Annotated in this window: 52 protein-coding genes (2 of these 52 cut by a window edge); 31 read left to right on the top strand and 21 right to left on the bottom strand. The window is 57.4% G+C overall.

Annotated features, from left to right (window positions below):
* Both malF and malE read right to left on the bottom strand, forming a co-directional pair.
* Positions 1-1,183: the 5' portion of a maltose ABC transporter permease MalF gene (gene malF, locus ACOYA6_RS15630; RefSeq protein ID WP_039031924.1), read on the bottom strand. Its footprint begins 362 nt before the window's first position; only the first 1,183 of its 1,545 coding nucleotides appear in the window; its start codon is at positions 1,181-1,183; its stop codon lies beyond the left edge, outside the window.
* 117 nt (positions 1,184-1,300) lie between these two features.
* Positions 1,301-2,491 (bottom strand): maltose/maltodextrin ABC transporter substrate-binding protein MalE, encoded by a 1,191-nt coding sequence (gene malE, locus ACOYA6_RS15625; protein ID WP_039031925.1) that lies wholly within the window; start codon positions 2,489-2,491, stop codon positions 1,301-1,303.
* A gap of 369 nt (positions 2,492-2,860) precedes the next feature.
* Here malE and malK point away from each other — a divergent pair, with 369 nt between their 5' ends.
* The 5 genes from malK (at position 2,861) to ubiA (ending at position 7,987) form a co-directional block, all read left to right on the top strand.
* The gene (malK, locus tag ACOYA6_RS15620; RefSeq protein ID WP_039031926.1) at positions 2,861-3,970 is read left to right on the top strand and encodes a maltose/maltodextrin ABC transporter ATP-binding protein MalK; all 1,110 of its coding nucleotides are present in this window, start codon (positions 2,861-2,863) and stop codon (positions 3,968-3,970) included.
* A 71-nt stretch (positions 3,971-4,041) separates the two neighbouring features.
* Complete coding sequence (locus ACOYA6_RS15615; protein WP_138370158.1) at positions 4,042-5,349, top strand: maltoporin; 1,308 nt, start codon at positions 4,042-4,044, stop codon at positions 5,347-5,349.
* A 102-nt stretch (positions 5,350-5,451) separates the two neighbouring features.
* Complete coding sequence (malM, locus tag ACOYA6_RS15610) at positions 5,452-6,426, top strand: maltose operon protein MalM (RefSeq protein ID WP_138370020.1); 975 nt, start codon at positions 5,452-5,454, stop codon at positions 6,424-6,426.
* Positions 6,427-6,607: 181 nt separating this feature from the next.
* Entirely contained in the window at positions 6,608-7,105 is a 498-nt protein-coding gene (gene ubiC / locus ACOYA6_RS15605; RefSeq protein ID WP_039031929.1) for a chorismate lyase, read from the top strand.
* A gap of 12 nt (positions 7,106-7,117) precedes the next feature.
* Positions 7,118-7,987, top strand: a complete 870-nt coding sequence (ubiA, locus tag ACOYA6_RS15600; RefSeq protein ID WP_039031930.1) for a 4-hydroxybenzoate octaprenyltransferase — start codon at positions 7,118-7,120, stop codon at positions 7,985-7,987.
* Between the two features lie 91 nt (positions 7,988-8,078).
* On the opposite strand, the gene plsB is transcribed toward ubiA, so the two are convergent.
* Complete coding sequence (plsB, locus tag ACOYA6_RS15595; RefSeq protein ID WP_138370022.1) at positions 8,079-10,499, bottom strand: glycerol-3-phosphate 1-O-acyltransferase PlsB; 2,421 nt, start codon at positions 10,497-10,499, stop codon at positions 8,079-8,081.
* Between the two features lie 155 nt (positions 10,500-10,654).
* On the opposite strand from plsB, the gene ACOYA6_RS15590 reads away from it, so the two are divergent.
* The 4 genes from ACOYA6_RS15590 to ACOYA6_RS15575 all read left to right on the top strand — a co-directional run bounded on the left by ACOYA6_RS15590 (position 10,655) and on the right by ACOYA6_RS15575 (position 13,475).
* The gene (locus tag ACOYA6_RS15590) at positions 10,655-11,023 is read left to right on the top strand and encodes a diacylglycerol kinase (protein ID WP_039031932.1); all 369 of its coding nucleotides are present in this window, start codon (positions 10,655-10,657) and stop codon (positions 11,021-11,023) included.
* 109 nt (positions 11,024-11,132) lie between these two features.
* Complete coding sequence (gene lexA, locus ACOYA6_RS15585; protein WP_039031933.1) at positions 11,133-11,741, top strand: transcriptional repressor LexA; 609 nt, start codon at positions 11,133-11,135, stop codon at positions 11,739-11,741.
* 63 nt (positions 11,742-11,804) lie between these two features.
* Complete coding sequence (dinF, locus tag ACOYA6_RS15580) at positions 11,805-13,124, top strand: MATE family efflux transporter DinF (protein WP_139563986.1); 1,320 nt, start codon at positions 11,805-11,807, stop codon at positions 13,122-13,124.
* 141 nt (positions 13,125-13,265) lie between these two features.
* On the top strand, positions 13,266-13,475 hold the full coding sequence (locus tag ACOYA6_RS15575) for a CsbD family protein (RefSeq protein ID WP_032615972.1): 210 nt from the start codon (positions 13,266-13,268) through the stop codon (positions 13,473-13,475).
* Positions 13,476-13,543: 68 nt separating this feature from the next.
* On the opposite strand, the gene zur is transcribed toward ACOYA6_RS15575, so the two are convergent.
* Complete coding sequence (gene zur / locus ACOYA6_RS15570; RefSeq protein ID WP_039031935.1) at positions 13,544-14,059, bottom strand: zinc uptake transcriptional repressor Zur; 516 nt, start codon at positions 14,057-14,059, stop codon at positions 13,544-13,546.
* 114 nt (positions 14,060-14,173) lie between these two features.
* On the opposite strand from zur, the gene ACOYA6_RS15565 reads away from it, so the two are divergent.
* The 4 genes from ACOYA6_RS15565 to pspG all read left to right on the top strand — a co-directional run bounded on the left by ACOYA6_RS15565 (position 14,174) and on the right by pspG (position 17,600).
* A complete protein-coding gene (locus ACOYA6_RS15565) occupies positions 14,174-14,662 on the top strand; it encodes a cupin domain-containing protein (RefSeq protein WP_039031936.1) in 489 nt (162 codons plus the stop codon).
* Between the two features lie 165 nt (positions 14,663-14,827).
* Positions 14,828-16,138: a conjugal transfer protein TraF gene (locus ACOYA6_RS15560; RefSeq protein WP_039031937.1), complete on the top strand. Its 1,311-nt coding sequence runs from the start codon at positions 14,828-14,830 to the stop codon at positions 16,136-16,138.
* 81 nt (positions 16,139-16,219) lie between these two features.
* The gene (gene dusA / locus ACOYA6_RS15555; RefSeq protein WP_422654964.1) at positions 16,220-17,215 is read left to right on the top strand and encodes a tRNA dihydrouridine(20/20a) synthase DusA; all 996 of its coding nucleotides are present in this window, start codon (positions 16,220-16,222) and stop codon (positions 17,213-17,215) included.
* Positions 17,216-17,357: 142 nt separating this feature from the next.
* Entirely contained in the window at positions 17,358-17,600 is a 243-nt protein-coding gene (gene pspG, locus ACOYA6_RS15550; protein WP_039031939.1) for an envelope stress response protein PspG, read from the top strand.
* Positions 17,601-17,788: 188 nt separating this feature from the next.
* Here pspG and ACOYA6_RS15545 read toward each other — a convergent pair whose 3' ends face one another.
* Positions 17,789-18,772 carry a quinone oxidoreductase gene (locus tag ACOYA6_RS15545; RefSeq protein WP_422654963.1) on the bottom strand — a complete coding sequence of 328 codons (984 nt, stop codon included), beginning with the start codon at positions 18,770-18,772 and terminating at the stop codon, positions 17,789-17,791.
* Positions 18,773-18,843: 71 nt separating this feature from the next.
* Between ACOYA6_RS15545 and dnaB the strand changes: the two genes are divergently transcribed.
* From dnaB to ACOYA6_RS15515, 6 genes are all read left to right on the top strand, one after another.
* Positions 18,844-20,256: a replicative DNA helicase gene (gene dnaB / locus ACOYA6_RS15540; RefSeq protein WP_032615986.1), complete on the top strand. Its 1,413-nt coding sequence runs from the start codon at positions 18,844-18,846 to the stop codon at positions 20,254-20,256.
* Positions 20,257-20,287: 31 nt separating this feature from the next.
* Positions 20,288-21,367, top strand: a complete 1,080-nt coding sequence (gene alr / locus ACOYA6_RS15535) for an alanine racemase (protein WP_039031941.1) — start codon at positions 20,288-20,290, stop codon at positions 21,365-21,367.
* A gap of 167 nt (positions 21,368-21,534) precedes the next feature.
* The gene (tyrB, locus tag ACOYA6_RS15530) at positions 21,535-22,728 is read left to right on the top strand and encodes an aromatic amino acid transaminase (protein ID WP_138370028.1); all 1,194 of its coding nucleotides are present in this window, start codon (positions 21,535-21,537) and stop codon (positions 22,726-22,728) included.
* A gap of 191 nt (positions 22,729-22,919) precedes the next feature.
* A complete protein-coding gene (gene aphA / locus ACOYA6_RS15525) occupies positions 22,920-23,633 on the top strand; it encodes an acid phosphatase AphA (protein ID WP_039031943.1) in 714 nt (237 codons plus the stop codon).
* Between the two features lie 115 nt (positions 23,634-23,748).
* The gene (locus ACOYA6_RS15520; protein ID WP_138370029.1) at positions 23,749-24,165 is read left to right on the top strand and encodes a secondary thiamine-phosphate synthase enzyme YjbQ; all 417 of its coding nucleotides are present in this window, start codon (positions 23,749-23,751) and stop codon (positions 24,163-24,165) included.
* 2 nt (positions 24,166-24,167) lie between these two features.
* Positions 24,168-24,521, top strand: coding sequence for an MmcQ/YjbR family DNA-binding protein (locus tag ACOYA6_RS15515; RefSeq protein WP_039031945.1), 354 nt, complete (start codon positions 24,168-24,170; stop codon positions 24,519-24,521).
* On the opposite strand, the gene uvrA is transcribed toward ACOYA6_RS15515, so the two are convergent.
* Positions 24,522-27,347 (bottom strand): excinuclease ABC subunit UvrA, encoded by a 2,826-nt coding sequence (gene uvrA / locus ACOYA6_RS15510; RefSeq protein WP_422654962.1) that lies wholly within the window; start codon positions 27,345-27,347, stop codon positions 24,522-24,524.
* A 249-nt stretch (positions 27,348-27,596) separates the two neighbouring features.
* Between uvrA and ssb1 the strand changes: the two genes are divergently transcribed.
* Positions 27,597-28,124, top strand: coding sequence for a single-stranded DNA-binding protein SSB1 (ssb1, locus tag ACOYA6_RS15505; protein ID WP_039031947.1), 528 nt, complete (start codon positions 27,597-27,599; stop codon positions 28,122-28,124).
* A gap of 84 nt (positions 28,125-28,208) precedes the next feature.
* Here the strand turns inward: ssb1 and ACOYA6_RS15500 are convergent, their stop codons facing one another.
* On the bottom strand, positions 28,209-28,490 hold the full coding sequence (locus tag ACOYA6_RS15500; RefSeq protein ID WP_039031948.1) for a YjcB family protein: 282 nt from the start codon (positions 28,488-28,490) through the stop codon (positions 28,209-28,211).
* A gap of 547 nt (positions 28,491-29,037) precedes the next feature.
* Here ACOYA6_RS15500 and ACOYA6_RS15495 point away from each other — a divergent pair.
* Both ACOYA6_RS15495 and ACOYA6_RS15490 read left to right on the top strand, forming a co-directional pair.
* Positions 29,038-30,441 (top strand): diguanylate cyclase, encoded by a 1,404-nt coding sequence (locus ACOYA6_RS15495; RefSeq protein ID WP_422654961.1) that lies wholly within the window; start codon positions 29,038-29,040, stop codon positions 30,439-30,441.
* Between the two features lie 339 nt (positions 30,442-30,780).
* Positions 30,781-32,367 carry an EAL domain-containing protein gene (locus tag ACOYA6_RS15490; RefSeq protein ID WP_039031950.1) on the top strand — a complete coding sequence of 529 codons (1,587 nt, stop codon included), beginning with the start codon at positions 30,781-30,783 and terminating at the stop codon, positions 32,365-32,367.
* Here ACOYA6_RS15490 and soxS read toward each other — a convergent pair.
* Positions 32,364-32,690 (bottom strand): superoxide response transcriptional regulator SoxS, encoded by a 327-nt coding sequence (soxS, locus tag ACOYA6_RS15485; protein WP_039031951.1) that lies wholly within the window; start codon positions 32,688-32,690, stop codon positions 32,364-32,366. The two genes, ACOYA6_RS15490 and soxS, sit on opposite strands and share 4 nt — an antisense overlap.
* 98 nt (positions 32,691-32,788) lie before the next feature.
* Here soxS and soxR point away from each other — a divergent pair, with 98 nt between their 5' ends.
* The 4 genes from soxR (at position 32,789) to ACOYA6_RS15465 (ending at position 37,640) form a co-directional block, all read left to right on the top strand.
* Entirely contained in the window at positions 32,789-33,247 is a 459-nt protein-coding gene (gene soxR, locus ACOYA6_RS15480) for a redox-sensitive transcriptional activator SoxR (RefSeq protein WP_039031952.1), read from the top strand.
* Positions 33,248-33,522: 275 nt separating this feature from the next.
* Entirely contained in the window at positions 33,523-34,194 is a 672-nt protein-coding gene (locus ACOYA6_RS15475; RefSeq protein WP_422654960.1) for a glutathione S-transferase family protein, read from the top strand.
* A gap of 298 nt (positions 34,195-34,492) precedes the next feature.
* Positions 34,493-35,842, top strand: a complete 1,350-nt coding sequence (gene ghxP, locus ACOYA6_RS15470) for a guanine/hypoxanthine transporter GhxP (RefSeq protein ID WP_039031954.1) — start codon at positions 34,493-34,495, stop codon at positions 35,840-35,842.
* A gap of 151 nt (positions 35,843-35,993) precedes the next feature.
* Entirely contained in the window at positions 35,994-37,640 is a 1,647-nt protein-coding gene (locus ACOYA6_RS15465; protein WP_039031955.1) for a Na+/H+ antiporter, read from the top strand.
* A 95-nt stretch (positions 37,641-37,735) separates the two neighbouring features.
* On the opposite strand, the gene ACOYA6_RS15460 is transcribed toward ACOYA6_RS15465, so the two are convergent.
* Positions 37,736-38,623 (bottom strand): LysR family transcriptional regulator, encoded by an 888-nt coding sequence (locus ACOYA6_RS15460; protein ID WP_039031956.1) that lies wholly within the window; start codon positions 38,621-38,623, stop codon positions 37,736-37,738.
* A 101-nt stretch (positions 38,624-38,724) separates the two neighbouring features.
* Between ACOYA6_RS15460 and ACOYA6_RS15455 the strand changes: the two genes are divergently transcribed.
* Both ACOYA6_RS15455 and ACOYA6_RS15450 read left to right on the top strand, forming a co-directional pair.
* Entirely contained in the window at positions 38,725-39,135 is a 411-nt protein-coding gene (locus ACOYA6_RS15455) for a CidA/LrgA family protein (RefSeq protein ID WP_138370033.1), read from the top strand.
* Positions 39,128-39,817, top strand: coding sequence for an LrgB family protein (locus ACOYA6_RS15450; RefSeq protein WP_039031958.1), 690 nt, complete (start codon positions 39,128-39,130; stop codon positions 39,815-39,817). The genes ACOYA6_RS15455 and ACOYA6_RS15450 overlap by 8 nt, the downstream gene beginning before the upstream one ends.
* Before the next feature lie 83 nt (positions 39,818-39,900).
* Here ACOYA6_RS15450 and ACOYA6_RS15445 read toward each other — a convergent pair whose 3' ends face one another.
* Positions 39,901-41,181, bottom strand: coding sequence for an ABC transporter substrate-binding protein (locus ACOYA6_RS15445; protein ID WP_422654981.1), 1,281 nt, complete (start codon positions 41,179-41,181; stop codon positions 39,901-39,903).
* A 71-nt stretch (positions 41,182-41,252) separates the two neighbouring features.
* On the bottom strand, positions 41,253-42,548 hold the full coding sequence (locus ACOYA6_RS15440) for a Gfo/Idh/MocA family protein (RefSeq protein WP_422654959.1): 1,296 nt from the start codon (positions 42,546-42,548) through the stop codon (positions 41,253-41,255).
* Positions 42,549-42,594: 46 nt separating this feature from the next.
* Here ACOYA6_RS15440 and ACOYA6_RS15435 point away from each other — a divergent pair, with 46 nt between their 5' ends.
* The gene (locus ACOYA6_RS15435; protein WP_422654958.1) at positions 42,595-44,172 is read left to right on the top strand and encodes a hypothetical protein; all 1,578 of its coding nucleotides are present in this window, start codon (positions 42,595-42,597) and stop codon (positions 44,170-44,172) included.
* 210 nt (positions 44,173-44,382) lie between these two features.
* Here ACOYA6_RS15435 and actP read toward each other — a convergent pair whose 3' ends face one another.
* The 3 genes from actP to acs all read right to left on the bottom strand — a co-directional run bounded on the left by actP (position 44,383) and on the right by acs (position 48,392).
* Complete coding sequence (gene actP / locus ACOYA6_RS15430) at positions 44,383-46,032, bottom strand: cation/acetate symporter ActP (protein ID WP_039031962.1); 1,650 nt, start codon at positions 46,030-46,032, stop codon at positions 44,383-44,385.
* Entirely contained in the window at positions 46,029-46,343 is a 315-nt protein-coding gene (locus ACOYA6_RS15425; protein WP_138370037.1) for a DUF485 domain-containing protein, read from the bottom strand. Before ACOYA6_RS15425 ends, actP begins: the two co-directional genes overlap by 4 nt.
* A gap of 90 nt (positions 46,344-46,433) precedes the next feature.
* Complete coding sequence (gene acs, locus ACOYA6_RS15420; protein ID WP_138370038.1) at positions 46,434-48,392, bottom strand: acetate--CoA ligase; 1,959 nt, start codon at positions 48,390-48,392, stop codon at positions 46,434-46,436.
* 420 nt (positions 48,393-48,812) lie between these two features.
* Here acs and gltP point away from each other — a divergent pair, with 420 nt between their 5' ends.
* The gene (gene gltP / locus ACOYA6_RS15415) at positions 48,813-50,126 is read left to right on the top strand and encodes a glutamate/aspartate:proton symporter GltP (protein WP_139563996.1); all 1,314 of its coding nucleotides are present in this window, start codon (positions 48,813-48,815) and stop codon (positions 50,124-50,126) included.
* Positions 50,127-50,202: 76 nt separating this feature from the next.
* Here gltP and ACOYA6_RS15410 read toward each other — a convergent pair whose 3' ends face one another.
* From ACOYA6_RS15410 to fdhF, 3 genes are all read right to left on the bottom strand, one after another.
* The gene (locus tag ACOYA6_RS15410) at positions 50,203-50,877 is read right to left on the bottom strand and encodes a tetratricopeptide repeat protein (RefSeq protein WP_039031965.1); all 675 of its coding nucleotides are present in this window, start codon (positions 50,875-50,877) and stop codon (positions 50,203-50,205) included.
* Between the two features lie 117 nt (positions 50,878-50,994).
* A complete protein-coding gene (locus ACOYA6_RS15405; protein ID WP_422654957.1) occupies positions 50,995-51,147 on the bottom strand; it encodes a Hok/Gef family protein in 153 nt (50 codons plus the stop codon).
* 321 nt (positions 51,148-51,468) lie between these two features.
* Positions 51,469-53,616 carry a formate dehydrogenase subunit alpha gene (gene fdhF, locus ACOYA6_RS15400; protein WP_422654956.1) on the bottom strand — a complete coding sequence of 716 codons (2,148 nt, stop codon included), beginning with the start codon at positions 53,614-53,616 and terminating at the stop codon, positions 51,469-51,471.
* A 264-nt stretch (positions 53,617-53,880) separates the two neighbouring features.
* On the opposite strand from fdhF, the gene ACOYA6_RS15395 reads away from it, so the two are divergent.
* Positions 53,881-54,612: a response regulator gene (locus ACOYA6_RS15395; protein ID WP_139563999.1), complete on the top strand. Its 732-nt coding sequence runs from the start codon at positions 53,881-53,883 to the stop codon at positions 54,610-54,612.
* On the opposite strand, the gene ACOYA6_RS15390 is transcribed toward ACOYA6_RS15395, so the two are convergent.
* The 4 genes in view from ACOYA6_RS15390 to ACOYA6_RS15375 are tightly spaced (at most 52 nt apart) and all read right to left on the bottom strand, a layout consistent with a single transcriptional unit that may run on beyond the window.
* Positions 54,609-55,622 (bottom strand): carbohydrate kinase family protein, encoded by a 1,014-nt coding sequence (locus tag ACOYA6_RS15390; protein WP_422654980.1) that lies wholly within the window; start codon positions 55,620-55,622, stop codon positions 54,609-54,611. The two genes, ACOYA6_RS15395 and ACOYA6_RS15390, sit on opposite strands and share 4 nt — an antisense overlap.
* A complete protein-coding gene (locus ACOYA6_RS15385) occupies positions 55,619-56,479 on the bottom strand; it encodes a ketose 1,6-bisphosphate aldolase (protein WP_422654955.1) in 861 nt (286 codons plus the stop codon). The genes ACOYA6_RS15390 and ACOYA6_RS15385 overlap by 4 nt, the downstream gene beginning before the upstream one ends.
* Before the next feature lie 10 nt (positions 56,480-56,489).
* Positions 56,490-57,176: a D-lyxose/D-mannose isomerase gene (locus tag ACOYA6_RS15380; protein ID WP_422654954.1), complete on the bottom strand. Its 687-nt coding sequence runs from the start codon at positions 57,174-57,176 to the stop codon at positions 56,490-56,492.
* A gap of 52 nt (positions 57,177-57,228) precedes the next feature.
* Positions 57,229-57,322, bottom strand: partial view of an ABC transporter substrate-binding protein gene (locus ACOYA6_RS15375; protein WP_422654953.1) — the 3' portion only. The gene runs 848 nt beyond the window's last position; the window shows 94 of its 942 coding nt (coding positions 849-942); its start codon lies off the right edge, out of view; it ends in the stop codon at positions 57,229-57,231.

Raw genomic sequence — 57,322 nt, 5'->3', positions numbered from 1 at the left:
TCGCCTTCAGCAGCCCCATGCACAGGATCATCATGTACGGATAGCCGAGCCAGGTGTTAACGATGACGATCATGCTGCGGGCGGTGGTCGGGTCGCTGAACCACGCCGGTTTGATGCCAAACAGGCTGCTCAGCATCATGTTGATCTCACCAAAGCTCTGGTTGAACAGCCCTTTGAAAATCAGAATCGAGATGAACGACGGTACGGCGTACGGCAGAATCAGCAGGACGCGATAGATCGCTTTGCCTTTCAGGGATTCCCACTGCACCAGGCAGGCCAGCACCATGCCCACGGCCACGGTCAGGATCACGGTGAGCACCGAGAAGACCACGGTCCAGACAAAGATAGCGAAGAACGGTTTCTGGATGCCTTCGTCGGTAAAGACGCGGGTGAAGTTGTCCCAGCCGATGGTCACGGTGTAGCCCGGGCTGAGCTTATCGTCACCCCAGTTGCCGTCGGCATTCACGGACTGGTAGAAGCCGATGTCGTTATTCGGGCGGTACTTCACGCCGGTCTGGTTGTTGGTGAGCGTGCTGTCATCGCCCAGCGTATACAGCGGGCGGGTGCCGGAGAACTGGCGCAGCGAGCTCATAATAACTTTGCTTTCGTCCGGCAGCTCGGCGGTCAGCTGGGTCAGCGCCTGACGATTCTGGGTGATGATACGCAGGTTGGCGCGTTCGCCTTCCGGCAGCGCGTCGGCTTCTTTCAGCGCCAGTTTCTGCTCGCCGCCAAATTTAAAGGCGTCGGAGACGTAGTATTTGCCCGCGGCATCGTCGGTCAGCGCCAGCTTCCACTCGTCGCCAGCAGGGTAGAGACCAAAGTTAAAGGTCTTACCGGCCTGATAGGAGCGATCCATCAGCACCTGCTGGGCACGCTCCTGAGCGAGCTGGTTGGTGCTGCTGTAGTTAGTGAAGGCGATGGCGATGGTGCAAATGAGGGGGAACAGGACAAACAGCCCCATCCCGGCCACACCCGGATAAACATAGCGCCAGGCATAGGCTTTGCGGTTAGCAAAAATATAGAGGCCGATTGAGCTTAAAATCAGCGTCATCGCGGCAAACAGGTACTCCCCCTGGGCGTACATCAAAACAACAAGGTAACCCACCAGCAAACCCAGCAGACCAATCACTGACCATTTCAGCGTGTCGCTTTGCCACCAGTGTTTCTTTTTAACGACATCCATGGGGTTCTTCCTCTACAACTGTGAAAACTTATTGTCAGGTGGCGCTCCGCTTACCTGACCTACGGTCCGAGCCGTAGTTGTAGGGCGGGTAAGCGAAGCGCCACCCGCCACTGTGACTTACTTGGTAATACGGCCCTGTGCATCTTTCAGCGCGGCATCCACGGTCTGACGACCGCTTGCTGCGTTGATGACCGCAGTACGGGTGGCATACCAGAAGGCAGCCATCTGCGGGATGTTCGGCATGATTTCGCCTTTCTCGGCGTTGCTCATGGTTGCCGCGATACGTGGATCTTTCGCCAGGGTTTCCTGGAAGGATTTCAGCGCGACAGCGCCCAGCGGTTTGTCCTTGTTAACTTCTTCCAGACCCTGATCGGTCAGCAGGTAGTTTTCGAGGAACTCTTTCGCCAGCTCTTTGTTCGGACTGGCTGCGTTGATACCGGCACTCAGCACGCCAACGAACGGTTTAGACGGCTTGCCTTTGAAGGTTGGCAGCACCGCGACGCCGTAGTTGATTTTGCTCTTGTCGATGTTGGACCACGCCCACGGACCGTTGATGGTCATCGCGGTTTCGCCCTTGTTGAAGGCCGCTTCGGCGATGGAGTAGTCGGTATCCGCGTTCATCTGTTTGTTCTTGATCAGGTCAACCAGGAAGGTCAGACCCGCTTTCGCGCCTGCGCTGTCCACGCCGACGTCTTTCACGTCGTATTTGCCGTTTTCAAACTTGAACGCATAACCGCCGTCGGCAGCAATCAGCGGCCAGGTGAAGTACGGCTCTTGCAGGTTGAACATCAGCGCGCTCTTACCTTTCGCCTTCAGCTCTTTATCCAGCGCCGGGATCTCTTCCCAGGTTTTTGGCGGGTTCGGTACCAGGTCTTTGTTGTAGATCAGGGAGAGCGATTCAACCGCAACCGGGTAAGCAATCAGCTTGCCGTTGTAACGCACGGCGTCCCAGGTGAACGGGAACAGCTTGTCCTGGAAGGCTTTATCCGGAGACACTTCCGCCAGCAGGCCAGACTGCGCGTAGCCGCCGAAACGGTCATGCGCCCAGAAGATAATGTCCGGGCCGTCGCCGGTGGCCGCAACCTGCGGGAATTTCTCTTCCAGCTTGTCCGGGTGCTCAACGGTGACTTTGATACCGGTATCTTTCTCGAATTTTTTACCCACTTCGGCCAGACCGTTATAGCCTTTGTCGCCGTTAATCCAGATTACCAGCTTACCTTCTTCAATTTTGGCGAGCGCCGGAGCGGAAATCATCATTGCTGCCAGGGCGGACAATGCGAAAACGCGTGCGCCAGTCTTGATATTCATATCTGCCATCCTTTTTGGTGATGTGCTGTGGATACATTAAGGTGGTTCAACGTCGCTCAGTCTCCTTATTTGACATCCTCTTTCCATCCTCCTGTCCCCTACGCCCCACCCCCTCTTTATGTGATCTGCGTTGCATAACTTTCAGTTATGTGTCCCAGCGCACATAAAACCGCGGTCAATTTTGCCAGTGACATCACGAATTTAGCCTCAGCCCCCTGGGCGCGCTGTCTGAGTCCACTCTCTCATCCTCCCGCCTCCTCCCCCATAAAAAAGGCTGGGGGTGGAGGATTCGCGAGGCGGCCCGATACCGCATAGTCAGCCCATATTGAATGTTTCTGTTGATGACAGGCTGTAACAAGGGAGTAGGGCATGGCGAGCGTAGAACTGCGTAACGTAACGAAAGCCTGGGGCGACGTGGTGGTATCGAAAGATATCAATCTCGATATCCAGGAAGGTGAATTCGTGGTTTTTGTTGGCCCGTCAGGCTGTGGTAAATCCACGCTGCTGCGCATGATTGCCGGTCTGGAGACCATCACCAGTGGCGATCTGATGATTGGTGATACCCGGATGAACGATATCCCGCCTGCGGAACGCGGCGTCGGGATGGTATTCCAGTCTTACGCACTTTATCCCCATCTCTCCGTTGCCGAGAACATGTCGTTCGGCCTCAAGCTGGCTGGCGCAAAAAAAGAGACCATTAACCAGCGCGTGACCCAGGTTGCCGAAGTGCTGCAGCTGGCGCACCTGCTGGAGCGTAAGCCGAAGGCGCTCTCCGGTGGTCAGCGTCAGCGTGTGGCGATTGGCCGTACGCTGGTGGCAGAGCCGCGCGTGTTCCTGCTCGATGAGCCGCTGTCGAACCTCGACGCCGCGCTGCGCGTGCAGATGCGTATTGAGATCTCCCGTCTGCACAAACGCCTTGGCCGCACCATGATTTACGTCACCCACGATCAGGTCGAAGCGATGACCCTGGCCGACAAGATTGTGGTGCTGGATGCCGGTCGCGTGGCGCAGGTCGGTAAACCGCTGGAGCTCTATCACTACCCGGCAGACCGCTTTGTTGCGGGCTTTATTGGCTCGCCAAAGATGAACTTCCTGCCGGTGAAAGTCACCGCGACCGCCATCGATCAGGTTCAGGTCGAACTGCCTAACCGCCAGCAGGTGTGGTTACCGGTAGACAGCGCGAACGTCAACGTAGGGGCCAACATGTCCCTTGGTATCCGCCCTGAGCATCTGCTGCCAAGCCACATCGCCGATGTGACTCTTGAAGGCGAGGTTCAGGTGGTTGAGCAGTTAGGTCATGAAACACAGATTCATATCCAGATCCCCGCCATTCGTCAGAACCTGGTCTACCGCCAGAACGACGTGGTGTTGGTAAAAGAGGGTGCCACATTCGCTATCGGCTTGCCGCCAGAGCGCTGCCATCTGTTCCGTGAGGATGGCACCGCATGTCGTCGGCTGCATCAGGAGCCCGGCGTTTAAGCAATCCCAATAATAAGCACGAAACCATCAGGTGAAGTGTTCAAAGAAAAGCAATGATCTCAGGAGATAGAATAATGATTACTCTGCGCAAAGTCCCTCTGGCACTCGCCATTGCGGCAGGCATCATGTCTGCCCAGGCCGGCGCTGTAGACTTTAAAGGTTATGCTCGTTCCGGCATTGGCTGGACCGGGAGTGGTGGCGAACAGCAGTGTTTCCAGGCAACAGGTGCACAAAGTAAATACCGTCTCGGTAACGAATGTGAAACCTATGCTGAGATTAAACTGGGCCAGGAAGTGTGGAAAGAGGGCGACAAGAGCTTCTACTTCGACACCAACGTAGCCTACTCCGTTGCACAGCAGAATGACTGGGAAGCGACCAGCCCGGCCTTCCGTGAAGCAAACGTGCAGGGTAAAAACCTGATCGAATGGCTGCCAGGCTCCACTATCTGGGCCGGTAAGCGCTTCTATCAGCGTCATGACGTTCACATGATCGACTTCTACTACTGGGATATCTCCGGTCCTGGTGCAGGTATCGAAAACATCGATCTGGGCTTCGGTAAACTGTCTCTGGCAGCGACCCGTTCTTCTGAGTCCGGCGGCTCTTCCGCGTTCTCAGACTTCGATACTGATGGCAACCGCGTTTACGACAATATCGTGCCAAACGACGTCTTTGACGTTCGTTTAGCGGGCATGGAAATCAACCCGGGCGGTACCCTGGAGCTGGGCGTTGACTACGGTCACACCAACATTCCTGACGACTACTACCTGCAGCCTGGCGCCTCTAAAGATGGCTGGATGTTCACCGCTGAACACACCCAGAGCATGCTGAAAGGCTTTAACAAGTTTGTGGTTCAGTACGCAACGGACTCTATGACCTCCAACGGTAAAGGTATCCCGCAGGGTGCGAGCCTGAACAACGACGGTTCTCTGATCCGCGTTCTCGACCACGGTGCGATCACCCTGGCTGACCAGTGGGATCTGATGTACGTCGGTATGTACCAGAACATCGACCGCGACAACAACAACGGTACCGAATGGTGGACCGTGGGTGTTCGTCCGATGTTCAAATGGACACCAATCATGTCCACCCTGCTGGAAGTTGGCTACGACAACGTCAAGTCTCAGAAAACTGACGACACCAACAGCCAGTACAAAATCACCCTGGCGCAACAGTGGCAGGCAGGCGACAGCATCTGGTCCCGTCCGGCTATCCGCGTCTTCGCAACCTACGCCAAGTGGGATGAGAAATGGGGTTACGCAGACAACGGTGACACTGGCTACACCTCTGGCGTAGCGTATAACGACACCTCTGCGAAAACCTTCAGCCGTGGCGACAACGATGAGTGGACCTTCGGTGCCCAGATGGAAATCTGGTGGTAATACGTAACTGACCTAAAAGAGGGGCGCAAGCCCCTCTCTTCTTAGGGTACTGCGCGCTATTGCCTGGCCAACGCAGTGCTAACGCAATCTGAGGTAATAACAATGAAAATGAAAAAAAGTCTCGTCGCGCTGTGCCTCTCTGCAGGGCTGCTGGCAAGCGTTCCAGCCGTTACCCTCGCCAGCGTCAATTTCGTACCGCAAAACACCAGCGCCGCGCCTGCTATTCCGGGAGCCGCGCTCCAGCAGCTGGTCTGGACGCCTGTTGATCAGTCCAAAGCCCAGACAACCCAACTTTCTACCGGTGGCCAGACCTTAAACGTGGCGGGGATCGCCGGTCCGGTGGCTGCCTACAGCGTGCCGGCTAACATTGGCGAAATCACTCTGACGCTGACAAGCGTTGTGGATAAACAGACCAGCGTATTTGCACCGAACGTGCTGATTCTGGACCAGAATCTGACACCATCGGCCTACTTCCCGAGCGAATACTTCACCTACCAGGAACCGGGCGTGATGAGCGCCGATCGCCTGGAAGGGGTGATGCGCCTGACGCCAGCGCTGGGCCAGCAGAAATTGTATGTGCTGGTGTTCACCACCGATAAAGATCTGCAGCAAACCACCAAACTTCTCGATCCGGCTAAAGCCTATGCCAAAGGCACCGGCAACGCCGTACCGGATATCCCGGACCCGATTGCCCGTCACGTGACGGATGGCCAGCTGAAGCTGAAAGTGTCTACCAATAACGCCTCCAGCGTGCTGGTTGGCCCACTGTTTGGCTCTTCCGGCCCGGGCCCGGTCACGGTAGGTAATACCGCCGCACCTGCACCTGTATATGCCGCACCGGCCCCAGCGCAAGCCGCCGCCCCGGTTGCCGCGCCAGCCGTTGCCCCGACTCCGGCTCCGGCGAAGAAGAGCGAGCCGGTACTGAACGATACCGAAACATACTTCAATCAGGCCATTAAACAGGCAGTCGCAAAAGGTGACGTCGATAAAGCGCTGAAACTGCTGGATGAAGCAGAGCGTTTAGGCTCAACCACTGCCCGTTCCACCTTTATCAGCAGTGTAAAAGGCAAGGGGTGACCGTCTCCCCACAGTGCTGATTTTGTCAGTAGTTTGGTGCGCCCTTCCGGGCGCACTTTTTTTGCGCGGGATGCTGCTGTTGCATCTCTGTTGCGATAATGATCGCTAACTTACGTTTGCCCGCCCTCATTGCCCGTTTCTGCGATACAATAGCTTTACGTTATGTATCGGAGAGTCTGGCATGTCACACCCCGCGCTTTTGCTCCTGCGTGCGCTGCGCTATTTCGACGAAATCCCCGCGCTGGAACCGGAGCAGCTCGACTGGCTGCTGCTGGAAGATTCCATGACCAAACGTTTTGAGCAGCAGGGCAAGAAAGTCACCGTTACCCTCATTCAGGAGGGGTTTGTCACGCCTGACGCGGTTGCGGATGAACTGCCGTTACTGCCGAAAGAGGCGCGCTACTGGCTGCGGGAGATCCTGCTGTGTGCCGACGGCGAGCCGTGGCTGGCCGGGCGCACCGTGGTGCCAGAGTCCACCCTCACCGGGCCGGAGATGGCGCTGCAGCAGATGGGCAAAACCCCGCTGGGGCGTTATCTGTTCACCTCCTCCGAGCTGACCCGTGATTTTATTGAAATTGGGCGCGATGCCGGGCTGTGGGGACGCCGTTCCCGCCTGCGCTTAAGTGGTAAACCCTTGATGCTGACCGAGCTGTTTTTACCGGCGTCACCGTTGTATTAAGAGGAAGAGAAAATGGAGTGGAGTCTGAAGCAGAACAAGCTGCTGGCGTACCACCGCCTGATGCGAACGGATAAGCCGATCGGTGCCTTATTGCTGCTGTGGCCGACCCTGTGGGCGCTGTGGGTGGCTACCCCCGGGCTGCCGCCGCTGTGGATCCTGGCGGTATTCGTGGCGGGCGTCTGGCTGATGCGTGCCGCAGGCTGTGTGGTTAACGACTATGCCGATCGCAAATTTGACGGCCACGTGAAACGCACGGCCAACCGCCCGCTACCGAGCGGCGATGTCACCGAGAAAGAGGCGCGCACGCTGTTTGTGGTGCTGGTCCTGCTCTCGTTCCTGCTGGTGTTAACCCTGAACACCATGACTATTCTGCTCTCCGTGGCAGCGCTGGCTCTGGCCTGGGTCTATCCGTTTATGAAGCGCTACACCCACCTGCCGCAGGTGGTGCTGGGTGCCGCCTTTGGCTGGTCGATTCCGATGGCGTTTGCCGCCGTCAGCGAAAGCGTGCCGCTGAGCTGCTGGCTGATGTTCCTGGCTAACATCCTCTGGGCGGTGGCTTACGACACCCAGTACGCGATGGTGGACCGCGACGACGACCTGAAGATTGGCATCAAATCGACCGCCATTCTGTTCGGTCGTCAGGACAAACTGATTATCGGGATTTTGCAGGTGGCGGTGCTGGCGCTGATGGTGGCGATTGGCTACCTGAACCAGCTTGGCGGAGCGTTCTACGCGGCGGTTGCGGCGGCGGGCGTGCTGTTTATCTACCAGCAGAAGCTGATTGCTAACCGCGAGCGTGAAGCCTGTTTTAAAGCGTTTTTGAATAACAACTATGTGGGGCTGGTGTTGTTTGTCGGGTTAGCGATAAGCTACTGGGCATAAAAAAGCCCGGTGGCGCTAGCGCTTACCGGGCCTACAGGTTCTGTATCGTAGGCCGGGTAAGGCGAAGCCGCCACCCGGCATTTTTTATGCACTACTCGCCCTGCGTCGCGCTCTCAATCGTTAAGCGCACATCTGAGGTAATCAGGTCCGCCAGCATCTGGTAAACCTTCATTGTCTCTTCCGGCTCGGCATCGCCGCTGTCACTGATATAACCCTCGTCACGCAGCGTCAACACCAGTGAACTGAAGACCGCTTTGTCGAAGAACTCCGGTGCGTTGATGCCGTGCAGCATCGACAGGCGTTGTGCCAGCGTGCGGCTCTCTTTCTCCAGCGTCCCGCGGTTGATCGACGGGTTAGCGCTCAGCAGCCAGAAGGTAATGGCGTAGCGCTGGACGGTTTCGCGTGCACCCGCTGCCAGCAGCTGCAGCGTACGCGAGTGGGCGGTGTTGATCACCAGCACGTCATCTTTCAGCGTTATCAGCCCCTGGCGAACCAGCTCTTCGATATGCTTATCCAGCACCTCTGCCAGCTCGTCGCTGTTCCAGCGCAGGAACAGTTCGGCTTTCAGCATCGGGTAGAGCGTCGTGACATTATCCAGCAGCGCCTGACGGGTGATCTGGCGATGCTGGGTTACGATGGCCGCCATCAGCGATGGCACCATCAGCATATGGGCGATGTTATTGCGGTAGTAGGTCATCAGTACCGCCTGCTCGCGCGGCAGAATGATGATATCGCCGATGGTGTCTTTCTCGACCTCGAACTTGTTCATCTGCAGGGCGTGATCGATGAGCTCGCTGGCGCTGGCGGTCGGTACCGTGGCGTCTGAGGCATAGGGCACGTTGCGCATCAGGTTCAGGTAGCAGTCGATCTGCTCGGTCAGCTGCTCGCGAGTGAGCGAACGCTGGCGCGAGGCAAGCAGGGCGGTGCAGCACAGGTTCATAGCGTTGGCCGCCCCGGCGTTGTTAATCCGCACCATCAGATCGGCAGCAATGGCGTTAACCGTCGGCGTCAGCCAGGCCGGACGCACCGCTTCGATAGGATCGATAGACTCGCGCCACTCCGGTACCCGGTTGTTAAGGTAGGTCATCAGCGGCATCGGTTCGCCGAAGTTAACATACCCCTGGCCGAGGTTACGCAGCTTGCTTAAGCCGCGCAGCATCTGCAGCAGGCTCTCTTTCTCTTTGGTAGCACCGCGCAGCTCTTTGGCGTAAGTGCCCACTTCCATCACGTGCTCGTAACCGATGTAAATCGGCACCAGGGTGATAGGGCGCGTGCCGCCGCGCAGCATCGCCTGAATGGTCATCGACAGGGTGCCGGTCTTCGGATCGAGCAGACGCCCGGTACGGGAACGGCCGCCCTCCACGAAGTACTCGACGGAATAGCCGCGGCTGAACAGCTCACCAAGGTATTCACGGAACACGGTGGAGTAGAGCTTGTTGCCTTTGAAGGTACGACGAATAAAGAACGCACCCAGACGACGGAAGATCGGGCCTGCTGGCCAGAAGTTGAGGTTAATGCCCGCCGCAATGTGCGGTGGCACCAGCCCCTGATGGTAGAGCACGTACGAGAGCAGCAGATAGTCCATGTGGCTGCGGTGGCAGGGCACGTAGACGATCTCATGGCCGTCGTGGGCCAGCTGGCGCACGCGTTCGGCGTTGTGCACGTTGATGCCCTGATAGAGACGGTTCCAGGTGAAGCTCAGGATACGGTCGCTCAGGCGGATCATCTCGTAGGAGAAGTTGGCGGCAATCTCTTCCATCAGGGCGATGGCGTTTTGCTGCGCCTTCTCATGGGAGATCTTTTTGCTGCGCGCTTCGTCTTCGACGGCACGGGCGATGGCTTTTGACGCCAGCAGTTTGTTGAACAGATCCTGGCGAGCAGGCAGGCGCGGGCCTACCGCGGCAAGACGCTGGCGGGCAAAGTGCATACGCGCCACGCGGGCCAGCTTCTGGGCGATGGTTTTATCCGTACCGTGCTCATCGGCCATGCGGCGCAGTGAAACCGACGGTGAAAAACGGACAAAGCTGTCGCGGCCCAGCCAGTTGACGGCGAAAAACTTCTGTACCCCGTTAAGCATGCGCAACGGCGGGTTCTCTTCGCCTTTGTCGCGCCCCGGGCGACGGCCAAACATCACCGATACCGGCACCATCTGCACGTCCAGCAGCGGATTGCTGCGGTGCAGGTCGAGGTAGTCATGGAACAGCTTGATCGACTCTTCTTTCGGCGTGTACCAGGTGAAAACGCGAGGACCGCCGTGGATAAAGATGTAGCGTGGCAGCAGGGTGCCATCGATCTCCAGCGGCTCCAGCGGATCCGGGAGATCGTGCGCCAGGCACTGGGCGCGCAGCGTCAGCAAGTCGGCCTTCGAGTTGTAAGGCAAAACGTACATAATAGGACGCGAGGTATCGAGTCCCAATTCCAGGGTTGGAACCGCCGGAATAGACTTGCTTTTTACCAGGACGCTTAATGGTAAATTAAGTAATTTGTAGTAAATTCGTGGCCAGCCAGACATAAACGATGTAAAGCCTCTGGTTAAAAATGCAATTGCGGCGCAAGGATAACAGAAAGCGCGCAAAATTTCTGTTGTTACCCGTCATACTTCCGGTGGCTGCGCCAGGCGCTTAAACCACCGTTTCTGACGCTATTTTCGAAGAAAGGTTTCTTTTAATGGCCAACAATACCACTGGGTTAACCCGAATCATTAAAGCTGCCGGCTATTCATGGAAAGGCATTCGTGCTGCCTGGATCAATGAAGCCGCTTTTCGCCAGGAGGGGGTTGCTGTCATCGCGGCGATTATTATTGCCTGCTGGCTGGACGTTGATCCCATCACCCGCGTACTGCTGATTGGCTCGGTGATGTTGGTGATGATAGTCGAAATTCTGAACAGCGCGATCGAGGCGGTGGTCGATCGTATTGGTAGTGACTACCACGAGCTGTCGGGGCGGGCGAAAGACATGGGCTCCGCCGCTGTGCTGATGGCGATTATCGTTGCCCTGTTTACCTGGGTCACGCTGCTTTGGGGACATTTGCGATAAGCCTTCAGAAACCGAACAAGTCTCTGGTTTTTTATGCGGTTTGTGGTTCCAAAATCACCTTTAGCTGTATATACTCACAGCATAACTGTATATACACCCAGGGGGCGGAATGAAAGCGTTAACGACCAGGCAGCAAGAGGTGTTTGATCTCATTCGGGATCATATCGGCCAGACGGGAATGCCGCCGACGCGTGCAGAAATTGCGCAGCGTCTGGGCTTCCGTTCTCCAAACGCCGCTGAAGAGCACCTTAAAGCCCTGGCGCGTAAGGGTGTGCTTGAGATTGTGTCCGGCGCTTCGCGTGGTATCCGTCTGCTGGTTGAAGCAGAAGAGGGCCTGCCGCTCGTCGGTCGCGTCGCTGCGGGGGAACCGCTGCTGGCGCAACAGCACATTGAAGGCCACTATCAGGTCGATCCTGGCATGTTCAAACCGAGCGCGGACTTCTTGCTGCGCGTCAGCGGTATGTCCATGAAGGATATTGGGATTCTGGACGGCGATCTGCTGGCGGTGCATAAAACGCAGGACGTGCGCAACGGCCAGGTCGTTGTGGCGCGCATCGATGACGAAGTCACCGTTAAGCGCCTGAAGAAACAGGGCAACACGGTGCAGCTCCTGCCGGAAAACAACGAGTTTTCCCCGATTGTTGTCGATCTGCGTGAACATAACTTCTCCATCGAAGGGCTGGCGGTAGGCGTCATCCGCAACGGTGAATGGTTATAACGTCTTCCTGACAGACTGCGGCAATGCTGCAGTCTGCTTTTCCCGTCTCTCCCGGTCATACACATGTCTCTGCTGACTGCTTCAGACAAGGCGTTATGGCGTCTTGCCCTCCCGATGATCGTCTCCAATATCAGCGTCCCTCTGCTGGGGCTGGTGGACACTGCCGTCATCGGTCATCTGGATTCTCCTGTCTATCTTGGCGGTGTCGCCATCGGCGCGACGGCGACCAGCTTCCTGTTTATGCTGCTGCTCTTTTTGCGCATGAGCACCACCGGCCTGACTGCTCAGGCGTATGGCGCCAAAGATCCGCTGCGTCTGGCCCGGGCGCTGGTGCAGCCGCTGATCCTGGCTCTCGGTGCCGGGCTGCTGATTGTGCTGCTGCGCACGCCGCTTATCGACCTGGCGCTGCATATCGTAGGCGGCAGCGAGGATGTACTGCATCAGGCGCGACGCTTCCTTGAGATCCGCTGGCTCAGCGCCCCGGCATCGCTGGCTAATCTGGTGCTGCTCGGCTGGCTGCTGGGGGTCCAGTATGCCCGCGCGCCGGTGATCCTGCTGGTGGTGGGGAACCTGCTCAATATCGTGCTGGATCTGTGGCTGGTAATGGGGCTACAGATGAACGTCCAGGGCGCTGCCCTGGCGACCGCTATCGCCGAATACGCCACTTTGCTCATAGGCCTGTGGATGGTCTGGCGGGTACTGGCCCTGCGCGGTATTTCGCTGGCGCTGCTGAAAGCGAGCTGGCGCGGGAATATCCGCAAGCTGCTGGCCCTCAATCGCGACATCATGCTGCGCTCGCTGCTGCTACAACTCTGCTTCGGGGCGCTGACGGTGCTGGGCGCGCGGCTGGGGCCGGAGATTATCGCCGTCAACGCCGTTCTGATGACGCTGTTGACCTTTACCGCCTACGCGCTGGATGGCTTTGCCTATGCGGTTGAGGCGCACTCCGGGCAGGCCTATGGCGCACGCGAAAGCGGCCAGCTGCGCGAGGTGTGGCGGGCAGCCTGCCGCCAGTCTGGTATGGTGGCGCTGGCCTTCGCCCTTGTCTATGCTCTGGCTGGCAACCAAATCGTTGCGCTGCTGACCTCTTTGCCCGAGCTGCGGGCGCTGGCGAGCCATTACCTTATCTGGCAGGTGGTTCTGCCGATGGTGGGCGTCTGGTGCTATCTGCTGGATGGCATGTTTATCGGCGCAACCCGGGGAGCCGAGATGCGCAATAGCATGGCCGTCGCGGCCGCCGGGTTTGGCCTCACGCTCTTTACCCTGCCGTGGCTCGGCAACCACGGCCTGTGGTTGGCGTTGAGCGTCTTCCTGGCCCTGCGGGGCCTGTCTCTGGCCTGGATCTGGCGGCGTCACTGGCGCAACGGCACCTGGTTTCAGTAGCGGCTTCGTCTGACGAAATGGTAAAAGATTCCGAATAACAAACCCAACGCCGCAGGCTTATCTATAATTATTATCACGTCCAGCACGAAATGAACTTCAGGACGAACTTAACCTTAACGACCGAACGAAGAGGAATCGATGATGAATAAAGACCAAGTCGGCGGTAACTGGAAGCAATTCAAAGGTAAAGTAAAAGAACAGTGGGGTGACCTGACTGACGATGACATGACCGTCATCGAAGGTAAACGTGACCAACTGGTGGGTAAAATTCAGGAACGCTATGGATACGAGAAAGACCAGGCGGAGAAAGAAGTTGGTGACTGGGAAACCCGTAACAACTACCGCTGGTAAGTAACTACTACCCGCAGGTACATGGATGTGCGCCCAGGGCGACCTTAAGGTCGCCCGTTTTTTTGTGCTCAGCGCGGCTTCTTTTTCAGCTGGATAGAGTGATCGTGTTGACAATTTTCCTGATGGCGGCAGGCCTCGACTTCAACGCAGTTGCGGCACAGGCCGTGCGCTTCAATCACATTGTGGCGCAGGGCAAAGCCCATCTTCGCCGCCAGAGTATGCATAATATCTTCCACCCCTTCGGCACCTTCTTCCTTCACGCTGCCGCAGCGATCGCAGATAAACATCGCTGAGGTGTGGGTCGGCTGATCGAACAGGTGACACAGCACGTAGCTGTTGGTCGATTCCACCTTATGCACAAAGCCCTGCTCAAGTAAAAAATCGAGCGCCCGATAAACGGTTGGAGGCTTCGCCTGCGGCTCGCTTTCGCGCAGCAGGTCGAGCAGATCGTAGGCGCTGATGGCCCCGTTCTGCAGGCTCAACAGACGCAACACTTCAAGGCGCTGCGGAGTCAGGCGCACATTGCGTTGCGCGCAGAGCTTTTCGGCTTGCGCTAACAGTGCCTGCATTGTGGTCGTTTCCATTTTGCACCTCGAATAACGTGGAATGAGAAACCCTCACTTTATCATGTTCTGGTCCAAACGCCGAGATCCACCGGGTATGCTATACCTGACGAAAACCCGCAGGAGAATAAAACCATGAAAAGACCTGACTGCATTCGACACTGGCGCGACGTCGAAGGCCCGGACAACTCCACCTATCCCGACAGCACAGAGCATTTTTCCATTGGTGCGCCGCTGGCCCGCGCGCTGGGGCTCAGCCGTCTCGGTATCCACCACGAACGTCTGCCGCCGGGACGTCGCACCTCTTATCCGCATGCCGAAAGCGATGAAGAAGAATTTATCTTTGTACTGGAGGGTTATCCTGAAGCCTGGATCAACGGTTATTTATGGAAACTTGAACCGGGAGACAGCGTGGGATTTCCGGCCGGAACGGGCGTCTGCCACACCTTTATTAATAACACCACGGAAGAAGTGCGGTTATTAGTCGTGGGCGAAGCGAATAAAAAATATAACCGAATTTATTATCCGCTGAATGCGGTATATGCCGCTACCCGGGAAGATCGCTGGATAGATCATCCGCCACAATTTTTTGGTCCTCATGATGGAAAACCAGGGCGAAATTAATTTCTTGTTCTATACCTACTTAAAGCCATAAGGAAATCAACAGCTTAATCTAATACGAAAGTTTAAGATATATTCGGCTCCTAATACTTTTTTCACAGAGGACGTATTCCCCTGCGCGGCATATAGCCGCGGGGGTTAATTCACCCAAAATAAGTCAGGTGTCCTGTGAAAATAAAATTCAAACTTTCTGTGGCTGGAATTGCCACCACCTTTCTATTGGCTAATCAGGCTGGAGCAGCCAATACCTGGACGGAAGCACGTGGTGATGCAATGGGCGGGACAGGCGTTGCGTCGGCGCATTATAGCAGCGGGGTATTAATTAATCCGGCCCTGCTGGCAAAGTCGAAAGATGAGGATGATATTGCGGTTATTTTCCCCTCGGTGGGGGCGCAAATAAGCGATAAAGATAATTTGCAGGATAAGATCGACGAAATCAGCGATGAGATCAGCGAGGATCGGCAGATGATCGACGATCTCACCGTGGCGGGGATCCTGGCCGATCCTCAGGGAACGCTCAGGGAGCTGCAGGGGGCTGCAGGCAACCTGGCCGACCAGCTGGAGTTTCTCGAAGGTAAAACCGCCCATGCCAACGCAGGGGGTGGGATAGCCGTCAGTATACCGGGCTCGGGACTGTCGATGGCGTTTGTCGCCAAGGCCAATGCCCACGGGCGGGTCAGCTCGGAGATCGATCGGCAGGATATCGATTTTTTGCGCCGACTGCAGGGTAGCCCGGTGATGACTAACCAGATGGCGTTGGGAGCGGCGCGAAACGGCAGTGACGTGATTACCCGCAATCTTAACTCTGTCGCCATGGGCCGGGGGGCTATCGTCTCCGACTACGGTGTGGCAATCGCCCGTCAGTTTGAATTCAACGACCTGCCGGTTTCGGTGGGCGTGACGCCAAAGCTGCAGCAAACCTGGCTCTGGAACTACACCACCTCCATTTATACCTACGACAGCAGCGACTTTAGCAGCAGCCGCTACCGTAATGACGATACCAGCTTTAACGTCGATGTCGGCGTCGCGGTGGACTTCGGTGAAAACTGGACGGTGGGCCTGAGCGGGCAAAACCTCTTCTCGCGTGATATCGATACCAAAGACATCCGCATTCTCAACGGTCGTACCGGGCAGGAGGTGAGCTATCAGGACACCTACCAGATCCGCCCTCTGGTCACGGCCGGCGTGGCCTGGCACACCGGACTGCTCACCCTCAGCGCCGATGGCGATCTGACCGAAACCAAAGGCTTCAAAAGTGAAGATAATTCTCAGTACGTCGGCGTGGGGGCGGAAATCACCCCGCTGGGCTGGCTGGCGGTGCGCGGCGGCTTTCGCGCTGACGTGAGGGGCAACGACAGTAACGTCTTTACCGGCGGTTTAGGCTTTGCGCCCTTTAATACGGTCCATATCGATCTGACCGGCATTTACGGCGAAGACGAAACCTGGGGCGCCGGAGCGCAGTTCAGCGTGACCTTCTGACGGGATCCGGAGGCGCTCTGCCTCCGGCGAAGTATGTGCTATAGTAGCGCCCCATTTTCACCAGATGCTTAAAACTTCGCCATGTCGTCAGAAAACTCGTCCATCTACCCAGCCCACCGTTTTTCCATCGCGCCGATGCTCGACTGGACAGACAGACATTGCCGCTACTTCCTGCGCCAGCTGTCGCGCCACACCCTGCTCTATACCGAGATGGTGACCACCGGGGCAATTATTCATGGCAAGGGCGACTATCTCGCCTACAGCGAAGAGGAGCATCCGGTGGCGTTGCAGTTGGGCGGCAGCGATCCGGGCGCGCTGGCGCACTGCGCGAAGCTGGCAGAGGAGCGGGGTTACGACGAGATCAACCTTAACGTCGGCTGTCCTTCCGACCGCGTGCAGAACGGCATGTTTGGCGCCTGCCTGATGGGTAATGCGCAGCTGGTGGCCGACTGCGTGAAAGCGATGCGCGACGTGGTCTCCATTCCGGTGACGGTCAAAACCCGTATCGGCATCGACGACCAGGACAGCTACGAGTTTCTCTGTGATTTCATCGGCACGGTGGCCGGGAAGGGCGAGTGCGAGATGTTTATCATTCATGCCCGTAAAGCCTGGCTCTCTGGCCTGAGCCCGAAAGAGAACCGTGAGATCCCGCCTCTGGACTACCCCCGCGTCTATCAGCTGAAGCGTGATTTCCCGCAGCTGACGATGTCCATCAACGGCGGCATCAAGTCGCTGGAAGAGGCAAAAGCGCACCTGCAGCATATGGATGGCGTGATGGTGGGCCGTGAGGCGTACCAGAATCCGGGCGTGCTGGCGGCGGTGGACCGTGAAATCTTTGGTATGGATGTTGCCGATCGCGATCCGGTGGCGGTGGTACGGGCGATGTACCCTTACATCGAGCGCGAGCTGAGCAACGGAACCTATCTGGGCCATATCACCCGCCATATGCTGGGCCTGTTCCAGGGTATACCGGGCGCGCGCCAGTGGCGACGTTACCTGAGTGAAAATGCCCATAAAGCGGGTGCCGATATTGAAGTGCTGGAGCAGGCGCTGCGTCTGGTGGCAGACAAGCGATAATTTTCACCAAAAATTCGTCAAATTCACCACGCCCGGCACCGCATCGCCGGGCGTTTTACTTTCATATCAATAACTTATTTTTGGCATGGATCTTGTAATGGTCGTAGCAGCGTATCGTTGTGATGCATTTGGGGAGAGAGCCATGCTGGAACTACTTTTTGTGATTGGATTTTTTGTCATGCTGTTGGCAACCGGCGTCTCGCTGTTAGGGATCATTGCCGCACTGGTGGTCGCCACCGTGGTGATGTTTATCGGGGGATTGTTTGCCCTGATGCTGAAACTGTTGCCGTGGCTGCTGCTGGCAGTGGCGGTGGTGTGGGCGATACGGGCGATTAAATCGCCAAAACTCCCACGCTATCAGCGCAATAACCGTTTTCGTTACTAAGGTATTGAGCGGTTCGTCACATCCTTGCAACTTTTACGGTAGCATTCCTTAGAACAGAATAGGATTTAGTTATCGAATCTGTCACTATGACCGCCGTTAAAGAATTCATCGAGCTGTACCCTACATACAGCCGAACAAAAAAAGAAAAGAAAAGGGCTTCCTTCGGGAAGCCCAATTTCTTATTGGAGTCAGGGGATCAGTAAACTCGACCCCTGTGTCGCCCGGCTCTCCAGCACTTCATGCGCGCGTTGCGCATCGCTCAGCGGATACTTCTGCGCCTCTGCCACATCCACCTTAATCACCCCGCTGGCAATCAGCGAGAACAGCTCGTTGCTGGCCTCAACCAGTTCGTCGTGGTTGGTGATATAGCCCTGCAGCGAAGGGCGGGTGGCGAACAGCGAACCCTTCTGGTTCAGAATGCCAAGGTTCACCCCGGTCACTGGGCCGGAGGCGTTGCCGAAGCTGACCATCAGCCCGCGGCGTTGCAGACAGTCCAGCGAGGCTTCCCAGGTGTCTTTCCCCACCGAGTCATACACCACGCGCACCTTCTTGCCGCTGGTGATCTCTTTCACGCGTTCGACAATGCTCTCTTCGCGGTAGTTAATCACCTGCCAGGCGCCCGCCTGCAGCGCGCGCTGGGCCTTTTGCGCATTGCCGACCGTACCGATCAGTTTTGCCCCCAGCGCTTTGGCCCACTGGCAGGCGATCAGGCCCACACCACCGGCGGCGGCGTGGAACAAAAACTGTTCGTCAGGTTTGATCTCGTAGGTTTTGCGCAGCAGGTAGAAGACCGTCAGCCCCTTCAGGAAGGAGGCAGCTGCCTGCTCATACGAGATGGCGCCGGGCAGGATCGCGGCTTTGTCTGCCGGGACGTTGTGAACGGAGCTGTAGGCCCCGAGAGCAGATTGCGCATACACCACGCGATCGCCCTCTTTAATATGTTTTACCGCGCTGCCGACTTTAACCACCACGCCCGCCGCCTCGGTGCCCAGACCGCTTGGCAGAGCAGGGGGCGGATAGAGCCCGCTGCGGATGTAGGTGTCGATATAGTTAATACCAATGGCTTTGTTTTCGACCTGGATTTCGTTATCACCAGGCGCGGCAGGCGTGAACTCTACTGCCCTGAGAACGTCCGGGCCGCCGTGCTTATGAAATTCAATACGCGTTGCCATGCTCCCTCCATTAGAATTAGAAAATATGGTAATCTTTCGACCCACTCTCTATCTCGGTAACTCCATTCACTATGGCAGGAAACAAACCCTTCAACAAACAGACTGAACCCCGCGAACGCGATCCGCAGTTAGCCGGGTTAAAAGTCCCGCCGCACTCGATTGAAGCGGAACAGTCGGTGTTGGGCGGTTTAATGCTGGATAACGAGCGCTGGGACGACGTCGCCGAGCGCGTGGTCACCGACGATTTCTATACCCGTCCGCACCGCCATATCTTTACCGAAATGGCGCGACTGCAGGAATCCGGCAGCCCCATCGACCTGATCACGCTCGCGGAATCGCTGGAGCGTCAGGGGCAACTGGAGTCAGTCGGCGGCTTTGCCTATCTGGCTGAACTGTCGAAAAACACGCCAAGTGCGGCGAACATCAGCGCCTATGCCGATATCGTGCGCGAACGTGCGGTCGTGCGCGACATGATCTCCGTTGCCAACGAAATCGCCGAGGCCGGTTTCGATCCCCAGGGCCGAAACAGCGATGAACTGCTCGACCTGGCTGAATCCCGGGTGTTTAAAATCGCCGAAAGCCGTGCCAATAAGGACGAAGGGCCGAAGAACATCGCCGAAGTGCTGGACGCCACCGTCTCTCGTATCGAGCAGTTGTTCCAGCAACCGCATGACGGCGTGACCGGGGTTAACACCGGCTATGACGATCTGAATAAAAAGACCGCCGGCTTGCAGCCCTCGGATCTGATTATCGTCGCCGCGCGTCCGTCGATGGGTAAAACGACATTTGCGATGAACCTCGTCGAAAACGCGGCGATGTTGCAGGATAAGCCGGTACTCATCTTTAGTCTGGAGATGCCCTCCGAGCAGATCATGATGCGTTCTCTGGCCTCGCTGTCGCGCGTGGACCAGACCCGGATCCGTACCGGCCAGCTGGACGACGAAGACTGGGCGCGGATCTCCGGCACCATGGGCATTCTGCTGGAAAAACGGAACATCTATATCGATGACTCCTCCGGCCTGACGCCAACGGAAGTGCGCTCCCGCGCGCGCCGTATTGCCCGTGAACATGGCGGCATTGGCCTTATCATGATCGACTACCTTCAGCTGATGCGCGTCCCGTCACTCTCTGACAACCGTACGCTGGAGATCGCCGAAATCTCCCGCTCGCTGAAAGCGCTGGCGAAAGAGCTGCAGGTACCGGTCGTGGCGCTGTCGCAGCTTAACCGCTCCCTGGAACAGCGCGCCGACAAGCGTCCGGTCAACTCCGACCTGCGTGAATCCGGCTCCATCGAGCAGGATGCCGACTTGATCATGTTCATCTACCGTGACGAGGTTTATCACGAGAACAGCGACCTGAAAGGTATCGCGGAAATTATTATCGGTAAGCAGCGTAACGGCCCAATCGGTACGGTGCGTCTGACCTTTAACGGACAGTGGTCGCGCTTTGATAATTATGCGGGCCCGCAGTACGACGACGAATAACTCTCTGACATTCTTTTAACAAGGAATTGCAATGCAAGCGGCAACTGTAGTCATTAACCGCCGCGCTCTGCGACACAACCTGCAACGCCTGCGTGAACTGGCGCCCGCCAGTAAACTGGTTGCAGTCGTGAAAGCGAACGCTTACGGACACGGTCTCATCGAGACCGCGCGAACGCTCCCCGATGCCGACGCCTTTGGCGTCGCCCGTCTCGAAGAAGCCCTGCGCCTGCGCGAAGGGGGAATCACCCAGCCGATCCTGCTGCTCGAAGGCTTCTTTAATGCCGCCGATCTGCCGACCATTGCAGCGCAACAGCTGCATACCGCCGTGCATAATATGGAGCAGCTCGAGGCGCTGGAAAACGCGGCGCTCAGCGAGCCCGTTACCGTGTGGATGAAGCTCGACACCGGCATGCACCGTCTGGGCGTGCGCCCGGAGCAGGCTGAGGCGTTTTATCAGCGCTTGAGCCAGTGCAAAAACGTTCGCCAGCCGGTCAATATCGTCAGCCATTTTGCCCGCGCCGATGAGCCCGAATGCGGTGCCACCGAGCAGCAGCTCGATATCTTCAACACCTTCTGCGAAGGCAAGCCGGGAATGCGCTCTATCGCGGCATCCGGCGGCATTTTGCTCTGGCCGCAGTCCCATTTCGACTGGGCGCGTCCGGGCATTATTCTCTATGGCGTCTCGCCGCTGGAGGGGAAACCCTGGGGGCCTGATTTCGGTTTTCAGCCGGTGATGTCGCTCACCTCGAGCCTGATTGCGGTGCGCGAGCATAAAGCCGGGGAACCGGTTGGTTACGGCGGTACCTGGATCAGCGAGCGCGACACCCGGCTGGGCGTAGTGGCGATGGGCTACGGCGACGGCTATCCCCGCGCGGCACCATCCGGTACCCCGGTGCTGGTGAATGGTCGGGAAGTCACCATCGTTGGGCGCGTGGCGATGGACATGATCTGTGTTGACCTTGGGCCAGAGGCGCAGGAGAAAGCGGGCGATCCGGTGACCCTGTGGGGGGAAGGTTTACCCGTCGAGCGGATCGCAGAAATCACAAAAGTAAGTGCTTACGAACTTATCACGCGACTGACGTCGCGGGTCGCGATGCACTATCTCGACTGATGGCTATGTTCCCTCTCCCCTGTGGGGGAGGGTCAGGGTGAGGGGAAACAGACCGCACCGCAGGTTCTGTCGCCCACACCCCATCTTCCTTAACATCCTCTCGATCTTCTGCCGCTTCCGGTTTATTGTTGAATTCCCTGCCTCATTATTATCCGGAGAACCATCGCGTGTTCCAGAAAGTCGACGCCTATGCTGGCGACCCCATCCTCTCCTTAATGGAGCGTTTCAAAGAAGATCCGCGCAGCGATAAAGTTAACCTCAGCATCGGTCTTTACTACAACGAAGCGGGCATTATTCCGCAGCTGCAGGCGGTGGCCAAGGCCGAAGCGCGTCTGAACGCCACGCCGCACGGCGCGTCGCTCTATCTGCCGATGGAAGGGCTTAACAGCTACCGTCACACCATTGCCCCGCTGCTGTTTGGTGCAGACCATCCGGTGCTGGCACAGAAGCGTGTCGCCACTATCCAGACCCTGGGCGGCTCCGGCGCGCTGAAAGTCGGTGCCGACTTCCTGCACAAATATTTTCCGGAATCCGGCGTCTGGGTAAGCGATCCGACCTGGGAAAACCATGTTGCCATCTTTGAAGGCGCAGGTTTCACGGTGAACACCTATCCGTGGTTCGACGACCAGACCAACGGCGTGCGCGTGGCCGCGCTGCTGGAAAAACTGAACACCCTGCCGGAGCGCAGCATTGTGCTGCTCCATCCGTGCTGCCATAACCCGACCGGGGCCGACCTGACTAACGATCAGTGGGATGCGGTTATCGAGGTGCTGAAAGCCCGCAACCTGATCCCGTTCCTCGACATTGCCTATCAGGGCTTTGGCGCCGGGATGGAAGAGGATGCCTACGCCATTCGCGCCATCGCCAGCGCAGGCCTGCCGGCGCTGGTCAGCAACTCCTTCTCCAAAATTTTCTCGCTGTACGGCGAACGTGTCGGTGGCCTGTCCGTGGTCTGCGAAGATCAGGAAGCCGCCGGGCGCGTGCTCGGCCAGCTGAAAGCCACCGTACGCCGCATCTACTCCAGCCCGCCAAACTTTGGTGCGCAGGTGGTGGCGACCGTACTGGGCGATGACGAACTCAAAGCCGAGTGGCTGGCAGAGGTGGAAGCGATGCGTACCCGCATTCTGGCCATGCGTCAGACGCTGGTGGATGTGCTGAAAGACGCCGTTCCGGGGCACAATTTCGACTACCTGCTGCAGCAGCGCGGCATGTTCAGCTATACCGGCTTCAGCGCGCAGCAGGTGGATCGCCTGCGCGAGGAGTTTGGCGTCTATCTGATAGCCAGCGGGCGTATGTGCGTTGCCGGCCTGAACAGCAGCAACGTTCAGCGCGTGGCGAAGGCCTTTGCTGCTGTAATGTAAGCACTTACTCACGGCCTCCTTCCTTCAGTGAAGGAGGCCGTAATGGGTCAAACCGCGCGTTGTGATACTCCTCTTTTATTGCGGCTTAGATAAAAATTCTTCTTTCATTCCCCTCCCTCAGCGGTTATTTTCGATGAGGTTTTGACCATCCATTCAAAATAAAATAACGGTTTGAATATTCAGGGGAAAATATGCGCAAGATCACACTGGCGCTCAGCGCTGCCTGCTTATTGCTCTCGCTCAGTCATCCGGTCGCGGCTCGTCCCTCTTCACCTCCACCGTTATATCCCGGCACGACCGTTGCCCGACTGGCTGAGCAGGCCCCCATTCATTGGGTTTCCATCGCGCAAATTGAGAACAGCCTGACGGGCCGCCCGCCCATGTCGGTGGGGTTTGATATTGATGACACCGTGTTGTTCTCCAGCCCCGGCTTCTGGCGGGGTAAAAAAACCTGGTCACCGGATAGCGAGGATTACCTGAAAAACCCGGCCTTCTGGCAGCAGATGAACAACGGCTGGGATGAGTTCAGCATTCCCAAAGAGGTTGCCCGGGCGCTGATTGCCCTTCATCTGAAGCGCGGCGACAACATCTGGTTTATTACCGGGCGTCATCCCACTAAAACCGAAACCCTCACCAAAACCCTGCAGCAGGCTTTTCTGATCCCTGCGGCGCAGATGAATCCGGTGATTTTTGCCGGGGAGAAGTCCGGCAAGAATAACAAAACCCCGTGGATCGAACAGAAACAGATCAAGATTTACTACGGCGATGCGGATAGCGACATTACTGCCGCCCGCGAAGCCGGGGCCAGAGGTATTCGGGTGCTGCGCGCCTCCAACTCAACGTATAAACCGCTGCCGCAGGCGGGGGCGTTTGGGGAAGAGGTGATCGTTAATTCAGAATACTGAATGCCTGTTTGGTGCAGGAAAGAACACTTTTTAAGCAGATTTACCCGCTACGGGTTTTACCTTTCGTCGTATTGCTGCACACTTAGAAGGATTATCCTGCAAAACGGAGCAGCACATGTGGTATCAGCAAACCCTGACCCTGCGCGCCAGGTCTCGCGGTTTTCATCTGGTGACGGACGAGGTCATTGGACAGATCCGCGATCTTCCCCGCATCAACGTCGGTTTACTGCATCTGTTGCTGCAACACACGTCAGCCTCTCTCACGCTTAATGAGAATTGCGATCCTACCGTCCGTTCCGATATGGAACAGCATTTTCTCAAATCCGTTCCCGATAATGCCCGCTGGGAACATGATGACGAGGGGCCAGACGACATGCCTTCCCATATTAAATCCTCCATGCTGGGCGTCTCTTTGCTGCTGCCGGTGAATCACGGGCGCGTGCAGCTCGGCACCTGGCAGGGGATCTGGCTGGGAGAACATCGTATCCACGGCGGGTCGCGCAAAATCATCGCCACGCTACAAGGGGAATAATGATGACAATTTCGGAGATACTTCAGTACTGCATGAACAAGCCAGGTGCGGAGCAAAGCGTGCACAGCGACTGGAAGGCCACCCAGATTAAGGTCGCAGATGTGCTGTTTGCGATGGTGAAAGATGTGGAGGGGCGTCCGGCGGCCTCGCTAAAAACCAGCCCTGAACTGGCGGATCTGCTGCGCCAGCAGCACAACGACGTGCGTCCCAGCAAGCACCTGAATAAAGCGCACTGGAGCACGGTCTATCTGGACGGGTCGATTCCGGATTCGCAGATTTACTATCTGGTGGATGCGTCTTACAAGCAGGCGGTAGAACTGCTGCCGGAGATGACCCGGCAGCAGCTGTCAGTGTAACTACATCAGAAGAGGTTTAAGGAAGCGGGCGGTGTGCGAGGCTTCGCACTCCGCGACGGTTTCCGGGGTGCCGGAAACCAGGATTTCGCCGCCACCGCTGCCGCCTTCCGGGCCGAGATCGACAATCCAGTCCGCGGTTTTAATCACGTCCAGGTTATGCTCAATCACCACGATGGTGTTGCCCTGATCGCGCAGCTGGTGCAGCACGTCAAGCAGCTGCTGGATATCGGCAAAGTGCAGACCGGTGGTCGGTTCATCCAGAATGTACAGCGTCTGACCGGTGCCGCGCTTGGAGAGCTCACGCGCCAGCTTCACGCGCTGCGCCTCCCCGCCCGACAGCGTGGTCGCCGACTGGCCCAGACGAATGTAGGTCAGACCGACATCCATCAGGGTCTGGAGCTTACGCGCCAGCGCCGGAACGGCATCAAAGAACTCGCGTGCTTCTTCGATGGTCATATCCAGCACTTCGTGAATGGTCTTGCCTTTGTACTTAATCTCCAGCGTTTCGCGGTTATAGCGCTTGCCTTTGCACTGGTCGCACGGCACGTAGATATCCGGCAGGAAGTGCATCTCAACTTTGATCACCCCATCGCCCTGACAGGCTTCGCAGCGTCCGCCGCGCACGTTAAAGCTGAAGCGGCCCGGCGTATAGCCGCGTGAACGCGATTCCGGCACGCCGGCAAAGAGTTCACGTACTGGCGTAAACACGCCGGTATAGGTGGCCGGGTTGGAGCGCGGGGTGCGACCAATCGGGCTCTGATCGATATCGATCACCTTGTCGAAATGCTCCAGGCCGTGGATCTCGCGATACGGCGCCGGTTCAGCCAGGGTTGCGCCGTTAAGCTGAGTCTGCGCAATCGGGAACAGGGTGTCGTTAATCAGCGTTGATTTACCGGAACCCGACACCCCGGTAATGCAGGTGAACAGGCCGACCGGCAGGGTGAGCGTGACGTCTTTCAGGTTGTTGCCGCGCGCGCCGGTCAGTTTCAGCACTTTTTCCGGGTCGGCAGGGACACGCTGTTTCGGCACTTCAATCTTCCGCTTGCCGCTCATGTACTGGCCGGTAAGGGATTCCGGTACCGCCATAATGGCGTCCAGAGGCCCTTCCGCCACCACCTCACCACCGTGGACGCCAGCGCCCGGACCGATGTCGATCACGTGGTCTGCCGCGCGGATGGCGTCTTCATCGTGCTCAACCACAATCACCGTGTTACCGAGGTTACGCAGGTGGATCAGCGTCCCGAGCAGGCGCTCGTTGTCGCGCTGGTGCAGACCGATAGAGGGTTCATCCAGCACGTACATGACGCCCACCAGACCCGCACCAATCTGGCTCGCCAGACGGATACGCTGGGCTTCGCCGCCGGAGAGCGTTTCTGCGGAGCGGGAAAGCGTCAGGTAGTTCAGGCCGACGTTGACCAGGAACTTGAGGCGATCGCCGATCTCTTTCAGCACTTTTTCGGCGATTTTCGCCCGCTGGCCGGAGAGCTTCAGGTTGTTGAAGAAGTCCATCGCGTGGCCGATGCTCATGTCTGAGATGGTCGGCAGCGGCGTGTTTTCCACATACACGTGACGCGCTTCGCGACGCAGGCGGGTGCCGTCACAGGTGGCGCAGGAGCGGTTGCTGATGAACTTCGCCAGCTCTTCACGCACCGCGCTGGATTCCGTCTCTTTGTAACGGCGCTCCATATTGTGCAGCACGCCTTCGAACGGATGACGGCGCACCGACGTATCGCCGCGATCGTTCATGTATTTGAACTCGATGTTCTCTTTGCCGGAACCGGACAGGATCACTTTGTGCACGGTTGGGCTCAGGCTGCCCCACGGCGCTTCGACGTCGAACTTATAGTGTTCCGCCAGCGACTTCAGCATCTGAAAATAGTAGAAGTTACGCTTATCCCAGCCGCGGATCGCGCCGCCAGCCAGCGACAGTTCCGGGTTCTGGATCACCCGGTCAGGATCGAAGTACTGCTGCACGCCCAGGCCATCACAGGTCGGGCAGGCACCCGCCGGGTTGTTGAACGAGAACAGACGCGGTTCCAGCTCGCGCATGCTGTAGCCGCAAATCGGGCAGGCGAAGTTGGCGGAGAAGAGCAGCTCTTCCGCTTTTGGGTCGTCCATATCGGCGACTACCGCCGTACCGCCGGAGAGATCCAGCGCGGTTTCGAAAGACTCCGCCAGGCGCTGGGTCATGTCGTCACGCACCTTGAAGCGGTCGATCACCACCTCGATAGTGTGTTTCTTTTGCAGCTCCAGCTTCGGCGGATCGGAGAGATCGCACACTTCGCCGTCGATACGGGCGCGGATATAACCCTGGCTTGCCAGGTTCTCCAGCGTTTTGGTGTGCTCGCCCTTACGCTCTTTAATGATTGGCGCCAGCAGCATCAGGCGTCGGCCTTCCGGCTGCGCCAGCACGTTATCCACCATCTGGCTGACGGTCTGCGCCGCCAGCGGGACGTCGTGGTCCGGGCAGCGCGGCTCGCCTACGCGGGCATACAGCAGACGCAGGTAGTCATGGATTTCGGTGATGGTACCGACGGTGGAGCGCGGGTTATGGGAGGTCGACTTCTGCTCAATAGAGATAGCCGGCGACAACCCTTCGATATGGTCGACGTCCGGTTTTTCCATCAGCGACAGGAACTGGCGCGCATAAGCAGAGAGCGATTCAACGTAACGACGCTGTCCTTCGGCATACAGCGTGTCGAAAGCCAGAGAGGATTTGCCTGAGCCTGACAGCCCGGTCACGACGATCAGTTTGTCGCGAGGGATGACGAGGTTGATATTCTTGAGATTGTGGGTGCGGGCGCCCCGAACTTCGATCTTATCCATTCACCTTTCCCGGTAGGTAGATACACGGAATGCCTGGTTTGTTTGAAGGACAACCGGCAGAAACGGCTAATTATGACACAAATTGAACTGGCTGGATATACAGTATTGGAATGCAAACTCTGATTAAGTGTGCAACAATGTACAGTTCGTGAGAACTCTGGAAGATGCTCCGCAACTATCGGAAGACCACGTGGAAATGGTACACTCGCGCGCTTACACTATTCAGAAATGTTTTCAGGAGACACGATCATGGCCAGCAGAGGCGTAAACAAGGTGATTCTCGTCGGTAATCTGGGCCAGGACCCGGAAGTACGCTATATGCCGAGTGGTGGTGCAGTGGCCAACATTACGCTGGCTACTTCCGAATCCTGGCGTGATAAAGCGACCGGTGAGATGAAAGAGCAGACCGAATGGCACCGCGTTGTGCTGTTTGGCAAACTGGCCGAGGTGGCCGGTGAGTATCTGCGTAAAGGTTCTCAGGTCTATATCGAAGGCCAGCTGCGTACCCGTAAATGGACCGATCAGTCCGGCGCAGAAAAATACACCACCGAAGTGGTGGTCAACGTCGGCGGCACCATGCAGATGCTGGGTGGCCGTCAGGGCGGCGGCGCACCGGCAGGTGGCGGCCAGCAGCAGCAGGGCGGTTGGGGTCAGCCTCAGCAGCCACAGGGCGGCAACCAGTTCAGCGGCGGCGCGCAGTCTCGTCCGCAGCAGCCGTCTGCGCCAGCGCAGTCCAACGAACCGCCAATGGATTTCGACGACGATATCCCGTTCTGATCGCCAGAACCTGCGATTCGCAAAAACAAAAAACCCAGACAAGCGTCTGGGTTTTTTTATATTCAGCGTAAATGCCCGCAGGCATCAGGTGTACATCATCGGCCAGTCCGGCGGGGTGTGGCTCATCGCCTCTACCATGATCGTTTTGACGTTATTCCAGACCGCAGCCATATCCAGCAGGGTAATGCCCAGCAGGCCGGTGGCAAACCAGCATGCCGCCGCCAGCCCCAGACAGGTGCTGATCACCGCCAGCGCCGCGTAATCTGATTTTTTAAACTGAATGTTCAGCGTGCTGGCCAGAAACATCAGCACAGCGCTCAACAACTCCCAGCGTGCAAGGACAACACCGGTGGTAATAGCTGCCATAAAACGATCCTCAAAGATAACCGCCGCCGGGTATAGCGCGACGTTGCCCGGACATGGCAAACTGGCTATCGGCAAGCTCAGACTCATCAAAATGAAACGATGTTTTGTGTTACATCGGAATGTGTGAACTATATCACACTTGTTCTTTTATTCGCCAGTGGGCAAACGCACGAAAAAAGCGTTTTTTAACCACTCTATAATTGTGGATATATCGCCAAAGAATATATCTTTAGTCTGCTAAGTGCCGTAGTCGCGATAACTTCATTGATAATTCATTGAGATAAGAAAACATGTACAGGCCACGGGGCGATGTACAATATTTACAGCCTCAGGGCTATAGATTATGCTTCATCCGGTTACTTAATTTGCCCGTAATAAATAAATCAGGTTTTAACTGGTTATTATTTTTCTGTACTTTTAATTTTACACACGCGTTCTTATTCGACAGGCCTACAGCCGCATTAATTGATGCTGACTGAATTACCCTGCACCCCTGATTTATTCGTTGCGACATTTTTTATCTCGTTAACGAGCTACGAATAAAACGATGAAGCAAGCAAATCGAGAGAATATAAATGACAGTGCACGGGCCCTGCACGCATTAGCTAAATTAATGCCAAAACTATCGTCGCAGCGGACCTTAATGGATCTCCTGCAGACGATTAATCATACCTTTGGCGCCCAGCTTAGTTGGGTAATGATGGAGGATGAAGCAGGCCAGCAGCAGTTTGTCAGTACTGGTGAATTAACATGTTATCCAACGGAAATTAAAGCCTTTCTCGCCAGCACGTTATTGCAGCGTCATCACCAGGCGTGGCGGGTAATCTGCTGGAAAGAAAATTCAGGCACGCTGATATTCCCTCCCACGCATCCGGGACATACGCAATTACAGTGCGGCGTGCTGTATAAATTGTCCCCGCAACATGACCCGTGCAACGGCTACTTCTTCCTCGGTTTTACGCAACCGCAAGAGAGCATCACCGTGCTGAAAGAGGTGGTGGTAATTCTGGTTGAAAAGCTGAAGGACTATCTGACCGGTCTCGTTGCCCGCGAGCGCACGGCCAAAGAGATGCAGCGAGTGATCACCCAGTATAAAACGCTGTTTGAACGGGCACCGGTGCTGATGAACTCGTTTGACCGGCACAGCCGCTGCGTATTATGGAATGCCGAGTGCGAAAAGGTATTTGGCTGGACGATGGCGGAAATCAACGCCCATACCGATCCGCTGGCGCTCTTTTATCCTGACCCTGAGGTGCGCCGCCGGGTGCGCGAGTCGGTCAATACCACGCCCCTGAACGACATGTACGAATGGCACCCGGTGCGAAGGGACGGCGTGCAGCTGACGATCCTCTGGTCGAACATCTCCCTGCCGGACGGCTCCATCCTTAATATCGGGCTCGATATTACCGCGCGTAAGAAAGCGGAGCAGCAGCTGCATATGAAGGCCACCACCGACGATCTGACGCGCTGCCTGAACCGCTTTGCCATCCTGCAGCAAATTGGCGCAGCGCTGGAGGCCTGCCGACGCGAGCAGGCCGACAGCCACTTCTCCGTTATGATGCTCGACCTGGATTTCTTCAAACAGATTAACGACAAGTGGGGTCATCTGGTGGGCGATGCCGCGCTGGTCCATTTTTGCGACTGCCTGCGGGCGCTGATGCCGCCGGGCTCGGCGTTGGGTCGGGTTGGCGGCGAGGAGTTTCTACTGCTGCTGCCCAAAACCCGCAGCGACGCGGCGGTGCAGCTCTCAATAGCGCTGCGCCAGGCACTCTCGCTTACGCCGCTTAAGGTCGGCAGCCGATCCTTAACCCTCTCTTTCAGCGCCGGCGTGGTGGAGGTGTGCGGAAAACCGCGCGACACCTCATCGCTACTCATTAGCGCAGATAAGGCACTTTACGATGCCAAGCGCGGCGGAAGAGGAAAAACTATCGTCGCGGTTGATTATTTATAAATCACTTTAATGAGGCTCACGGGATAAATAGCACAAAATTTCATGATGAAGTTGCGCTTCTTTCACTCTCCCGGTAGTTTGCCTTAATCAACAACGTTCTGTTGAGTAATCCGGGAGCCTGGCTTTGTCGTCCGATAATTATTTTTCTGAATAAAGACGAAACGAATACTTTCAGTTTGGCTTACGGACAAATATTATCGGCATAACTAAATATTAGGTTATTGGCGTTAAAAGTCAGTTGCTAACTTCGCATGATTCATGCAACGTAATCACCTGTTTAGCAAAGCATCCGGCCTTCATGACTACAGGCACATAAAAAGCAGGGATAATAGGGCGGAAATGAATCGTAACGCACGGGACAAGGTGCTGAAGATAGTCGGGGTTATCATGGTAGTTTTGCTACCTGTGATGCTTGCGCTATGGTTTGCTCAGCAACGCGCGGTCAACGAAACAAGCAGTCAACTTCGCTCATTTGCTGCCCTTGCTTTAGACAAAACTGAACTGGTTATTCAGCAGGTTGAACTGGCCCGTCATGAGGCGGAAAAATACTCGGGTGATATTTGCACACCGGAACACCGGCAATATATGTTAAATGTTGTCCGTGGACGACTCTACATTGCCGACCTGCTGTATGCCCAGGGTAAAGAGTTTCTCTGTTCAACGACCAGCACCCCTGAAAACCCCTATATAATTTCTGCTGCCAATTACCAACGCGCGCCTGACGTCTCTATCTATTATTATCGGGATACGCCGTTTTACGCGGGATATAAAATGACCTATATGCAGGTCGGTAATTATGTGGTGGTGGTTAATCCCCTGACCTATAGCGAAGTGATGTCATCAGACCGTTCCCTGGCATGGGGCGTATTTGACACGGTGAATAATGATTTTTTCTCTATCAGCGAACAGGCCAATGAGAATGAATTAAAAAAGCTGACTGGCGATAATGACGCTATTTTCCAGAACGAAGGCCGCTTTTACACCATCGTTCGCTCGGACAAACGTCCGATTGCCGCGATTGTTTCCACCACCAGTCAGCGCTTTTATGAAGTGCTTTATCATCAGGCAACATTAACTCTGCCGCTGGGGATGATCAGCAGCATTATTATTTTACTGATGTGGTCGCGAACGCGACGCGAATTTAATTCGCCGGGTCGCTTATTGCATCGGGCACTAAATAAGAGACAGCTTTGTCTGCATTACCAGCCGATTATCGACATCAAAACCAATGAGTGTGTAGGGGCAGAAGCGCTGTTACGCTGGCCGGGGTTTAACGGCCCGGTAATGAGTCCGGTAGAGTTTATCCCGCTGGCAGAAAAAGAGGGGATGAGTGAACGCATCACCGACTACGTCGTAGAAGAAGTATTCAACGACCTGGGCCATTTCCTGGCCTGTAACCCGCATCTCTATATCTCCATTAACCTCTCGGCGACGGACTTCCACTCTTCACGCCTGATTGCGATGATCACCGATAAGGCCCGGCACTACAACGTGCGGGCGCAGCAAATTAAGATCGAAGTAACGGAGCGCGGTTTTATCGACGTCCCCAAAACCACGCCGGTGATTCAGGCCTTCCGCCAGGCGGGATACGAAGTAGCGATTGATGATTTTGGTACCGGCTATTCCAACCTGCACAACCTCTACTCGCTGAACGTGGACATCCTGAAGATCGACAAGACCTTTATCGATACGCTGACCACCAACAGCACCAGCCATCTCATCGTCGAGCACATTATCGAAATGGCCCAGAGCCTGCGCCTGAAAACCATCGCGGAAGGGGTGGAAACCGTTGAGCAGGTAATGTGGCTGAACAAGCGCGGCGTGCAGTATTGCCAGGGCTGGCACTTTGCCAGGGCGATGTCACCGCAGGATTTCATGACCTGGCAACATCAGCCCGTCGCGGCAGCCCTTGCCCATAGCCACTAGTTGAGCTGATGGCGATAGTCGCTGGGGGTGCGATCAAACTCGCGGCGGAAGACGCGGGAGAAGGTCTGCTGGGAGACATAGCCTAAATCCATCGCGATATCAAAAATGGGCCGCTGGGTGGTGCGTAGCGCCTGGGCAGCCAGCAATAATCTGCGCTGACGAATGTACTCGCCCAGCGTCTGGTGCATGACCGCGCGGAACATTCTCTGTAAATACCACTTCGAGTAACCCGACTTCTTAGCCACCACATCGATACTCAAAGGTTGATCGATATGGTCATCCATCCATTCAATAAGTGTCTGAATAATTTGTTGATGCGACATAGAGTAGCCTCTCTCTGGATACACCTGTATCGGTTGATTCGTGGTTTTGTCTGCGGGCGAGTATAATTCCTCAAGTTAACTTGAGGTAAAGAGGTTTTATGGAAAAGAAATTACCGCGGATTAAACCGCTGCTGTCCCCGGGCGAGGTGGCAAGGCGTAGCGGCGTGGCGGTCTCCGCACTGCATTTCTATGAAAGCAAAGGGTTAATTAAGAGCATCCGCAACACCGGCAACCAGCGGCGCTATACCCGCGACGTGCTGCGCTATGTCGCCATCATTAAGATCGCCCAGCGCATTGGCATTCCGCTGGCGACCATCGGCGAGGCGTTCGGCATTTTGCCGGAGGGGCATACCCTGAGTGCGAAGGAGTGGAAAGCCTTGTCCTCCCAGTGGCGCGATGAGCTGGACCGGCGTATTCATACCCTGGTGGCGCTGCGTGATGAACTTGACGGCTGCATCGGCTGCGGATGCCTGTCGCGCAGCGACTGCCCGCTGCGTAACCCGGGGGATAAGCTGGGCGAGCAGGGAACCGGCGCGCGACTGCTGGAAGAGGATTAGCCCGGCGCATAAAAAACTAAAGCGCCACAACAGGGCGCTTTAGTTTATTCCCGGTCTTTGTCTTTCTCTCTATCCCGCTGGTTCACAGGAGGGTTTCCCCCGACATCAACACCCCTCAGTCGAGCATCTGGTGGAGGTTCCGGTTTGTGCTGACAATTTAAGTCTAGGCCGCAGCATCAGGTTTTCCAGCCTCATCGCGCAAAATCTCGGCAAAATTTTTTCGCCGGGTTGTGCAATTTTCTATAGTTAGTGAGTACATCTAACTGGAGATAACGATGATCACGGTCCACCACCTCAATCAGTCCCGATCGCAGCGCGTGCTCTGGGCGCTGGAAGAGCTCTCTCTGCCTTACCAGATCGTTCGTTATCAGCGCGATAAAACCATGATGGCCCCCGCCACGCTGCGCAAAGTCCATCCGCTGGGGAAATCCCCGGTGCTGGAGGACAACGGCCTGATCCTGGCGGAATCGGGCGCTATCCTCGAATATTTGCAGGAGACTTACGACCACGGTTCTCAGTTAAAGCCGCAGGATCGCGAGCTGCAGCTGCAATACCGTTTCTGGCTCCATTACGCGGAAGGCTCGCTGATGCCGCTGCTGCTGATGAAGCTGGTCTTTGCCAGCCTCGGTAAACCGCCCATCCCGTTTGGCCTGCGTTCGCTTGGCAAGGTGCTGGGGCAGGGGGTGCAGAAGGCGTATCTCAACCGTCAGCTGGAAACCCACGCCCGTTTTCTGGAGTCCTCAGTTGCGGATCACCGCTGGTTCGCCGGGGATCATCTCAGCATGGCGGACGTGCAGATGAGCTTTCCCGTTTTCGCCCTGCTTGAACGTGGCGGTATAGAGGATCTGCCTCGCCTGCAAGCCTGGAAGAAAAACGTCGAAATGCGTCCCGCCTGGCAGCGGGCAATCCAGCAGGGCGGTCCGTTCGAAATCCCTGGCGAACCATGAAAATGTTATCAAATTGCGCATTCACGATAACGTTTGCGCATACTCTGCTCACTTCTTCACCGCCTCGCACGTAATTTGGCGAAAAACGTCAAAGTTAAGTTGAAAAGGCCCGCGTTTAGACCGGATAATCGTTTGCCTTCATTTTTACACCCGTTTTGTCAGCGCAAAGCTAAACGTTTGCTTTTTTTATGACGCCCCTATTTGTCATAAACGCAGCACATGGATATGACGTTTTGCTGGTCGTGGAGTGTCCGTCACGCTGACAGACGACAATTATAATTTTCAGGGGATGTTTTCTATGTCTACGCCATCTGCGCGTACCGGCGGTTCACTCGACGCCTTCTTTAAAATTTCTGCCCGCGGCAGTACCCCACGTCAGGAGATCGTTGCCGGTCTGACGACCTTCCTGGCCATGGTCTACTCGGTGATCGTCGTGCCGGGCATGCTGGGCAAAGCCGGTTTCCCACCGGCGGCAGTCTTTGTCGCTACCTGTCTGGTTGCCGGTGTCGGCTCTATCGTGATGGGTCTGTGGGCTAACCTGCCGCTGGCGATCGGCTGTGCTATCTCGCTGACTGCCTTCACCGCTTTCAGCCTGGTGCTGGGCCAGCAGATCAGCGTCCCGGTTGCGCTGGGCGCCGTGTTCCTGATGGGTGTGCTCTTTACCATCATCTCTGCCACCGGTATCCGCAGCTGGATCCTCCGCAATCTGCCGCAGGGCGTTGCGCACGGAACGGGGATCGGTATCGGCCTGTTCCTGCTGCTGATTGCCGCTAACGGCGTGGGCCTGGTTATCAAAAACCCGCTGGACGGTCTGCCGGTTGCGCTGGGTAATTTCGCCAGCTTCCCGGTGATCATGTCGCTGATTGGCCTCGCGGTCATCATCGGTCTGGAAAAACTGAAAGTGCCGGGCGGCATCCTGCTGACCATCATTGGCGTCTCCATTGTCGGCCTGATTTTCGATCCTGCCGTGCACTTCTCCGGTGTGTTCGCGATGCCTTCCCTGAGTGACGAAAACGGCAAATCGCTGATCGGCAGCCTGGATATCATGGGCGCGCTGAATCCGGTGGTGCTGCCAAGCGTGCTGGCGCTGGTGATGACTGCGGTCTTCGATGCCACCGGCACCATCCGCGCGGTAGCCGGTCAGGCTAACCTGCTGGATAAAGATGGTCAGATTATCGATGGCGGCAAAGCGCTGACCACTGACTCCCTGAGCAGCGTCTTCTCGGGCCTGGTGGGTGCAGCCCCGGCGGCGGTATACATCGAATCGGCGGCGGGTACAGCGGCAGGCGGTAAAACCGGTCTGACGGCTGTCACCATTGGCGTGCTGTTCCTGCTGATCCTGTTCCTTGCTCCGCTCTCATATCTGGTGCCGGCCTACGCCACCGCCCCTGCGCTGATGTACGTTGGCCTGCTGATGCTGAGCAACGTGGCGAAAATTGATTTTGCCGATTTCGTCGACGCGATGGCTGGCCTCATCACGGCGGTCTTCATCGTGCTGACCTGTAACATCGTTACCGGCATCATGATCGGTTTCGCCTCCCTGGTGATTGGCCGTGTGGTTTCAGGCGAATGGCGCAAGCTGAACATCGGTACGGTGGTGATTGCCGTCGCGCTGGTGGCGTTCTACGCGGGCGGCTGGGCGATCTAAGCTGTCAACTGCATAAAAAGACGGGTGGCTCAGGCCGCCCGTTTTTATTTTCAGAACACATCTCGTTGTCTTATGCGTTACTCTGGGAAAGGTACATTAAGGCAAGATGCCCATGGCCTAAACGAACCGAATCATCGCAAACAGGGAACGCATGGAAATTTTCTTCACAATACTCATCATGACCCTTGTGGTCTCACTTTCCGGGGTAGTCACCCGCGTACTGCCCTTTCAGCTACCGCTGCCGCTCATGCAGATTGCCATCGGTGCTCTGCTGGCGTGGCCGACGTTCGGATTGCATGTCGAGTTTGATCCGGAACTGTTTCTGGTGCTGTTTATTCCTCCTTTGCTGTTTGCCGACGGCTGGAAAACGCCCACGCGCGAGTTTCTCGAACACGGGCGCGAGATCTTCGGCCTGGCGCTGGCGCTGGTGGTTGTCACCGTGGTGGGGATCGGTTTTCTCATCTACTGGGTGGTCCCGGGTATCCCGCTGATACCTGCCTTTGCGCTGGCGGCGGTGCTGTCGCCAACCGATGCCGTGGCGCTGTCCGGCATCGTCGGTGAAGGACGGATGCCGAAAAAAATCATGGGGATTTTGCAGGGCGAGGCGCTGATGAACGACGCCTCCGGCCTGGTGGCCCTGAAGTTTGCCGTCGCCGTGGCGATGGGCACGATGATCTTTACCGTCGGCGGCGCTACCGTCGAGTTCTTCAAAGTGGCAATCGGCGGCATCCTCGCCGGGTTTGTGGTGAGCTGGCTGTACGGCCGTTCGCTGCGCTTCCTCAGCCGCTGGGGCGGCGATGAACCCGCTACGCAGATTGTCCTGCTGTTCCTGCTGCCGTTCGCCTCTTATCTGATTGCGGAACATATTGGCGTGTCGGGCATTCTGGCCGCGGTGGCGGCGGGGATGACCATCACCCGTTCCGGCGTGATGCGTACCGCGCCGCTGGCGATGCGCCTGCGCGCCAACAGCACCTGGGCGATGCTGGAGTTTGTCTTTAACGGCATGGTGTTCCTGCTGTTGGGCCTGCAGCTGCCGGGCATTCTCGAATCCTCGCTGGTGGCGGCAGAGGCCGACCCGAACGTCGAAACCTGGATGCTGTTTGCCGACATCGTGCTGATTTACGCCGCGCTGATGCTGGTGCGCTTCGGCTGGCTGTGGACGATGAAAAACTTCAGCGTGCGTTTCCTGAAAAAGAAACCGATGGAGTTTGGCTCCTGGACCACGCGCGAGCTGTTGATCTCGACCTTTGCGGGTGTGCGTGGGGCGATCACCCTGGCGGGTGTGCTCTCCATTCCGCTGCTGCTGCCGACCGGCGACGTCTTCCCGGCGCGCTACGAGCTGGTGTTCCTGGCGGCGGGGGTGATCCTGTTCTCGCTGTTTGTCGGCGTGGTGATGCTGCCGATCCTGATGCAACACATGGAGGTGGCCGACCACGTCCAGCAGCATAAAGAGGCGCGCATTGCCCGGGCAGCGACCGCTGAGGTGGCGATTGTCACCATTCAGAAGATGGAGGAGCGTCTGGCGGCCGATACCGAAGAGAACATCGATACCCAGCTACTGAAAGAGGTGAGCTCGCGGGTGATTGGTAACCTGCGCCGCCGTGCGGATGGCCGCAATGACGTTGAGAGCTCGCTGCAGGAGGAGAACCTCGAACGCCGCTTCCGCCTGGCCGCGCTGCGCGCTGAACGCGCGGAGCTGTACCACCTGCGCGCCACCCGGGAGATCAGCAACGAGACGCTGCAAAAACTGCTGCACGATCTCGATTTGATGGAAGCATTGCTGATAGAGAAGCAGTAGCCGCGAATACCCCTCACCCTGACCCTCTCCCCATAGGGGAGAGGGGATAATCGGGCACGGTGCGGCTTTTTTCCCTCTCCCCTATGGGGAGAGGGCTAGGGTGAGGGGGCCCAAAACCCCTCACAACATTTCAACCACGCCTGGGCGCTGTGCGACAGGTACACCCCTTCCCGCCAGATCATCCCCAGCTGCCAGTGCAGATCGCTCTGCAGGGGGATCCAGCGCAGCGTGTTTTTATCCAGTCGCTCGCAGATGGGCTGGGGCAATATCGCGATCCCGACTCCCGCCTGCACCATCGCCGCCAGAAAATCCCACTGCCCGCTGCGCACCGCGATGCGCGGCTTGACGCCGTGCTGGTTGAACAGCTGCATCAGCTGGCGGCTGAGGGCAAAATCTTCGTTGTAGATCAGCAAAGGATGCTCTGCCAGCAGTTCAGGATTGATGGCGTCAAGCTTCAGCCAGCTGCCGGAGCGCGGCACCAGCACGCACAGCGGATGGCTGAACAGCGGCAGGGCGGTCAGGCCGCTATCCTCCTCCACCGGCAGGGCGGTCATCGCCAGATCCAGCTCGCCGTTGATCACCGCCTGCTGGACGGTTAAGCCGCCAAATTCAGAAATTTTCAGCTCCACGCCGGGATAGCGCTGGCGAAACAGGCTGATGGGCCCGGCCATCATCATGCCCACCATCGGCGGAATGCCGAGGCGCAGGACGCCTTTGTTCAGGTGGTTGATGTCGCCAAGCTCCGCCTCCAGCTGGCGAAACTCCGCCAGGATCGCCAGCCCGCGCTCAAACACCACGCGCCCGGTGTCGGTTAAGAGCAGCTTGCGGCCGTCGCGGATCAGCAGGGTACAGTTCAGTTCATCTTCGAGGTTTTTTAGCATTTTGCTGATGGTGGGCTGGGTAACAAAGAGCTTCTCCGCGGCGCGGGTAAAACTCTGCTGGCGGACCACTTCGACAAAGTAACGCAACGTGCGTATGTCCATGACTATTCCTCGAAACTATACCTTTGATGATTTTAATTCATTTCAGTGAATTACGGGCGCTGACTATACTGGCGCTTCATCTCATTTTGAGGAAATCTCCCATGACCGTGGCGCTAAGTCGCGTTACGCCTGCCGTCGTGCAACGACTCCAGGTACCGGTTCAGGTACTGCTTTATGCGGGTCTGTTTGTCTTCGCTGAATATCTTGTGAGCTGGCTGCACCTGCCGCTGCCGGCCAATCTGGTCGGGATGGTGCTGATGTTCAGCCTGATCCTCTGTCGCGTTATTCCTCTCAACTGGGTGCGGGCGGGCTCGCGCTGGCTGCTGGCCGAGATGCTGCTGTTTTTCGTTCCGGCGGTGGTGGCGGTGGTCAATTACGTCCAGCTGCTGATGGTGGATGGCTGGCGCATCTTTGCGGTGATCGCCCTGAGCACCCTGATGGTGCTGGGTGCGACCGCGTGGGTGGTGGATAAAGTGTACCGCTTCGAAATCAGCAGGCAGAAACATGACTAACTTTCAGGTCAGCGTCCTCTGCCTGGTGGTGACGCTGGCGATCTACTTCGCCAACAAACGCCTCTATCGCCGCTTTCGCAAACTGCCTCTGATGCCGCTGGTTTTCACGCCGATTTTGCTGGTGATGATGCTGGTGTGGGGCCATATCTCCTGGCAGAACTATATCGGTGAAGCGCACTGGCTGCTGTGGCTGCTGGGCCCGGCGACCATCGCCTTTGCGGTGCCGGTGTACGACAATCTCGCGGTGATCAAACGCCACTGGATGTCGCTCTCCGCCGGGGTGATCACCGCCACGGTGGTGGCCGTCACCAGCTCCGTCTGGCTGGCGCGGTTATTTACCCTGTCGGATGAGATCCAGCGCAGCCTGGCGGTACGCTCCGTCACCACGCCGTTTGCTCTGGCGGCGGCAAAACCGCTCGGCGGACAGCCGGATCTGGTGGCGCTGTTCGTGGTGGTGACCGGGGTGTTTGGCATGGCGGTAGGGGACATGCTTTTTCTGCGCCTCTCCATCCGCGAAGGGATGGCGAAAGGGGCCGGATTTGGCGCGGCATCCCACGGCGCAGGCACTGCCCGCTCTTACGAGCTGGGCCAGCAGGAGGGCGTTGTCGCCAGCCTGGTGATGATGCTCTCCGGCGTGGTGATGGTGCTGGTGGCACCATTGGTGGGCTGGTTGATGTTCTGAGACTTTTATTGCCGGGTGGCGCTGCGCTTACCCGGCCTACAGAACCGTAGGCCCGTGCAAGCGCAGCGCCGCCGGGCAATACGCTAACGGTTAAGTCTGCGCACAATCCGCTCCACCTTCTGGCGGAAATCCGCCGCGATCTGGGCGGGCTGCTGACCCTGCTCCAGCTTTTCCCGCGCCGAGGTGAACTGGTCGATCACCTGCAAATCTTCGATGTAGGGCGTGGCGACGACCGTGGTGTGCAGGGACTGCGCCTGACGCAGGCCCGCAATTACCGGATCGCTCGGGTCAATCACCCCTTTCTCCGTAAGCTGCGTTTTTGCCGCCTTGTTGAGCGGAATGCCCCGCTCCAGCCCCAGGGCTTGCACCGACTGCGGATCGTTGAGCAGGTAGTTCACCAGAATGGCCGCCTCTTTCGGGTGTTTAGTGGATTTCGCCACCGACAGCATCTGCGCCGTTTTGAAGTACACCCCGGACTCCTGCGTGCCGGGCTGCATCACGTAGTCGCCCAGCACCAGCTTCGCCGGTGGCGTCATGTTGTTAGCAAACATGCGGATGGTGATGTTCCAGGTGAACAGGCCGCCCCACTCGCCGTTGATCCACGGCTTCATCTCATAGAGGTTGCCCTTGCCGTAGGAGGAGAGGGTTTTTGGCGACGGCAGAATGTGGTCGTCGCTCAGGCGCTTCACAAAGCCGAAGGCCTCGACCCACTGGGCGTCGTTCCAGGCGAAGGTGCCGTCGCTGTTGAACATCGGCTTCTGATGGATCTGCATCATGTATGCATTGAGCAGCAGAATGACATCCTGATCGACCATGGCGTAGGGGTAGTAGCCGTTGCCCAGCTTCTGCTGGAAGATCTTCCCGGCGGCAAAGAAGTCGTCCCAGGTTTTCGGATACGCCAGCCCGGCTTTTTGCCAGGTGACGTCGTTGTAGTAAAAGACCGGAGCGTTAACCGAAATCGGCAGGCCGTTGAGCTTGCCTTTCACCGTGGTCGACTGCAGATCCTGCGCCTGATACTGGCTTAAATCGAGCTCCGCTTTCAGCTTATCCAGGTCGTAATAGCCTTCGCCGTTTTTGGAAAAAATAATCAGCCACGGCCAGTTGGTCTGCATCACATCCGGCTCGGTGCCGCTCGCCATCTGGGTGGTCAGGCGCGAAAGATGTCCGTCCCAGCCGGTGTACTCGGCCTTCACTTTGATCTCCGGATGGGCTTTTTCAAAGGCTTCCAGCGCCTTTAATGTGGCCTGGTGACGGCTGTTGCCACCCCACCACGACATGCGTAATTCAACGGGCGACTGCGCCCAGACAGAGGTACAGGAAAATAACAGCGATGCGATGACACCTGACAGGAGTTTATTCATTATTTTTCTCCGGGACTTTTATTCGTAAACAGGTGAGTAACGGCGCAGCCTTCTGCCGCGCCTTTGTCATGCTCTTAACGTTTCGTCAGACGGGAAACCAGCTCAAACTCCTTGAAGTTCACCGGGCGCTGCTGCTGCATGGAGAGGTTGCCCGCAATCCCGGTAAGGATGGACATGGCACCGGCGCGATGGTCGGCCGCGCGCTGGAGCGGATCCTCTCCCGGCGTGCCAAACAGGTCGGCCAGCATGGCGTTGTCGCCGCCACCGTGGCCCCCTTCGCCTAGGCTGAACTCTGCCTTCCAGGGGTCGGCGAACATCGGGAAGACGGTGAGATCGCACTGCTCGAGGCTGCCCTCGTTTTCCCGTTCGCCCCCGGCGTTGACGTAGGACTTCTCGACGATTTTCATCTCCAGTCGCCCTTCGGTGCCGTTAAAGACCACGTTCAGCCCTTCCCACGGCAGATAGGCGTTGAGGGAGTAGGTGAGCTGGACCTGGTTCTGGTATTTCACCAGCACCGACAGGGTGTCTTCGATGGTGATCCCGTCGCTGAACACGCTCTGGTCGCGGAAGTAGTTATCTTCATGCTCGGCGTCCAGATAGAGCGCCTTAAGCTGGGCGTTCTCTGCCATATTCAGCGCAAAAGGATCGTCTTTGGCTTCGGCAAAGCCGTGGGCGCGCGGGTAGAACTGCGTCACGCCGCGCTGCTCAGCATTCTCCCTGCCGTAGAACTGCAGGCTGCCCTCGGCGTAAACCCGCTCCGGGTAGCTGCCGAGCCAGAAGTTCATCAGGTCGAAGTGGTGGGTGGATTTATGCACCAGCAGGCCGCCGCTGTTGCGTTTTTCCCGGTGCCAGCGGCGGAAGTAGTCAGCGCCGTGTTCGGTGTTGAGCAGCCACTCAAAGTGAACGGAGGTCACCTTGCCAATGACTCCCTGCATCAGCAGTTCACGCACTTTGCTGTGGTGCGGGGCGTAGCGGTAGTTGAAGGCCACGCGCACGGTGCGGCCGGTCTCTTCGATGGCGTCGAGAATGCGCAGGGCGCGCTGCTCGTCGATGGTCATCGGCTTTTCAGTGATCACATCGCATCCGGCGTGCAGCGCGCGCACGATGTAGTCATCGTGGGTGCGGTCCATGGTGGTGACAATAACCACATCGGGACGCGTCTCGCGGATCATCTCTTCAAACTGGGTTGCCTGCCAGGTGGAAACCGGTGCTGCCCCTTCGTTTTTTAATAACTGGTTGGCGTAGTGCATGCGCGTCTTGTTAGTATCACAGAACGCGACCAGTCTGGCATTTTCCCGCCAGGCGCCACCGATGGCGGAAATATATAAACCCGCGCGACCGCCGGTTCCGACCAGAGCATATTTTTTCATGGCATCCTCGATTGAATAGCGAAATAAATATCAGCAAGGTGACGCAATGAAACGTATTCCCCATCAACTGATGGAGCTGAACAGCACTTTTATCTGGCACTGGCCCTGGTTTATTCAGGGCGTAAAAAGCGCGAAACAGCACGGCTTCACCGGCATCATCCTGCACCAACAGGAACTGCTTTCAGTACTTGCGACGCCCTCGCCGTTAAGCCAGAAACTCAACGTCGAGAACCTTATTCATCAGCAACATTACGCCCTGCACTATTTAAAGCGGGTCGACAGTTATCTGACGGAAAATAATTTTTCGTTCTGGCTTCAGGGTGAGGCCGCGCCCAATGACGACATTATTAAGCGTAAATTTCCTGAACTGACCTTCGACGAAAAAAGCGCGCCCGATTTCTGGCAGCATTTTTATGTCGCGATATTGCATCCGTTATTACCTGCGCTGCCCCATCTCGGCGGAATTATTCTCAGCCTGACGACGCCGGACTTTCAGACCAGCCGCTGGCAGCAAAGCCTGCATGATGTCTGGAGCCTGCTGCGCGCCCGGGGCAAGAAGCTCATCCTGCGCGACTTCATCGATAACAGCTGGCCGCGACAGCAGCTCTCAAACATGCTGGCGACGCTCCCGGACGACGTGCGCGCATCGGTAAAAGCCACCGAGCTGGATTACCATCCCGGCTTTGCCAACCACCCGCACATCGCCACCCTGCCGGGGCATAAAAAGTGGATCGAGTACGATCTCTTCGGCACCGGCTACGGCTGGACCGCGCTGCCGTGCTATCTGGCCGATGAGATCGGCGGCCGCTTAAGCTGGGCGCTCAGCGCCGCAGAGAACGAAATCGAAGCCATCACCTCCCGGGTGAGCTGGCAGTGGCTGCCCGACAGCCGGGTGATGGACTCCGTCAACGCCATCAACCTCTTCGGCCTCTCTGCCGCCAACCAGGCCGCCGATGCGGCGCTGCCCGGTATTTTCACGCGCTGGGCCGAGCATCATCAGCTGGGCTTTCGCTCCCTGCAGGACAAGCATCAGCTCGCGACTATCGTCCACGCCAGCTACGACTGGCTGTGTAAAACGCCAAACTTTCTTGGCCGACGGCTGCACTACCAGAGCCAGATCCCGGAGAGCATTGCCCAGGCGCAGCAGCTGCTGCATATGGATACCCGCAGCGCCAACTGGCTGCACGCCTGGCAGCCGCTGATGCCCGCTGACGATCCTGCGGCTGGCAAAGAGCAGCGTGAGCGGGTGGCGCTGGAAAAAGAGGCCGCCTGCTTCCTTGCATCACGCACGCTGCAAAACCTGCGGGAGCTAATGCCGCGCATGACCTGCCCGGACGACACCCTGGAGATCCTGCTGGCCGCCTGGCGCAGCGCGGAGATCTACAGCCAGATGTTTTCCCATGTGGCTGCCGCCGTTACCGACGTGCTGTGGCTCGACCACTACGGCGCAAACAGCCTGCCCGCTGATACCCTGCAGAAGCATCAGCAGCGCCTGCTGCACTACGCCGACACCCTGGCGCGCTGGCTGGCGAACCCGCCCGTCAGCGGCCCTTTGTTCCTGCCGCTGCTGCTGAGCCCGGAGCGCCTGCAGCGCTTTGCCAGAAGCCTCAGCGAGTCGCGGTAACTAAAGCATAAAAACTGCGGCCAGGGTTGTCTGTATTGCGCGCGGAGGGAAAGCGGAGGAACGGCGTGAAATCGGGAAAAGTGTGATGGTCTTAGCGGATTGCAGATAAAGCCTGTGATGCGCGTCGGCTTTTTCTGTTTTGGTGACGTGATTAACGTCACCTGAAGGGGGAAAAAATGTGATCCCCGACCAGCGGCCGGGGAGGGGATTTTAGTGCGCGCGGCCCTGCTCAACGCCGAGGCCAGTCTGGGAACGGATAAACTGGGCGCGGAACTTCTCACGCTCCAGATTTCCTTCCGCCGAGTTATCCGTGGCGGAGAAGATCCAGATCCCAATGAACGCCACCGCGATGGAGAACAGCGCCGGGTATTCGTAAGGGAAGATGGCTTTTTCGTGACCGAGGATCTGCACCCAGATGGTTGGGCCGAGGATCATCAGGATCACCGCCGTCAGCAGGCCCAGCCAGCCGCCAACCATCGCACCACGGGTGGTCAGTTTTGACCAGTACATGGAGAGCAGAATGATCGGGAAGTTACAGCTCGCCGCAATCGAGAAGGCCAGTCCCACCATAAAGGCGATGTTCTGGTTTTCGAACAGGATACCCAGCAGGATCGCCACCACACCCAGCACCAGGACGGTGATTTTGGAGACTTTCAGCTCATCGCGCTCGGAAGCGCCTTTACGCCAGACGTTGGCATAGAGGTCGTGGGAGACCGCAGACGCACCAGCCAGGGTCAGGCCCGCTACCACCGCCAGGATGGTGGCGAAGGCCACGGCGGAGATAAAGCCGAGGAACAGGTTGCCGCCCACCGCGTCAGCCAGGTGCACCGCCGCCATGTTGTTGCCGCCAATCAGCGCGCCCGCCGCATCCTTGAAGGCCGGGTTTGCACCCACCAGCATGATGGCGCCGAAGCCGATGATAAAGGTCAGGATATAGAAGTAACCCATAAAGCCGGTGGCGTAGAGCACGCTCTTACGCGCTTCACGCGCATCTGACACGGTGAAGAAACGCATCAGAATGTGCGGCAGGCCCGCAGTACCAAACATCAGACCCAGCCCCAACGACAGCGCCGAGATCGGATCTTTCACCAGCCCGCCCGGGCTCATGATGGCTTCGCCTTTCGGGTGAACCGCCATTGCTTCGCTGAACAGGTTATTGAAGCTGAAGCCGACGTGCTTCATCACCATAAAGGCCATAAAGCTGGCACCGAACAGCAGCAGCACAGCTTTGATGATCTGCACCCAGGTGGTGGCGAGCATGCCGCCAAACAGGACGTACATCACCATCAGCACGCCCACCAGCACCACCGCGACATGGTAGTTCAGGCCGAACAGCAGCTGGATCAGCTTACCGGCACCCACCATCTGGGCGATCAGGTACAGGGCCACCACCACCAGCGAGCCGCAGGCGGAAAGGGTACGGATCGGCCCCTGCTTCAGGCGATAGGAGGCCACGTCGGCAAAGGTGTAGCGCCCGAGGTTACGCAGACGTTCGGCGATCAGGAACAGAATAATTGGCCAGCCGACGAGGAAGCCGAGGGAGTAAATCAGCCCGTCGTAGCCGGAGGTGTAGACCAGCGCGGAGATGCCGAGGAACGAGGCCGCCGACATAAAGTCACCGGCAATCGCCAGCCCGTTCTGGAAACCGGTAATGTTGCCGCCCGCGGTATAGTAATCGTTGCGGGAGCGCACTCGTTTTGACGCCCAGTAAGTAATGTATAGCGTCAGCACCACGAAGATCAGGAACATCACAATCGCCTGCCAGTTGGTTGGCTGGCGTTCCACCGCGCCGCCAATGGCATCGGCGGCATTTGCCGCAAAGGGGAGGGTGGCGGCAAGCGCCGTCAGGACTCTCTTCATGATGCTTTTACCTCACGCAGAACCGCTTTATTCAGACGGTCGAACTCACCGTTAGCACGAATGACATACACCGCGGTCAGCACGAACGAAATCACGATCACGCCGATACCGATAGGGATGCCGCGGGTTACGCTGGTACCCGCATGTAATGGGGTACCGAGCCAGTGTGGGGCGAAGGCAATAAGCAGAATAAAGCCAACGTAAATGATTAACATGATGATAGATAACATGAAGGCAAACCGTTGCCGTTTATCCACGAGCTCCCTGTAGTGCGCACTGTTCTCTATCTGCTGACAAATATTTTCATTCATCACAGAATCTCCAAAGGTAAGGTTGGTTTTTTTTAGTCCCCTCTCCCCTTTGGGGAGAGGGTTAGGGTGAGGGGAGAGGGAGAAAACAAATTACGATGGCATTGCGATGGCCTGCTTCTCTTCGAGCAGCTTGTCCACCACGCCAGGATCGGCGAGCGTTGAGGTGTCGCCTAAATTGCTGGTATCGCCCGCCGCAATCTTGCGCAGAATACGGCGCATGATCTTGCCGGAGCGGGTTTTCGGCAGCGAGTCGGTCCAGTGCAGCACGTCCGGGGTGGCAAGCGGGCCAATCTCTTTACGCACCCAGTTACGCACTTCGGTGTACAGCTCCGGCGACGGCTCTTCACCGTGGTTCAGCGTGACGTAGGCGTAGATCGCCTGGCCTTTGATGTTGTGCGGAATACCGACCACGGCCGCTTCGGCAATCTTCGGATGCGACACCAGCGCCGATTCAATCTCTGCGGTACCCAGACGGTGGCCGGAGACGTTCAGCACGTCGTCCACGCGACCGGTGATCCAGTAGTAGCCATCTTCATCACGGCGCGCGCCGTCGCCGCTGAAGTACATGTTTTTGAAGGTGGAGAAGTAGGTCTGCTCAAAGCGATCGTGATCGCCAAACAGGGTACGCGCCTGGCCAGGCCAGGAGTCGACGATCACCAGGTTGCCCTCGGTGGCCCCTTCCAGCGGTGTGCCTTCGTTATCCACCAGCGCAGGCTGCACGCCAAAGAACGGACGGGTCGCAGAGCCGGCTTTCAGCTGGGTCGCGCCCGGCAGCGGGGTGATCATGAACCCGCCGGTTTCGGTCTGCCACCAGGTGTCGACCACCGGGCACTTCTCATTACCGATCTTCTTCCAGTACCACTCCCAGGCTTCCGGGTTGATCGGCTCGCCCACGGACCCGAGGATGCGCAGGGAGGAGCGGTCGGTGCCTTCGATCGCCTTGTCGCCTTCCGCCATCAGGGCGCGAATAGCGGTCGGGGCGGTGTAGAGAATATTGACCTGATGTTTGTCCACCACCTGGCTCATACGCGCCGGGGTCGGCCAGTTTGGTACGCCTTCGAACATCAGGGTGGTAGCGCCACACGCCAGCGGGCCGTAGAGCAGGTAGCTGTGACCGGTGACCCAGCCCACGTCGGCGGTGCACCAGTAGATATCGCCCTGATGATAATCAAAGACATACTTAAAGGTGGTGGCCGCATAGACCAGATAGCCGCCGGTGGTGTGCAGCACGCCCTTCGGCTTGCCGGTAGAGCCGGAGGTATAAAGGATAAACAGCGGATCTTCGGCGTTCATCGCTTCCGGCTGGTGCTGGTCGCTGGCCTGCTCAATCAGGTCGCTCCACCACAGGTCGCGGCCTTCATGCCATTCAATGGCATTGCCGGTGCGCTTCAGCACAATCACGCTGTTAACGCTGTTCACATTCGGGTTTTTCAGCGCGTCATCGACGTTCTTTTTCAGCGGAACGGCACGGCCTGCACGCACGCCTTCGTCGGCGGTGATCACCAGTTTTGAACTGGAGTCGATAATACGTCCGGCCACCGCTTCCGGTGAAAAGCCGCCAAAGATTACGGAATGCACCGCACCGATGCGGGCGCAGGCCAGCATCGCCACGGCCGCTTCCGGCACCATCGGCATATAGATAGCCACCACGTCGCCTTTCCGGATGCCCTGGGCCAACAGCACGTTGGCAAAGCGGCAGACGTCGCGGTGCAGTTCGCGGTAGGTGATATTTTTGCTCTGGGTGGCGTCGTCGCCTTCCCAGATGATTGCCGTCTGGTCCCCGCGCTCGGCGAGATGGCGATCCAGGCAGTTAGCGGCCAGGTTCAGGGTGCCGTCTTCATACCATTTAATCGAGACGTTGCCTGGGGCAAAAGAGGTGTTCTTGACCGTCTGGTACGGGGTGATCCAGTCAAGGATTTTGCCCTGCTCGCCCCAGAAGGCGTCAGGGTTGGTGATGGACTGCTGATACTTCTCCTGGTACTGCTCCGGGTTAATCAGGCAGCGGTCCGCAATATTTGCGGGAATGTCGTGTTTATGGACTTGGCTCATGGTTTTTGTTCTCCTTGTAGGATGTTAATAATATGTCGCAAAAACGTTAATTGTAGGGGCTTTGCCAGCTTTGTTTACTTTTTGGGCGACAGATCACGCAAATGTTACAGAGTACAAAAAACGAGCAAATGACACTTTGAAGAAAAATAATTGCTCTTAAGGATTATTTGCTTTTATGGATAAAAAAGTTTTTTTATAACAAAAGGTTATTTTTCATCATCAACACAAATTAGCGTAACAACCTCTTTTGTCAGTCAAATGCCTTGTTCTGAAAGGCTTGCGCAGCATGCCGTGCAAGTGGTACTGATACCGCGCGTTAAAAAACCCCATAAATGAACGCAACACAATTCATACCCTTTCAGTATGTGTCGTCCCCTTCGTTTTACGAGTACGAACACTTCATTGAGGAAGTTTCTTGTCATGAAAAATTTGAAAGTCAGCCTGGCCTGGCAAATTTTGCTGGCCCTTGTGCTGGGTATCTTGCTGGGTAGTTATCTGCATTATCACAGTGACAGCCGCGAATGGCTGATCGCCAACCTCCTGTCGCCTGCCGGTGATATCTTTATTCATCTGATCAAGATGATTGTGGTGCCGATTGTCATCTCGACGCTGGTGGTAGGGATTGCCGGGGTCGGTGACGCGAAGCAGCTGGGCCGCATCGGCGCAAAAACCATCCTTTATTTCGAAGTGATCACTACGGTGGCCATCATTCTTGGTATCACGCTGGCGAATGTGTTCCAGCCTGGTGCCGGCATTGATATGTCGCAGCTGGCGACGGTGGATATTTCGAAATACCAAAGCACGACCGCCGATGTGCAGAGCCACTCTCATGGTCTGATGGGCACTATCCTGTCGCTGGTGCCGACCAATATCGTGGCGTCGATGGCGAAGGGCGAAATGCTGCCGATTATCTTCTTCTCGGTGCTGTTTGGTCTGGGGCTGGCCTCGCTGCCGTCCACCCACCGCGAGCCACTGGTGACCGTGTTCCGCTCCATCTCTGAAACCATGTTCAAAGTGACCCACATGGTGATGCGCTATGCCCCGGTCGGCGTCTTTGCGCTGATCTCGGTGACGGTGGCGAACTTCGGTTTTGCCTCCCTGTGGCCGCTGGCGAAGCTGGTGATCCTGGTTCACTTCGCGATTATCTTCTTCGCCCTGGTGGTGCTGGGGCTGGTGGCGCGCATGTGCGGGCTGAGCATCTGGATTTTGATCCGCATCCTGAAAGACGAGCTGATTCTGGCGTACTCCACCGCCAGCTCCGAAAGCGTACTGCCGCGCATAATCGAGAAGATGGAAGCCTACGGGGCACCGGCGTCGATCACCAGCTTCGTGGTACCGACCGGGTACTCCTTTAACCTCGACGGTTCGACGCTGTACCAGAGTATCGCCGCCATCTTTATCGCCCAGCTGTACGGGATCGACCTCTCCCTGTGGCAGGAGATCGTACTGGTGCTGACCCTGATGGTGACCTCAAAAGGGATTGCCGGCGTGCCGGGCGTATCCTTTGTGGTACTGCTGGCGACCCTGGGAAGCGTGGGTATTCCGCTGGAAGGCCTGGCGTTTATTGCCGGTGTTGACCGTATCCTCGACATGGCGCGTACCGCGCTGAACGTGGTGGGTAATGCCCTGGCGGTGCTGGTGATTGCCAAGTGGGAACACAAATTCGACCGTAAGAAAGCGCTGGCGTACGAGCGCGAAGTGCTGGGTCGTTTTGATAAGACCGCTGACCAGTAAATAAAAAAGCCGGGTTGCGCTAGCGCTAACCCGGCCCCTCACCCTGACCCTCTCCCCAAAGGGGAGAGGGGATAAATCACTCCCCGCTTAACGCATCAAACTCCTCGCATCCGGTATCAAACCCTTCGCTACAGCTCAGATTTAACCAGTACAGCGCCTTCTGTTTATTTGGAGTGATAAACCCGGCCTCGCCCTGCTGAAACACCTGACCCGCCCAGTATTCCGCGTAGCCCGTACGCGAGAGAGTGGAGCTCTGCTTAAACCACTGCGCGGCCTGCACGTCATCCTGCGCCACCTCCACGCCGTTGGCGTAGATCAGCCCCAGCAGCAACCGGGCATCGACGGCGGCGTCATCTTCGGTATTCTCTGCGACTTTATGCAGCAAGCTCAGCGCCTGCGGATAGTCGGTTTTCCCCGCCCGGGTATTCACCAGCAGCCGCGCCAGCATCACCGCCCCCGGCGAACTGTCCGCCACGGTGGCCTGCTGCGCCAGCCCTTTCGCCTGCGCCAGATCGCCGTGCTTAAACTTAATCTGTGACAGCAGCGCCATGGCGTCCACGTCGCCGCCTTTGGCCGCTTTTTCGGCCCACATTTCGGCCTGCTTATCATCGCCCGAACTGTAATACGTTTCGGCAAGATAATACTGGGCACGGCTGTCGCCCGCCTCGGCCTGCTTCAGGTACTGACCGCCAATCTCCTCGGCGTTCGCAAGTGAAGTAAAAAGTATCAACAACAGATAAAGGTGTTTCATGCGTTATTTTCTTAGGGGTACATAGCGGGCAGTATAAGCGCGCTATGTGAAGAAAAAAATGGGTGCATTAAGACCTCAACCTCCCACAAGCCGGGCGGGTTTCCCCGCCCACTAACGTCAACCCGCTGCGCAGGCTAATTTAGTTGCCACTTCATATTTTTCAGCCTTTATTGTGAACTCGCATAACGTGCCGCGATTAATAAAGGCGAATAGTATTATGGTCAGGCAAATAATAAGTATTATGCCTAACACAGTTTTAAATGGCGTCATGCCCTTTACTCCTTGCTAAGAAAAGAATAAGGGGCTATCCTCAACTTGTTGGGAGTTGAGGGATAGCCCCCGGTTAATGGAAACATTGCCGGGGTTTTTCACTTTCTGTCCCTCAATACGGCTTAAGACAGAAAGTCTTAAGCACCCGCCGTTAATCTTATCCTTATGAAGTAAAAAGAAAAGATGTAATCCACTTTGTGTGAAATTACATTTCTCTGGAATCATGCTCGCAAAATAATATTCGTTTTTTGAATTCTAAAAGCCCAAATAAAAAAGGAGTGAATATTTCACCCCCTTTTATTCGTGGTTCCGTTAATTAAATTAACCCATTGCGGTTTCCCGTAACCGTTTTTTCAGCGCGTTATATTCATCGATAACATACTGCTCGGCGGCAGCCTGATCCGCTATCGGCTCGACACGTACGGCACAATATTTATATTCAGGTGTTTTGGTTATCGGGCTCAGGTTTTCCGTCACCAGCTCGTTGCAGGCGCCAATCCACCACTGGTAGGTCATATAGACCGCACCTTTATTGGGACGCTCGCTCACCTGCGCCCGGGTGATCACCCGGCCCTTGCGGGAGTTGACCCATACCAGCGCCTCATCCTCAATGCCTAGCTGTTTGGCATCTTCAGTGTTGATTTGCACATAGCCGGGCTCATCGGCCAACGCCGAAAGCGCCGCACAGTTGCCGGTCATGGAGCGGCAGGAGTAATGCCCCACTTCGCGCACGGTGGAGAGCACCATCGGATACTCCGGCGAGAGCTTGTCCATCGGCGCCATCCAGTCGCAGGTGAAGAACTGCGCCAGCCCGTTCGGAGTATCGAATTTCTCCGCGAACAGGTACGAGGTGCCCTGGTCCTCCGGGGACTCGTCCCGGCACGGCCACTGGATATAACCCAGCTCGCCCATCTTCTCGTAGGTCGCCCCTTTGAAGCCCGGACAGAGCTGGCGCAGCTCATCCCAGATCTGCTGCGTGTTGTCGTAGTGCATCGGATAACCCATCCGGGTCGCGATCTCGCTGATAATCTGCCAGTCGGTTTTCAGATCCCACTTCGGCTCCACCGCTTTGAAGAAGCGCTGGAAGCCGCGATCGGCTGCGGTGTAGACCCCTTCATGCTCGCCCCAGGAGGTGGACGGCAGGACAACATCCGCCGCCGCCGCGGTTTTGGTCATAAAGATATCCTGGACAATCACCAGCTCCAGATCGTCAAAGGCCTTACGCACCGCCGACAGTTCGGCATCCGTCTGCAGCGGATCTTCACCCATGATGTACGCCGCCCGCACCTCTTTGTGGGCCGCGCGGTGCGGTAACTCGCTGATACGGTAGCCGGTGTGCGCTGGCAGGCTCTCGACGCCCCAGGCTTTGGCGAATTTCTCGCGGTTTTCCGGAAACTTAACGTACTGATAGCCCGGATAGGTATCCGGCAGGGCTCCCATATCGCAGGCCCCCTGAACGTTATTCTGCCCGCGCACCGGGTTGACCCCGACATGGGCTTTCCCGAGATTGCCGGTCAGCATGGCGAGGCTGGTCAGCGCCCGTACCGTTTCCACCCCCTGCCAGAACTGGGTGACGCCCATTCCCCACAGCAGGGTGGCCGTTTCCGCCCCGGCATACAGGCGCGCGGCCTGACGGATCTCCCGGGCGCTTACGCCGGTAATGGCTTCCACCGACTCCGGCGTATAGCTTTCGACGATTTTTCTGTATTCCTCAAAGCCTTCCGTGCGGGTGGCAACGAAAGCCCGATCGTAGAGATCCTCTGCAATAATCACCTGCCCGATGGCATTGAGCAGGGCGATGTTCGAGCCGTTTCGCAACGCGATATGCATATCGGCAATGCGCGCGGTTTCAATGCGCCGCGGATCGCAGACGATAATTTTCGCCCCGTTCTGCTTCGCGCGCAGAATGTGATTCGCAACGATGGGGTGCGAGTCCGCCGGGTTATAGCCGAAAATAAACACTAACGCAGTATTATCAATCTCGTTGATGGCATTGCTCATGGCGCCATTACCGACCGACTGGTGCAGACCTGCAACCGAGGGGCCGTGTCAGACGCGCGCGCAGCAGTCGACGTTATTGGTGCCGATAACGGCGCGGGCAAACTTCTGCATCAGGTAGTTGGTTTCATTCCCGGTGCCGCGTGAGGAGCCGGTGGTCTGGATCGCGTCGGGGCCGTGCTTTGCTTTAATGGCGCTGAGGCGGCTGGCGACATAATCCAGCGCGTCATTCCAGGAGACGGCTTCCAGCTTGCCGCCGCGTTCTCTGCGGATCATCGGGGTTTTCAGACGCGGGGTCAGGATTTGGGTATCGTTGATAAAATCCCAGCCAAAGTAGCCCTTCAGGCACAGCTTGCCCTGGTTGGTTTTGCCGTCGGCAGCCTCCGCCCGGACGATATTGCCGTTATCGACCACCAGGTTGATCTTGCAACCTGATGCGCAATAGGGGCAAACCGTGATGACGTTTTTCATCGCTCTCGCTCCATGTCAAATGATGCTGATGTGTCGGTGTAGTATGCAGCTTCTATGCCACATCCTTGTTGTGGTTTTTCCCAGACTTTACGGGGGAATCCTGGTCAAAACCCTGACCAGAAGCAGGCGAGCTGCAAAAAATGTCGCAGCGGAAGTGACGGGGATGTGACGGCGGTTGAAGATCCGAGACGGAAAGGGCGTTTGGGCTGGAGCCTTGCACAGAATGGGCCAGACTGATTGTTATCTTCTCTATGGGATCCCGTGATGAAACCAGCAATTCTGGTGGTCGATGACGACACCGCGGTCTGCGAACTGTTGCAGGACGTCCTCAACGAGCACGTCTTTACCGTCCATGTGTGCCACAACGGTCAGGATGCCCTGCGTCTGGCCCGGCAGCCGGATATTGCCCTGGTGCTGCTGGATATGATGCTGCCGGATATCAACGGCCTGCAGGTGTTGCAGCAGCTGCAAAAGCAGCGTCCTGAGCTGCCGGTGATCATGCTCACGGGCCTTGGCAGCGAGTCGGATGTGGTGGTGGGCCTTGAGATGGGAGCCGACGATTATATCGGTAAACCCTTCAACCCCCGGGTGGTGGTGGCCCGCGTCAAAGCCGTGCTGCGCCGCACCGGCGCGCTGGCGGCGGAACCCGCGGCCGTCGCCCGGGCGGGAGGGATCAGCTTTAACGGCTGGACGCTGGATACCGCCCGCTGTGAGCTGATTGACGCCGCGCGCAGCGTGGTCCCCCTGACCCAGGGTGAATACGGTCTGCTGCTGGCGCTGACGCAAAACGCCCGTCGGGTGCTGAGCCGGGAACAGCTTCTGGAGCTGACCCACAGCGAAAGCGCGGAGGTGTTTGACCGCACCATTGATGTGTTGATCATGCGCCTGCGCCGCAAAATCGAAATCAACCCCCACCAGCCGCTGTTGATTAAAACCATCCGCGGGCTGGGTTACGTGTTTGCCGCCGACGTCCAGCATGGCGACAGGGCGGCCTAAACCAGACGGTTTTCGGCGATAAACAGCTGTAATTCCTGCAACGTTTTCGCCCCGTCGATGGCGTTAGCCGCCAAAAGGCTCGCCCGCGCGCAGGCGTGCGCCAGCTGAATACTCTCCGTTAGCGACAGCGACTCGTGACAGCCATACAAAAAACCGGCGCAGAAGGCATCGCCCGCGCCGACGCTGCCGACAATCTCAGCCTGCGTCAGCCGCCACGAGGGGATCCAGCTCCCTTCCTGGCCCGGCTCCTGACCCCATGCCCCTTCCGGACAGTGGATCACCACCCTGGCGTTGACCCCCGCCTTCAGCAGTTGCTCTGCGGCAGTGGCGATGTGGGCGATCGCCGGGGCATCGTTATCGTCACGCATGTGCAGGCCGCTGAATTCGCCCGCCTCCAGCTCGTTGATCACCAGATAGTCGAGATGACGCAGGGCAGGGAGCACCAGCGGCTGATAGCGCGGATCGCCCTTGCGCGACACCAGGTCTAGAGAGGTCTTAAACCCCGCAGCGCGCATCTGGGCCAGCAGCCGCGCGCTGCGGGTGCCGAACTCCTCGTCCGGCATATCCAGGCTGTCGAGCAGCAGCAGATAGCCCAGATGGAAAATCTTCATGCTGAGATCGAGCCGGTCAAAGGCGGGCAGATCCAGCAGGCGGTTGGCCCCCGGCGAGTGGAAAAAGGTGCGCTGGCCGCTGGGGTCGGTCATCACCTGCGACATGGAGGTCGGGGCGAAGGTGGTGCGCTGCACCCGCTGGCGGTTGACGTGATACTGGTCGAGCATGGCGAGAATATAATCCCCGTCGTGATCGTCTCCCACCAGCCCGACCGCCTGCAGCGGCATCCCGGCGTGCATTTTCGCCAGGGTTAACAGCACGTTGAGCGGCGCGCCGCCGGTGGCGCGCTCGCTGTGGGTGATCTCCGCCAGCCAGCCGCGCTCCGGCCACTGCACAATCTGGTGGACATGATCCACCAGCATATTCCCCGCCGCGATAATCCCCCGGCGTTCCATCAGGCAAACCCCGCGCTGCCAAAGGTCCGCATCTGCGCGGCGACGGTGTCGGTAATGGCCTCTTCGATGCCCAGCAGCAGCTCGGCAAACTCATCGTACAGCGGCTGTCGGTTGGCCATGCGCTGTTCCACCGCCGCCAGCGCCGCCTGGGACATGCCGGTATAGAAGTTGATTTTGTGGATCCCGAGCTCAATGGCGCGGCGGAAATCGGCGTCGCTGATCCCGGACCCGCCGTGCAGCACCAGCGGCAGGCCGGTTTGCTGGCGGATGGCGTCAAGACGCGCAAAATCGAGTTTTGGCTCGCCCTTGTACTTGCCGTGGGCATTGCCGATGGCCACCGCCAGGGCGTCGATGCCGGTCTGGTCGACAAACTCACGCGCCAGGGCAGGATCGGTGAAAAAGGCTTCGTCGGCGTGGCCGTACAGGGCACCGCCCTCATCGCCACCCACCGCGCCCAGCTCCGCCTCCACCGACACGCCAACCGCGTGGCACATCTTCACCACCTCCCGCGTCTGGCGAATATTCTCCTCGTAGCTGAGCGCTGAGCCATCGAACATCACCGAGCTGAACCCTAAGCGCAGCGCCCGCACCACCGCCTCGAAATGCAGGCCGTGATCGAGATTCAGCACCACCGGAATGTCATGCCGGGCGGCTTCGAACTTCACCGCCTCCACCAGGGAGTCGAGCGAGACGTACTTAAAATGCACTTCGGCAATGTTGATGATAAAAGGCGAGTTCTCCTGGCGGGCCGCGGCAAACAGCGCGCGCAGGAAGTGAGAGTCGAGGACGTTAAAGGCCCCCAGCGCGTAACGGTGTTCCCGGGCGTGCGCCAGCCCTTCAGCGAGAGAGATAAGCGGCATCAGTGACTCCTTACGGGCGAAACAGGCTGTACTCGTTACACAACACCAGCACGGCCGGTTCGTCTTCATCAATGTGGTTATAGCGGGCGGTGGGTTGCAGGAAGTGGTTGTCGGTGTCGTCGTCATTCACCGAAGAGACCTCCCCGACCAGCACATCCCCAAAGCCCGCTTCACCCCAGAAGCTGTGGTACAAACCGGGCGGCAGGCAGATGCTCTCTCCCGGTGTGAGACGGATATGGCTGCCCGCGACGTGGGTCTGCTGGCATCCGTCGATGGAGACGGTGATATCGCCATCCTCTTTCTGCTCATCCTCATCGGCGTTCCACAACTCCACAATCAGATTGCCGCCGCCGCGGTTGATGATGTCCTCGCGCTTGCGCCAGTGGAAGTGCAGGGGCGTTACCTGGCCGTCGCGCACGTGCATGATCTTTTCTGCGTAGCATCTGGCCCACGGCTTGCCGCCGGGTGAACCGTTACGCAGGGTAAACAGGGTCAGCCCCTGCGCCGCAAAATTGTCCCCGCCGAAGGCGGTCACGTCCCAGCCGAGACGCAGCTCGAACACTTCGCGCCAGGCGTCAGCCTCAAGCTGCTGCCAGCGGGCAGGGGGAAAGCTGGCAAAAGGGGGCAGATGCACATCGTGCATGGAGAAAAACTGCCGCGTGTGGCCGAGGATTTCGTTGATTTCGGAGCGTTTCATAAAGACCCCTCACCCTGCCCCTCTCCCCACAGGGGAGAGGGAATGTGAACATTTACTTCACCGTCCAGCCCTTATAGGTGCCGACGCTGCTCTTATCGATCATCGTCACCGGGATCAAAACCGGCTCTTTTGGCGCAGGTTTGCCC

Origin of the sequence: Leclercia barmai (assembly GCF_049312895.1) — a bacterium.
GTDB classification, from domain to species: domain Bacteria; phylum Pseudomonadota; class Gammaproteobacteria; order Enterobacterales; family Enterobacteriaceae; genus Enterobacter; species Enterobacter barmai.
Note: the sequence above shows the minus strand (reverse complement) of the source record. Positions and strands in the feature narration are given on the sequence as shown.

Excerpts from the sequence above, each read along its gene's own strand:
- dusA (WP_422654964.1), top strand. The coding sequence starts at position 16,220 with ATGTCGTCAGAAAACTCGTCCATCTACCCAGCCCACCGTTTTTCCATC.
- pspG (WP_039031939.1), top strand. The coding sequence starts at position 17,358 with ATGCTGGAACTACTTTTTGTGATTGGATTTTTTGTCATGCTGTTGGCA.
- zur (WP_039031935.1), bottom strand. The coding sequence starts at position 14,059 with ATGGAAACGACCACAATGCAGGCACTGTTAGCGCAAGCCGAAAAGCTC.
- ACOYA6_RS15455 (WP_138370033.1), top strand. The coding sequence starts at position 38,725 with ATGACCGTGGCGCTAAGTCGCGTTACGCCTGCCGTCGTGCAACGACTC.
- ACOYA6_RS15405 (WP_422654957.1), bottom strand. The coding sequence starts at position 51,147 with ATGACGCCATTTAAAACTGTGTTAGGCATAATACTTATTATTTGCCTG.
- ssb1 (WP_039031947.1), top strand. The coding sequence starts at position 27,597 with ATGGCCAGCAGAGGCGTAAACAAGGTGATTCTCGTCGGTAATCTGGGC.
- gltP (WP_139563996.1), top strand. The coding sequence starts at position 48,813 with ATGAAAAATTTGAAAGTCAGCCTGGCCTGGCAAATTTTGCTGGCCCTT.
- lexA (WP_039031933.1), top strand. The coding sequence starts at position 11,133 with ATGAAAGCGTTAACGACCAGGCAGCAAGAGGTGTTTGATCTCATTCGG.
- ACOYA6_RS15590 (WP_039031932.1), top strand. The coding sequence starts at position 10,655 with ATGGCCAACAATACCACTGGGTTAACCCGAATCATTAAAGCTGCCGGC.
- ACOYA6_RS15565 (WP_039031936.1), top strand. The coding sequence starts at position 14,174 with ATGAAAAGACCTGACTGCATTCGACACTGGCGCGACGTCGAAGGCCCG.
- ACOYA6_RS15460 (WP_039031956.1), bottom strand. The coding sequence starts at position 38,623 with ATGGACATACGCACGTTGCGTTACTTTGTCGAAGTGGTCCGCCAGCAG.
- ubiC (WP_039031929.1), top strand. The coding sequence starts at position 6,608 with ATGTCACACCCCGCGCTTTTGCTCCTGCGTGCGCTGCGCTATTTCGAC.
- plsB (WP_138370022.1), bottom strand. The coding sequence starts at position 10,499 with ATGTCTGGCTGGCCACGAATTTACTACAAATTACTTAATTTACCATTA.
- ACOYA6_RS15425 (WP_138370037.1), bottom strand. The coding sequence starts at position 46,343 with ATGAATGAAAATATTTGTCAGCAGATAGAGAACAGTGCGCACTACAGG.
- malE (WP_039031925.1), bottom strand. The coding sequence starts at position 2,491 with ATGAATATCAAGACTGGCGCACGCGTTTTCGCATTGTCCGCCCTGGCA.
- ACOYA6_RS15545 (WP_422654963.1), bottom strand. The coding sequence starts at position 18,772 with ATGGCAACGCGTATTGAATTTCATAAGCACGGCGGCCCGGACGTTCTC.
- uvrA (WP_422654962.1), bottom strand. The coding sequence starts at position 27,347 with ATGGATAAGATCGAAGTTCGGGGCGCCCGCACCCACAATCTCAAGAAT.
- ACOYA6_RS15495 (WP_422654961.1), top strand. The coding sequence starts at position 29,038 with ATGAAGCAAGCAAATCGAGAGAATATAAATGACAGTGCACGGGCCCTG.
- ACOYA6_RS15410 (WP_039031965.1), bottom strand. The coding sequence starts at position 50,877 with ATGAAACACCTTTATCTGTTGTTGATACTTTTTACTTCACTTGCGAAC.
- dnaB (WP_032615986.1), top strand. The coding sequence starts at position 18,844 with ATGGCAGGAAACAAACCCTTCAACAAACAGACTGAACCCCGCGAACGC.
- malK (WP_039031926.1), top strand. The coding sequence starts at position 2,861 with ATGGCGAGCGTAGAACTGCGTAACGTAACGAAAGCCTGGGGCGACGTG.
- ACOYA6_RS15435 (WP_422654958.1), top strand. The coding sequence starts at position 42,595 with ATGAAACGTATTCCCCATCAACTGATGGAGCTGAACAGCACTTTTATC.
- ACOYA6_RS15500 (WP_039031948.1), bottom strand. The coding sequence starts at position 28,490 with ATGGCAGCTATTACCACCGGTGTTGTCCTTGCACGCTGGGAGTTGTTG.
- ACOYA6_RS15395 (WP_139563999.1), top strand. The coding sequence starts at position 53,881 with ATGAAACCAGCAATTCTGGTGGTCGATGACGACACCGCGGTCTGCGAA.
- acs (WP_138370038.1), bottom strand. The coding sequence starts at position 48,392 with ATGAGCCAAGTCCATAAACACGACATTCCCGCAAATATTGCGGACCGC.
- ACOYA6_RS15475 (WP_422654960.1), top strand. The coding sequence starts at position 33,523 with ATGATCACGGTCCACCACCTCAATCAGTCCCGATCGCAGCGCGTGCTC.
- dinF (WP_139563986.1), top strand. The coding sequence starts at position 11,805 with ATGTCTCTGCTGACTGCTTCAGACAAGGCGTTATGGCGTCTTGCCCTC.
- ghxP (WP_039031954.1), top strand. The coding sequence starts at position 34,493 with ATGTCTACGCCATCTGCGCGTACCGGCGGTTCACTCGACGCCTTCTTT.
- malM (WP_138370020.1), top strand. The coding sequence starts at position 5,452 with ATGAAAATGAAAAAAAGTCTCGTCGCGCTGTGCCTCTCTGCAGGGCTG.
- soxR (WP_039031952.1), top strand. The coding sequence starts at position 32,789 with ATGGAAAAGAAATTACCGCGGATTAAACCGCTGCTGTCCCCGGGCGAG.
- ACOYA6_RS15450 (WP_039031958.1), top strand. The coding sequence starts at position 39,128 with ATGACTAACTTTCAGGTCAGCGTCCTCTGCCTGGTGGTGACGCTGGCG.
- ACOYA6_RS15465 (WP_039031955.1), top strand. The coding sequence starts at position 35,994 with ATGGAAATTTTCTTCACAATACTCATCATGACCCTTGTGGTCTCACTT.
- ACOYA6_RS15515 (WP_039031945.1), top strand. The coding sequence starts at position 24,168 with ATGACAATTTCGGAGATACTTCAGTACTGCATGAACAAGCCAGGTGCG.
- ubiA (WP_039031930.1), top strand. The coding sequence starts at position 7,118 with ATGGAGTGGAGTCTGAAGCAGAACAAGCTGCTGGCGTACCACCGCCTG.
- ACOYA6_RS15380 (WP_422654954.1), bottom strand. The coding sequence starts at position 57,176 with ATGAAACGCTCCGAAATCAACGAAATCCTCGGCCACACGCGGCAGTTT.
- ACOYA6_RS15520 (WP_138370029.1), top strand. The coding sequence starts at position 23,749 with ATGTGGTATCAGCAAACCCTGACCCTGCGCGCCAGGTCTCGCGGTTTT.
- ACOYA6_RS15575 (WP_032615972.1), top strand. The coding sequence starts at position 13,266 with ATGAATAAAGACCAAGTCGGCGGTAACTGGAAGCAATTCAAAGGTAAA.
- ACOYA6_RS15385 (WP_422654955.1), bottom strand. The coding sequence starts at position 56,479 with ATGCCGCTTATCTCTCTCGCTGAAGGGCTGGCGCACGCCCGGGAACAC.
- ACOYA6_RS15490 (WP_039031950.1), top strand. The coding sequence starts at position 30,781 with ATGAATCGTAACGCACGGGACAAGGTGCTGAAGATAGTCGGGGTTATC.
- alr (WP_039031941.1), top strand. The coding sequence starts at position 20,288 with ATGCAAGCGGCAACTGTAGTCATTAACCGCCGCGCTCTGCGACACAAC.
- actP (WP_039031962.1), bottom strand. The coding sequence starts at position 46,032 with ATGAAGAGAGTCCTGACGGCGCTTGCCGCCACCCTCCCCTTTGCGGCA.
- aphA (WP_039031943.1), top strand. The coding sequence starts at position 22,920 with ATGCGCAAGATCACACTGGCGCTCAGCGCTGCCTGCTTATTGCTCTCG.
- soxS (WP_039031951.1), bottom strand. The coding sequence starts at position 32,690 with ATGTCGCATCAACAAATTATTCAGACACTTATTGAATGGATGGATGAC.
- ACOYA6_RS15440 (WP_422654959.1), bottom strand. The coding sequence starts at position 42,548 with ATGAAAAAATATGCTCTGGTCGGAACCGGCGGTCGCGCGGGTTTATAT.